44 protein-coding genes, 1 other RNA gene and 1 pseudogene (1 of these 46 running past the window's edge) are annotated in these 57671 nt (G+C 59.8%); 11 read left to right on the forward strand and 35 right to left on the reverse strand.

Annotated elements, in window-relative coordinates; genetic code table 11:
• Positions 1 to 162: 162 nt before the first annotated feature.
• The 3 genes from trpD to hpf all read right to left on the reverse strand — a co-directional run bounded on the left by trpD (position 163) and on the right by hpf (position 5069).
• Positions 163 to 1209, reverse strand: a complete 1047-nt coding sequence (gene trpD / locus NBH12_RS07485) for an anthranilate phosphoribosyltransferase (RefSeq protein ID WP_025263035.1) — start codon at positions 1207 to 1209, stop codon at positions 163 to 165.
• Positions 1210 to 1362: 153 nt separating this feature from the next.
• On the reverse strand, positions 1363 to 4245 hold the full coding sequence (gene secA / locus NBH12_RS07490) for a preprotein translocase subunit SecA (protein WP_025341805.1): 2883 nt from the start codon (positions 4243 to 4245) through the stop codon (positions 1363 to 1365).
• A 161-nt stretch (positions 4246 to 4406) separates the two neighbouring features.
• Positions 4407 to 5069 (reverse strand): ribosome hibernation-promoting factor, HPF/YfiA family, encoded by a 663-nt coding sequence (gene hpf, locus NBH12_RS07495; protein ID WP_250819329.1) that lies wholly within the window; start codon positions 5067 to 5069, stop codon positions 4407 to 4409.
• Positions 5070 to 5345: 276 nt separating this feature from the next.
• Between hpf and rnpB the strand changes: the two genes are divergently transcribed.
• Positions 5346 to 5720: RNase P RNA component class A (gene rnpB, locus NBH12_RS07500), an RNA gene on the forward strand.
• A 71-nt stretch (positions 5721 to 5791) separates the two neighbouring features.
• On the opposite strand, the gene NBH12_RS07505 is transcribed toward rnpB, so the two are convergent.
• The 7 genes from NBH12_RS07505 to NBH12_RS07535 all read right to left on the reverse strand — a co-directional run bounded on the left by NBH12_RS07505 (position 5792) and on the right by NBH12_RS07535 (position 13094).
• Positions 5792 to 6391, reverse strand: coding sequence for a regulatory protein RecX (locus tag NBH12_RS07505; protein WP_025299884.1), 600 nt, complete (start codon positions 6389 to 6391; stop codon positions 5792 to 5794).
• Between the two features lie 2 nt (positions 6392 to 6393).
• Positions 6394 to 7572, reverse strand: a complete 1179-nt coding sequence (gene recA / locus NBH12_RS07510; RefSeq protein WP_050825034.1) for a recombinase RecA — start codon at positions 7570 to 7572, stop codon at positions 6394 to 6396.
• Between the two features lie 306 nt (positions 7573 to 7878).
• Complete coding sequence (locus tag NBH12_RS07515) at positions 7879 to 8112, reverse strand: DUF3046 domain-containing protein (protein WP_065454479.1); 234 nt, start codon at positions 8110 to 8112, stop codon at positions 7879 to 7881.
• Positions 8113 to 8206: 94 nt separating this feature from the next.
• The gene (locus NBH12_RS07520; RefSeq protein WP_025221816.1) at positions 8207 to 8725 is read right to left on the reverse strand and encodes a helix-turn-helix domain-containing protein; all 519 of its coding nucleotides are present in this window, start codon (positions 8723 to 8725) and stop codon (positions 8207 to 8209) included.
• A gap of 59 nt (positions 8726 to 8784) precedes the next feature.
• A complete protein-coding gene (locus tag NBH12_RS07525) occupies positions 8785 to 9342 on the reverse strand; it encodes a CinA family protein (protein ID WP_042987223.1) in 558 nt (185 codons plus the stop codon).
• 100 nt (positions 9343 to 9442) lie between these two features.
• Entirely contained in the window at positions 9443 to 10093 is a 651-nt protein-coding gene (gene pgsA, locus NBH12_RS07530) for a CDP-diacylglycerol--glycerol-3-phosphate 3-phosphatidyltransferase (protein ID WP_042987225.1), read from the reverse strand.
• 163 nt (positions 10094 to 10256) lie between these two features.
• Positions 10257 to 13094, reverse strand: a complete 2838-nt coding sequence (locus NBH12_RS07535) for a DNA translocase FtsK (RefSeq protein ID WP_250819330.1) — start codon at positions 13092 to 13094, stop codon at positions 10257 to 10259.
• Between the two features lie 212 nt (positions 13095 to 13306).
• On the opposite strand from NBH12_RS07535, the gene NBH12_RS07540 reads away from it, so the two are divergent.
• Entirely contained in the window at positions 13307 to 14056 is a 750-nt protein-coding gene (locus NBH12_RS07540; RefSeq protein ID WP_065457183.1) for a Fic/DOC family protein, read from the forward strand.
• A gap of 136 nt (positions 14057 to 14192) precedes the next feature.
• Here the strand turns inward: NBH12_RS07540 and miaA are convergent, their stop codons facing one another.
• Both miaA and miaB read right to left on the reverse strand, forming a co-directional pair.
• Entirely contained in the window at positions 14193 to 15176 is a 984-nt protein-coding gene (gene miaA / locus NBH12_RS07545; RefSeq protein WP_250819331.1) for a tRNA (adenosine(37)-N6)-dimethylallyltransferase MiaA, read from the reverse strand.
• 122 nt (positions 15177 to 15298) lie between these two features.
• Complete coding sequence (miaB, locus tag NBH12_RS07550; protein WP_198552995.1) at positions 15299 to 16750, reverse strand: tRNA (N6-isopentenyl adenosine(37)-C2)-methylthiotransferase MiaB; 1452 nt, start codon at positions 16748 to 16750, stop codon at positions 15299 to 15301.
• A gap of 140 nt (positions 16751 to 16890) precedes the next feature.
• Between miaB and NBH12_RS07555 the strand changes: the two genes are divergently transcribed.
• The gene (locus NBH12_RS07555) at positions 16891 to 17622 is read left to right on the forward strand and encodes a GTP pyrophosphokinase (protein WP_502801750.1); all 732 of its coding nucleotides are present in this window, start codon (positions 16891 to 16893) and stop codon (positions 17620 to 17622) included.
• Here the strand turns inward: NBH12_RS07555 and NBH12_RS07560 are convergent.
• Together NBH12_RS07560 and NBH12_RS07565 are read right to left on the reverse strand one after the other, a co-directional pair.
• Positions 17619 to 18590, reverse strand: a complete 972-nt coding sequence (locus tag NBH12_RS07560; protein WP_250819333.1) for a DMT family transporter — start codon at positions 18588 to 18590, stop codon at positions 17619 to 17621. The genes NBH12_RS07555 and NBH12_RS07560 overlap by 4 nt on opposite strands.
• A 98-nt stretch (positions 18591 to 18688) precedes the next feature.
• Positions 18689 to 19510, reverse strand: coding sequence for a Bax inhibitor-1/YccA family protein (locus NBH12_RS07565; RefSeq protein WP_052822331.1), 822 nt, complete (start codon positions 19508 to 19510; stop codon positions 18689 to 18691).
• 78 nt (positions 19511 to 19588) lie between these two features.
• Between NBH12_RS07565 and NBH12_RS07570 the strand changes: the two genes are divergently transcribed.
• Entirely contained in the window at positions 19589 to 20374 is a 786-nt protein-coding gene (locus tag NBH12_RS07570) for a response regulator transcription factor (protein ID WP_052822332.1), read from the forward strand.
• Between the two features lie 62 nt (positions 20375 to 20436).
• Positions 20437 to 21075 (forward strand): GNAT family N-acetyltransferase, encoded by a 639-nt coding sequence (locus NBH12_RS07575; RefSeq protein ID WP_019727480.1) that lies wholly within the window; start codon positions 20437 to 20439, stop codon positions 21073 to 21075.
• Between the two features lie 118 nt (positions 21076 to 21193).
• On the opposite strand, the gene acnA is transcribed toward NBH12_RS07575, so the two are convergent.
• The 6 genes from acnA to NBH12_RS07605 all read right to left on the reverse strand — a co-directional run bounded on the left by acnA (position 21194) and on the right by NBH12_RS07605 (position 30171).
• A complete protein-coding gene (gene acnA / locus NBH12_RS07580; RefSeq protein ID WP_052822333.1) occupies positions 21194 to 23893 on the reverse strand; it encodes an aconitate hydratase AcnA in 2700 nt (899 codons plus the stop codon).
• A gap of 118 nt (positions 23894 to 24011) precedes the next feature.
• Entirely contained in the window at positions 24012 to 26624 is a 2613-nt protein-coding gene (locus NBH12_RS07585) for a cation-translocating P-type ATPase (protein WP_250819334.1), read from the reverse strand.
• 64 nt (positions 26625 to 26688) lie between these two features.
• On the reverse strand, positions 26689 to 27273 hold the full coding sequence (locus NBH12_RS07590) for a type 1 periplasmic-binding domain-containing protein (protein WP_103619767.1): 585 nt from the start codon (positions 27271 to 27273) through the stop codon (positions 26689 to 26691).
• Positions 27274 to 27284: 11 nt separating this feature from the next.
• Positions 27285 to 28544, reverse strand: coding sequence for a class I SAM-dependent RNA methyltransferase (locus tag NBH12_RS07595; RefSeq protein WP_003832146.1), 1260 nt, complete (start codon positions 28542 to 28544; stop codon positions 27285 to 27287).
• Entirely contained in the window at positions 28534 to 29310 is a 777-nt protein-coding gene (locus tag NBH12_RS07600) for a DUF3159 domain-containing protein (protein WP_003830628.1), read from the reverse strand. Before NBH12_RS07600 ends, NBH12_RS07595 begins: the two co-directional genes overlap by 11 nt.
• Positions 29311 to 29325: 15 nt before the next feature.
• Positions 29326 to 30171, reverse strand: a complete 846-nt coding sequence (locus NBH12_RS07605; RefSeq protein WP_161519245.1) for a DUF3710 domain-containing protein — start codon at positions 30169 to 30171, stop codon at positions 29326 to 29328.
• 124 nt (positions 30172 to 30295) lie between these two features.
• Between NBH12_RS07605 and NBH12_RS07610 the strand changes: the two genes are divergently transcribed.
• Positions 30296 to 31156 carry an exodeoxyribonuclease III gene (locus NBH12_RS07610; RefSeq protein ID WP_052828968.1) on the forward strand — a complete coding sequence of 287 codons (861 nt, stop codon included), beginning with the start codon at positions 30296 to 30298 and terminating at the stop codon, positions 31154 to 31156.
• 308 nt (positions 31157 to 31464) lie between these two features.
• On the opposite strand, the gene NBH12_RS07615 is transcribed toward NBH12_RS07610, so the two are convergent.
• The 5 genes from NBH12_RS07615 to NBH12_RS07635 form a co-directional block, all read right to left on the reverse strand.
• Positions 31465 to 33474: a dipeptide ABC transporter ATP-binding protein gene (locus NBH12_RS07615; RefSeq protein ID WP_015438927.1), complete on the reverse strand. Its 2010-nt coding sequence runs from the start codon at positions 33472 to 33474 to the stop codon at positions 31465 to 31467.
• Positions 33475 to 33496: 22 nt separating this feature from the next.
• Complete coding sequence (locus NBH12_RS07620; RefSeq protein ID WP_016462767.1) at positions 33497 to 34501, reverse strand: ABC transporter permease; 1005 nt, start codon at positions 34499 to 34501, stop codon at positions 33497 to 33499.
• Positions 34502 to 34519: 18 nt separating this feature from the next.
• Complete coding sequence (locus tag NBH12_RS07625) at positions 34520 to 35446, reverse strand: ABC transporter permease (RefSeq protein ID WP_003830623.1); 927 nt, start codon at positions 35444 to 35446, stop codon at positions 34520 to 34522.
• Positions 35447 to 35833: 387 nt separating this feature from the next.
• Positions 35834 to 37474, reverse strand: a complete 1641-nt coding sequence (locus NBH12_RS07630) for a peptide ABC transporter substrate-binding protein (RefSeq protein ID WP_250819335.1) — start codon at positions 37472 to 37474, stop codon at positions 35834 to 35836.
• A 253-nt stretch (positions 37475 to 37727) separates the two neighbouring features.
• The gene (locus NBH12_RS07635) at positions 37728 to 38747 is read right to left on the reverse strand and encodes a tyrosine recombinase XerC (protein WP_025332341.1); all 1020 of its coding nucleotides are present in this window, start codon (positions 38745 to 38747) and stop codon (positions 37728 to 37730) included.
• A 176-nt stretch (positions 38748 to 38923) separates the two neighbouring features.
• On the opposite strand from NBH12_RS07635, the gene NBH12_RS07640 reads away from it, so the two are divergent.
• A complete protein-coding gene (locus NBH12_RS07640) occupies positions 38924 to 39736 on the forward strand; it encodes an ABC transporter ATP-binding protein (protein WP_003830620.1) in 813 nt (270 codons plus the stop codon).
• Entirely contained in the window at positions 39733 to 42591 is a 2859-nt protein-coding gene (locus tag NBH12_RS07645) for an ABC transporter permease (RefSeq protein WP_250819336.1), read from the forward strand. The genes NBH12_RS07640 and NBH12_RS07645 overlap by 4 nt, the downstream gene beginning before the upstream one ends.
• Before the next feature lie 252 nt (positions 42592 to 42843).
• Here NBH12_RS07645 and NBH12_RS07650 read toward each other — a convergent pair whose 3' ends face one another.
• The 5 genes from NBH12_RS07650 to typA form a co-directional block, all read right to left on the reverse strand.
• On the reverse strand, positions 42844 to 43101 hold the full coding sequence (locus tag NBH12_RS07650) for a DUF6725 family protein (protein WP_015438932.1): 258 nt from the start codon (positions 43099 to 43101) through the stop codon (positions 42844 to 42846).
• A gap of 85 nt (positions 43102 to 43186) precedes the next feature.
• Positions 43187 to 44203: a prephenate dehydrogenase gene (locus NBH12_RS07655; RefSeq protein WP_016462762.1), complete on the reverse strand. Its 1017-nt coding sequence runs from the start codon at positions 44201 to 44203 to the stop codon at positions 43187 to 43189.
• Positions 44197 to 45177: a prephenate dehydratase gene (locus NBH12_RS07660; RefSeq protein WP_016462761.1), complete on the reverse strand. Its 981-nt coding sequence runs from the start codon at positions 45175 to 45177 to the stop codon at positions 44197 to 44199. Before NBH12_RS07660 ends, NBH12_RS07655 begins: the two co-directional genes overlap by 7 nt.
• A 58-nt stretch (positions 45178 to 45235) precedes the next feature.
• Entirely contained in the window at positions 45236 to 45676 is a 441-nt protein-coding gene (locus NBH12_RS07665; RefSeq protein WP_052787555.1) for an alcohol dehydrogenase, read from the reverse strand.
• A gap of 135 nt (positions 45677 to 45811) precedes the next feature.
• Positions 45812 to 47743, reverse strand: a complete 1932-nt coding sequence (gene typA, locus NBH12_RS07670) for a translational GTPase TypA (protein WP_003830614.1) — start codon at positions 47741 to 47743, stop codon at positions 45812 to 45814.
• Between the two features lie 400 nt (positions 47744 to 48143).
• Between typA and NBH12_RS07675 the strand changes: the two genes are divergently transcribed.
• From NBH12_RS07675 to NBH12_RS07685, 3 genes are read left to right on the forward strand one after another with little or no spacing between them, the layout of a single operon-like run.
• On the forward strand, positions 48144 to 48749 hold the full coding sequence (locus NBH12_RS07675; RefSeq protein WP_003830613.1) for a PadR family transcriptional regulator: 606 nt from the start codon (positions 48144 to 48146) through the stop codon (positions 48747 to 48749).
• 16 nt (positions 48750 to 48765) lie between these two features.
• Positions 48766 to 49527, forward strand: coding sequence for an ABC transporter ATP-binding protein (locus tag NBH12_RS07680; protein ID WP_015438937.1), 762 nt, complete (start codon positions 48766 to 48768; stop codon positions 49525 to 49527).
• Positions 49524 to 52646 carry an ABC transporter permease gene (locus NBH12_RS07685; RefSeq protein WP_025221842.1) on the forward strand — a complete coding sequence of 1041 codons (3123 nt, stop codon included), beginning with the start codon at positions 49524 to 49526 and terminating at the stop codon, positions 52644 to 52646. The genes NBH12_RS07680 and NBH12_RS07685 overlap by 4 nt, the downstream gene beginning before the upstream one ends.
• Before the next feature lie 158 nt (positions 52647 to 52804).
• Here the strand turns inward: NBH12_RS07685 and NBH12_RS10995 are convergent.
• From NBH12_RS10995 to nadA, 5 genes and pseudogenes are all read right to left on the reverse strand, one after another.
• Positions 52805 to 52975: pseudogene (locus NBH12_RS10995) on the reverse strand (integral membrane transport protein); the annotation flags it as partial.
• 95 nt (positions 52976 to 53070) lie between these two features.
• Positions 53071 to 54369 (reverse strand): cysteine desulfurase family protein, encoded by a 1299-nt coding sequence (locus NBH12_RS07695; RefSeq protein ID WP_250819337.1) that lies wholly within the window; start codon positions 54367 to 54369, stop codon positions 53071 to 53073.
• A 2-nt stretch (positions 54370 to 54371) separates the two neighbouring features.
• On the reverse strand, positions 54372 to 55265 hold the full coding sequence (gene nadC / locus NBH12_RS07700; protein ID WP_052787560.1) for a carboxylating nicotinate-nucleotide diphosphorylase: 894 nt from the start codon (positions 55263 to 55265) through the stop codon (positions 54372 to 54374).
• Between the two features lie 3 nt (positions 55266 to 55268).
• Complete coding sequence (nadB, locus tag NBH12_RS07705) at positions 55269 to 56873, reverse strand: L-aspartate oxidase (protein ID WP_052787561.1); 1605 nt, start codon at positions 56871 to 56873, stop codon at positions 55269 to 55271.
• Positions 56874 to 57022: 149 nt separating this feature from the next.
• Positions 57023 to 57671, reverse strand: partial view of a quinolinate synthase NadA gene (nadA, locus tag NBH12_RS07710; RefSeq protein WP_052788040.1) — the 3' portion only. The gene runs 632 nt beyond the window's last position; the window shows 649 of its 1281 coding nt (coding positions 633–1281); its start codon lies beyond the right edge, outside the window; its stop codon occupies positions 57023 to 57025.

Here is a 57671-nt window from a genome sequence, read left to right on the forward strand (position 1 = left end):
GTCATCGGGCGTCCCCGTTCCCGGCGACAACACCCCCCGGATCATCGACGACAGGGCAGGAAAGTCATACCGGAACCGGCGACCCGACCCCGACCATCGGGGCCTACCAAACATGGTAATGGGCAGCTGTTCGGCTGGCCCCCTCATTTATCTGAATTCAGTTCACGCCTTGGACTTGGCGGTTTCGATCCACTTGTTGAACAGGGCTTCGGCCTTGCCGGAGTCAACCGTTTCCTCAGCAAGCTTGTAAGCCTCTGCAAAGCGCTCGGCCAGAGTGCCGTTGCCAACCAAGTTGCCGTCAGCCACGATGGCAGATGCGGCATTAAGCAGCGCGGTGGTACGGGACGGGATGTCCTTGCCGGCCAGGAAGTCCTTGAATGTGTTGGCATTGACGTCCGGCACGCCGCCCTTGAGCTGGTCGACGGTGATCTTAGCCAGACCTAGATCCACGGCCGGGTCGAAATCGGTTTCGGTGACTTTGCCATCACGAATCTCCCAGACGGAGACCGGACCGGTGGGCGCAAGCTCGTCCATGCCCTCGTGCGAGGTGTAAACTAGACCGGACTGCCCACGGCTGGCGTACACAGCGGCCATAATCGGGCTCACCTTGCGGTTGGCGCAGCCGATGGCCACGTGTGCCGGGTTGGCCGGGTTGGTCAGCGGTCCCAGAATATTGAAGACGCACGGAATGCCGAGCGCAGCACGAATCGGGCCCACGAAGCGCATGGCCGGGTGGAAGGTGCGGGCGAACGCGAAAGTGATACCCACTTCGTCGCCGACTTCGCCGACCTCTTCCGGCTTCAGATCCAGCGGCAGACCTAGGTCTTCGAGCACATCGGCAGCACCGCACTTCGAGGAGGCGGCACGGTTGCCGTGCTTGACAATCTTCACGCCGGCTGCGGCAGCAGCCACAGAACCCATGGTGGACAGGTTCACGGTGGCGAAGCCGTCACCGCCGGTGCCCACGATGTCAGTGGTCTCACCGGAAACGTTCAGCGGCACGGCGTGCGAGACCATGGCCTTGGCGGCACCACGCACCTCGTCGGAGGTCAGTCCCAGCTGCTGCTGCATGGCGAGCGCGGCGCCCACAGCGGTCGGGTTCGCATTGCCCTGCATCAGGTCGTCCACAAACCACTCCGATTCCTCAGCAGTAAGGTGGTCTCCCCCGACCAGCTTGGTGAGAATCGACTTCCATGTGATCTCGGCCATGATGCCCTCCTTGGCGTTTTGCTACGCCGTGTTATGTATATTCGCCGCTAATTGTAATGACTTCCCATTTCGCGGCCTTGAATCTTCCATATAGCAAAATTGGCTCCCCTCTTGAAGAGGGAAGCCAATGCCCAGTATTCAGCTAGAGATGTGTCACTTCTCGTTCTGGCCGTGGCACATCTTATACTTGCGGCCGGAACCGCACGGACACGGGGCGTTCTTGCCGGTGCCGGGGAAGGTGCGGCCGTCGGCCCACGGCGTCTTGAGCTCGTCGCTCTTCGGACGCTTGCTGGCCGGGACCTTGCCTTCGGCATGGCTGATCGGGGCGGGGCCAGCGACCGGTAGGGTGGATTCGCCGGACTCGGAGACGGCGGCGGATTCGGCGATGGCCTGCTTGGCGTCCTCTTCCTCGACCTCGCCTTCGGCGGCTTCGACCTCGGACTCGCCGTTCTCGTCGGGGCCGGCGGCCACAGTGACGGAGTCGGCGGTCTCGTCGGATTCCTCGACCTCGTCAACGGCATCCTCGGTGGAAGCGACCTGCTTGACGTCGATGTGGAACAGCAACTGGACGGACTCCTCCTTGATGGCCTCGATCATGGAGTTGTACATCTGGTAGCCTTCGCGCTGGTATTCGACCAGCGGGTCGCGCTGGCCCATGCCGCGCAGGCCGATGCCGTCCTTGAGGTAGTCCATCTCGTAGAGGTGTTCGCGCCACTTGCGGTCGAGCACGGCGAGCACCACGCGGCGCTCGAGGTCGCGCAAGCCGGTCTCGCCGATGGTCTCCTCCATTTCGCCGTACTGCTGCCTGGCGTCCTCGACGATCAGGTCGCGCACGGCCTCGACAGCCTTCGCACCCTTGAGGCCGCCGACGATCTTCCTGACCTCGTCTTCGTCGACCTTGGTTGGGATCACGGTGTTGAGCGCCTTGAACAGGCCCTCCCAATCCCAGTCCTTCGGTTTCTCGGATCCCTTGTTGGCACCCTTGATGTAGGACTCGACGGTGTCGGAAATGAAACGCAGGATGTCCTTGTGGATGTCTTCGCCCTTAAGCACGGCCTGACGCTCGGAGTAGATGACGGTGCGCTGCTTGTTCATCACGTCGTCGTACTTGAGCACGTTCTTACGGATCTCGTAGTTGCGGGATTCGACGGCCTTCTGTGCGGTGCGCACGCCCTTGGTCACGGACTTGGCCTCGATCGGCTGGCCTTCCTCCATGCCCTTGGCCATGACCTGGGCCACGAGCTGGGTGTTGAACAGGCGCATCAGATCGTCTTCCAGAGACAGGTAGAAGCGGGACTCGCCCGGGTCGCCCTGACGGCCGGAACGACCGCGCAGCTGGTTGTCGATTCGGCGGGATTCGTGGCGCTCGGTGCCAAGCACGTACAGGCCGCCAAGTTCCTTGACTTCCTCGTGCTCGTCCTTGACCTGGGCCTTGATCTCGTTCAGGGTGCCCGGCCAGCGCTTCTCGTACTCCTCCGGGGTGTCTTCCGGCGAGTAGCCCTCGGACTTGAGCTTGGCGTCGGCGAGGAACTCGACGTTGCCGCCGAGCATGATGTCGGTACCACGGCCGGCCATGTTGGTGGCCACGGTAACGGCGCCCTTGCGGCCCGCGACGGCCACGACGGCGGCTTCCTTCTCGTGCTGCTTGGCGTTGAGCACTTGGTGCGGGATCTTGGCCACGTCCAGCAGGGTGGAGACCACTTCGGAGCTTTCCACGGAGGCGGTGCCGAGCAGCACCGGCTGGCCCTTGGCGTGCCTCTTGGCCACGTCCTTGACGATGGCGGCCAGCTTCTCCTTCTTGGTGCGGAAGATGAGGTCGTCCTGGTCCTTGCGGATCATCGGCTTGTTGGTCTTGATCGGCAGCACGCCCAGCTTGTAGGTGTTCATGAACTCGGCGGCCTCGGTCTCGGCCGTACCGGTCATGCCGGCGAGCTTGTCGTACATGCGGAAGTAGTTCTGCAGGGTGATGGTGGCGAAGGTCTGGTTCTCGGCCTTGACCTCCACACCTTCCTTGGCCTCGATGGCCTGGTGCAGGCCCTCGTTGTAGCGGCGGCCCGGCAGGATACGGCCGGTGTGCTCGTCGACGATGAGCACCTCGCCCTGAGTGACGACGTAGTCCTTGTCCTTGAGGAACAGCTCCTTGGCCTTGATGGCGTTGTTGAGGTAGCCGATCAGGGCGGTGTTGGCCGGCTCGTACAGGTTGTCGATGCCGAGGAAGTCCTCGACCTTGGTGATGCCCGGATCCAGGATACCGACGACCTTCTTCTTCTCGTCGACGTCGTAGTCCTCGTCGCGGGTGAGCTTCAGGACGAGCTTGGCGAACTGACGGTACCAGCGGGTCACGTCGCCTTCGGCCGGACCGGAGATAATCAACGGGGTACGGGCCTCATCGATGAGGATGGAGTCGACCTCATCGACGATGGCGTAGTGGTGGCCGCGCTGCACGAGGTCGGCCTTCTCCCAAGCCATGTTGTCGCGCAGGTAGTCGAAGCCGAACTCGTTGTTGGTGCCGTAGGTGATGTCGGCGTTGTACTGCTTGCGGCGTTCCGGCGGCTTCTGGTCGGTGATAATGCAGCCGACGTTCATGCCGAGGAAGCGGTAGATACGGCCCATCAGCTCGCTCTGGTAGCTGGCGAGGTAGTCGTTGACGGTGACCACGTGCACGCCTTTGCCCTCGAGGGCGTTCAGGTAGGTAGGCAGGGTGGCGACCAGGGTCTTGCCTTCACCGGTCTTCATCTCGGCGATGTTGCCCCAGTGCAGGGCGGCGCCGCCCATGAGCTGCACGTCGAAGTGACGCTGGCCGAGGGTGCGCTTGGAGACCTCGCGCACGGTGGCGAACGCCTCGGGCATGATGTCGTCCAGGCTCTTGCCGTTCTCGATCTGCTGCTTGAACTTCGGGGTCTGGGCCTTCAGATCCTCGTCGGAAAGGGCGGAGATCTCATCCTCCAGCGCGTTCACGGCCTTGGCCACGTTCTCCAGCTTCTTGAGCTGGTGGCCTTCGCCCATTCGCAGGGCTTTGTCAACAATATCGACCACAGGGTTCTCCCTTGACTGATTGAGTGGTGATGTCCGCGTACCAGAATACAGCCCATCACCGTCAGACATCGATATTTTTCGACCTATTTACAAAAAAATGGGCCGCTCCTTGCGGGAGCGACCCATTTCATATCAGCTGTCTACGTCAGCGAACCAGCAATTCAGTCCTTCTTGACGTTTTCCGGAGTGTCGATCTCGAACACGCCATAGCTCCAGCCGTGACGGTGGTAGACGACGGACGGACGTCCGGTCTCCTTGTTCACGAACAGGAAGAAGTCGTGTCCGATCAGTTCCATCTCGTACAGAGCCTCGTCGATGCTCATGGGCTCGGCGATGTGCAGCTTGCGACGGATGACAATCGGCGTATCCCCAACCTGGACTTCCACAGACTCGCCCGGGCCAAGATCGGAAGCCACTGCAGCCTGCGGACTGTTGTTCGGCTCCTCCTCCAGCTCCTCTGGCTCCGGCTCCGGGGCGATAACGCCCAGATCCACCGGCACCGGGTTCGCGTAGCCGCGACGGTGATCCTTACGGCGATCACGGGTGCGGCGCAGACGCAGCGTCAGCTTATCAAGCGCCATGTCCAGTGCACTGAACTCGTCAGTGCTGGAAGCCTCGGCGCGGACCACAGTGCGTCCGGCGATAACGGTGATCTCCACGCGCTTGGCGGTATCGGCCTGACGCGGGTTGCCCTCATGAGTCAAAACAATCTGCGCACGCTGCGCATCCGGGGCGATAGCGGTCACACGATTCATCTTGGTCTCGACGACATCACGGAACCTTTGCTTGATCTGCGCGTGACGTCCAGTAACGACGATTTCCATGTTGACCTCCTCTAGTTCAAGCGGTTTCCCGCTATGTGTGCCGAACAGCATCATCACCGTCCGGGTAAGTTTCATTGTAGACGAACAACAGGTAAACAGCCGGAAACTCGCCCATAGAAATACGTTTATTTTCCGACTTTTATCTGCACCCCATCAGTGCCTATACTGGGTGTTTGGGCCTTGTTCCTCAGCGCCGTATTTTCGGACGGTTCGCCATTTCGCTATATTTGTCTTTTCGCCAGCCGGTTCTCTATGGCATATGTATAATTGCAAGCTTGAGACCTCTTGATGGCCGCGGCCGTGATCTTCATTGGGATCGGCTGAGGAACTTCCGGGCTCCATAGAGCACGATGGCGGATAACGTCCGCCCAGGGTGACCTGAGAGATAGCGCAGCAGAGAATAGACCGCCCGTCCTCGACGGGTAAGGGTGAAACGGCGGTGTAAGAGACCACCGGGCCTCTGGTAACAGCAGGCCGCATGGCAAGCCTCATCGGGAGCAAGGCCAAGCAGATGGCGGTAAGGGCTGCTCGCCCATGTCATCGGGTAGGCTGCTAGAGCCTGACGGCAACGTCAGGTCGAGATGGATGGCCATCCGTGCCGCGCGTTCGCGTACGGCATGACAGAACCCGGGGTATAAGAGGTCTCATTTATTCTTTTGCGGCTCCGCCGTGAGTCTCTCCCTCCGGCGCTACGCACCACCTCCCTCGTCAGAGGGAGGTTATTACGACAGTAATTCGGCGGCGACGCGGCGTAGGGTTTCGGGGCTGTGCCCTTTGCGCCCGCCCGCGGACCAGAACCGGCGCTGACGCACCTGCCGATCAAGTCCACGTGTTCTGCGGGCCACTCGACGCCCCAATTCCCATGCGGCATCTTCGAATACGCCTTGTTGTTCGGCCTCACCGCACACCTGCTCGGCGAGCCGGCGATCCACGCCTTTACGGGCGAGCTCCATCACCGCACCGCGCCTGCCCATCATGCGGCCGGCACAGTAGCGCACCGCCGATTCCGCATAGGCACGATCATCGATCAGTTGCACACGGATGAGGCGTTCAATGACCTCATTAACGATTTCTTCGTCATACCCTTTGCCAAGCAGTCGTTCACGCAGCGCACCGGACGAGCGCGGAGCCGCATCCAAGAGACGCAACGCCGCCTCACGGCAGGCATCTGCATCGTTGGGATCATCGGCAACCGCGCCCATACCTCGCCGAGCGAATCGATGGGACGACTCCGCATCGACGTTTCTTTCGCCCTGTTCGGCACGGCATCGTTCCTCCAACGCAACGGGATTGCGCTGAAGGAACGCTTCTGCACTAATCATGATCAGGCCTTGGCGCGAGACGACTTGGCGGCAGGCGCTGCAGTGGCCTTGGTGTCCTTGGCGGCATCGGCCGCGGCAGCCTCACTGACCGCAGCAGCTGCAGCAGCGGCTGCGTCTTCGGCAAACTGATCGGCGGAACCGATCAAACCAAACTCGGCCTTGACCTTGTTTTCAATCTCTTCGGTGATGGCCGGGTTGTCCTTGAGGAACTGACGAACCTTCTCTCGACCCTGACCAAGCTGGTCGCCCTCATAGGTGAACCACGAGCCGGACTTCTTGACCACGCCGACCTGTTGGGCCATGTCGATGACCGAACCTTCGCGGGAGATACCTTCACCGTAAAGCATGTCGAATTCGGCGGACTTGAAGGGCGGGGCCATCTTGTTCTTGACCACCTTGACGCGCGTACGGTTGCCCACCGCTTCATCACCGTTCTTCAAGGTCTGGATACGGCGAATGTCAAGACGCACAGAGGCATAGAACTTCAGAGCCTTGCCACCGGTAGTGGTTTCGGGATTACCGAAGAACACGCCGATCTTTTCGCGTAGCTGGTTGATGAAGATGGCGGTGGTACCTGCTTGGGCCAAGGCACCGGTCATCTTGCGCAGAGCCTGGCTCATGAGTCGGGCCTGCAAACCGACGTGGCTGTCTCCCATCTCGCCTTCGATCTCGGCCTTTGGCACCAGAGCCGCCACCGAATCGATAACGATGACATCAAGCGCGCCAGAACGAATCAGCATGTCTGCAATCTCAAGAGCCTGTTCGCCGTTGTCCGGCTGAGAAACGATAAGCGAATCAGTGTCCACGCCAAGTTTGCGAGCATAGGCCGGATCGAGCGCGTGCTCGGCGTCAATGTATGCGGCCACGCCACCCTTCTTCTGGGCATTGGCCACCACATGCAGGGCAAGCGTGGTTTTACCGGACGATTCGGGACCATAGATTTCCACGATGCGGCCCTTCGGCAGGCCGCCAATGCCCAACGCCATGTCGAGCGCGAGCGAACCGGTAGGGATTACTTCGACATTTTGCACGGGCTGATCGCCGAGGCGCATGGCCGAGCCCTTGCCGAAGCTTTTTTCGACCTGCGCCAAAGCAGTGTCCAGCGCCGCCTTGCGCTTGGGATCGAGCTCGTGCTTGGTCTCGGTTGCCGGATCTTGGGCCGGCTTGGTCTCAAGTGCCATGATCTTCTCCTTATCGAAGTCGTATGCGGGTGAACGCCTTCCACCGTATGGGAGGTCAACTCCCATGACAAGCCAAAACGACCATTGTGGTTCCAGCTTGCCCGATCACGCAAGACAAGAACCGCTTATTCCCGCCGAAACGGGCGATTCGCATCTTGACATATACGGCGTGCCTATCCGTCACTGTGGATAACTATAGCCACACAAGCGAACATTTGTTCGAATTTGTGCAACGACACGCCGGCGAGTATCGTTCCTCGACCCAACCAATGAAATCGACCGCCCAGCGCCACAGCATAGAGCCCACTACGCAGCGGGCAGCGGCGGCGCGTTATGGTCACGGCCCCAACGCTTGGAATCAGGAATCTCCATCTGATCGCAGAGCACGTTCCAAATCACGCGAGGCTCCTCCCCCGCATCCAAAGCCTCAAGAACGGTCATATTCGCCAGCTGCGGCATACGCTGATCCCGGGCCAGAGACCGGCCATAGCTACGACCGAACACTTCTTCAAGCAGCACCCAAAATTCCCGTTCACGCATACCCGACAGTGTGCCACCACCCGCCGGACAGAAAAACCCGCACCGCCAAACGGCGATGCGGGTCAACAACTCAGGAGGTCCACCCCTCACACGATTAACGTTCGACGGACTCGAGGTAATCGGCCACCATACGCAGCATCTGTGCAGTTGACACGCCCAGCGCATCGGAAATGGAGCTCAGCAATTCGGAGCTGGCTTCCTTCTGACCACGCTCGACCTCGGACAGATAGCCCAGCGAGACGCCGGCCTTCTCGGACACCTCACGCAGGGTGCGGCGATCACGGGTACGCAGGTCACGCAGCACATGGCCGATAGCACCACGCAAAGAAACCTCACGTGGCTCCTCTTCGACCACCGCGGTCTCGGCAACGGCATTGGGCTGGTAGGAGGCGGATTCCTGCTCCTGCCACATACGGTCACGAGCCGCCTGACGCTCATCCTTGGCCTTCTTAGCGGCCTGCGCCTTGAGCACCTGCTGCTGCGCAAACATCACCGCACGGCGCTGGGCCGGGGTCAATTCACGCATACGGGCGACACCCGGCTGCACCGCCATCGGCTTCTTAGCGGACACTTCCATTTGTTCGTTCACTCGGGTCATCGTTTCCATCGCCATAGCCCCTTCCAAGGTCGGTTCAGTGCTTCCACTTAGTACAACACGATGACCTCACGGTTTTATTCCTTAAAACTTGCTGTGAATAGACTCAAGTTTTGCAGAACGTGGAATACGGTTTGGCGACGAACCTCCTCGCGGGTGCCACTCAAACGCAATTCGACGGCCTTGACTATCTCGATGCCATCGTCAGCAAGAGTCGCAGGGATACGTAAACCCACATAGACCAGACCAGCGGGCTTATCGCCGTCCGGGCCGGGACCGGCTACCCCGGTGGTGGATAGCCCGATAACGCAATCACCGTATTCCGGCTGCCCATATAACCGCGCAGCGCCAGCCGCCATCTGACGCGCAACTTCGGGATGCACGGCACCCTCGCGCTCCAGCAACGATCGGTCAACATGCAGAATCGAGGCTTTGGCCTTGATGTCATAGGTGACGGCCGACCCCAGCAGCACATTGGAAGCGCCGGGAATACGCACAAAGGCATCGGAGAGCAGACCTCCGGTCAGCGATTCGGTGCAAGCTATCTTCGCGCCGCAAGTCTCGCAGACGGCAAGTATGCCCGCAGCAAGCTCGTCGCAGGATTGCCGCAGCTTCTCATCAGCGCTATCAGTCATATGTGGCCTTCCTTTTCCAACCTATGCAACGCCTATACAACAATGGGATGCGGCGGCAGGCCACATCCCATCAATGCCATCCATTACACGAATGATTCCGTCACTGCTTCTTGGTGCCGACGAACGTGTTGTACAGGTAGATGACACCCGAGTAGAGGCACAGCACCAGAGCCACATAGATAATGGCATAGGTCAGGAAGTAGTAGGCGGTCATCCAGAACGGCGTGCTCTGGCCGCCACCCAGAGACCACATCGGCAACAGCAGCATGGCGAGACCCACGCATTCAAACACGGTCTTGAGCTTGCCGGGCCATGCGGCGGCGATGACCTTGCCACCGGGACGTTCCATCACAAAGAAACGCATCACCGTGATGCCGATTTCACGAATCAGGAACAGCACGGTGACCCACCAGGCAAGCTCGCCAAATGCGGAGCATACGATCATCGCACCGCAGGTAAGCAGCTTATCCGCAATCGGATCCATCAGCTTGCCCATCTCGGTGACCTGGTTGTATTTGCGGGCCATCCAGCCGTCGATTTTATCGGTGGAGGCGGCGATAATAAACAGCACCGCGGCCACCCAGCGCATGGTGAGGTTATTCGCGCCCCACTCACCTGCCATGATGTCGAGTACCAGGAAAATCACCACGAGCACGATGCGCGAATAGGTGACCAGGTTCGGCGGGGCGTTCCATCCGTCGAACAATGATGATTTGGGCGATGACTGCTTGTCCAATGTGTTCTCAACCATAGTGTTCACGTTACCCCCACACTTCTACCTTGGGTGGGTATTGGCAGGAGATTGACTGTTGTTCTTCGGAAATCAGACTGCAACCCAGAGTCTGTGCAATTACGCTTCTCTCCCTCCACCCCTTCGGGGCACCTCCCTCAGCAGAGGGAAGCCAAAAGATGATTCACTCACCAAGCTCGGGCTGCTGAGGTGCCGAGGATTCCAGCGAGCTGGTCTCTCCTCGGATAAAGGCGAGCACCTGCGGCAAATCCTGCGGTTGGACGAGCACCGCACGAGCCTTGGATCCCTCGGAGGGGCCGACCACGCCACGTGATTCCAGCAAATCCATAAGGCGTCCGGCTTTGGCAAAGCCCACTCTGAGCTTGCGCTGCAACATCGAGGTGGAACCGAACTGGGTGGTGACCACAAGCTCGGCAGCCTGCAGCAGCACGTCCATATCGTCGCCGATTTCCTCGTCGGGCTCCAGGCTGTCCTTCTTTTCGGCTTCCTTGGCCATCTGTTCGATGTCCTCGCGATACTTCGGCTTGCGCTGCGTGCGCACGAATTCCACGGCTTTGCGAATCTCGGATTCGGAAACCCACGAGCCCTGCACACGAATCGGTTTGGCGGAACCCATCGGCAGGAACAGGGCGTCACCCTGACCAATCAGAGTTTCGGCTCCGACCGTGTCGAGGATGACTCGCGAATCGGTGGCGGATGAGGTGGCGAACGCCAGTCGGGACGGAATATTGGCCTTGATCAGACCGGTGACCACATCCACGGACGGGCGCTGGGTGGCAAGCACCAGATGCACGCCTGCGGCTCGCGCCAGCTGGGTGATGCGCTGGATGGAGCTTTCCACATCGTTCTTGGCCACCATCATCAAATCGGCCATCTCGTCGACCACCACGAGAATGTACGGATATGGAGCCACCTTGCGCTGGGAGCCGGCCGGCGCATGCACCTTGCCGGCGCGCACGGCCTCATTGAAGTCCTTGACATGGCGGAATCCGAAGTATTCCAAATCGGAGTAACGTGCGTCCATCTCTTTGACCACCCATTCGAGAGCCTGCGCGGCCTTCTTCGGGTCGGTGATGATAGGAGTGAGCAGATGCGGGATGCCCGCATAGGCGGAAAGCTCCACACGCTTGGGATCGACCATAATCAGGCGTACCTGTTCGGGCGTGGCACGCATAATCAATGAAGTCAGCATCGAGTTGATGAAGCTGGACTTACCGGAACCGGTGGCACCAGCCACCAACAGATGCGGCATCTTGGTCAGATCAGCGGTTACGAAGTGGCCTTCGACATCTTTGCCGATGCCGGTAATCATCGGGTTCGGATCGTTCACGGCCTTATCGGAGCGCAACACATCGCCCAGATGCACGATTTCGCGATCTTCGTTCGGGATTTCGATGCCGATGGCCGATTTGCCTGGAATAGGCGAAAGAATGCGCACATCGGAGCTGGCCACCGCATAGGCGATATTGCGCTGCAGGTTGGTGACCTTTTCCACCTTGACGCCGGCGCCAAGCTCGACCTCATACTGGGTGACCGAAGGGCCTCGCAAGAATCCGACAACCTTGGCATCCACCTTGAATTGCTCAAAGGTGGAAGTCAGCGCCCGAATCACGCGGTCATTTGCCGGCGTGCGCATCGCGTGGGGCTGCCCCCTGGTCAGCAAGCTCAGGTCAGGCAGCTGGTATGGCTTATTGGCATCGTCCTCAGCATCGTTCCCATTGGCAGCGTTTGGCTGGCCATCGGTATTGGGGATGCCTTGGCCCACGCCGCTGCCATCCGCATTGGCTCCCGCATAAGCGCCGGTGGCATCATCCCCGGCTGCCGCAACGGTGGCCATGTCGGTTTGCGTGGCGCTGGGTGCCCATGGGTCATTTGTCGCCGGACCGCTGGGCATAACGACAGTATGGCCGGCAGTAACGGCACTCGTAGGAGCGACATCGGCGGCATGCGCGGCACCCTCATAGGCCGAGGACGCGATGGTCCGCCCGCCCGTGATTTCACCGGTCGCCGTATCTACCACTGGAGTTTCCGCAGTGGCGCCGTGCTGGCTGGCCGCACGGTCGAAGGGATCGTCGGCGGCATACCGATCAAGGGTCTGGTCGTCCTCCGTCTTGGGTTTACGTCCAAACAGCCGAGCGAAGAGACCCGGTTTGGCCGTACCGGACTTGTTCTCTCCATCAGACTCCTCATCGGTGCTATCATGCGCGGGCACGCCTTCGGCAAAAGCGAGCGTGGAGTCTCCAACACGAACCTCGTTGGGGAACTGATTGCCGTCATCCGGCTCCTGGCCCTTGGGCACATACGGCTTGCGCCGGATCTTGGCGGATAGCTTACGAGCGTCTTCCGGTATATCGGTCACATGGGTGCCGGTAATCATCAGCAGGGAGAACAATCCGACAACTACGAACACGATAATCGCGAATACATTGGATAGTCCCCAGGCAAGCGGCGAGCCAAGGAAAAAGCCCAATAGTCCTCCCGCGGATTGCAGAACCGCGATATTGAAGGATGTATGGCTAGACGCGATGGCCACATCGAGAATCGAACAGACGGACCACATCAGCAGCACCCAACCGGTGACCACACGTGGATTGTTGGATCCCTTGCCTGAGTTGCGCATCAAACGAAAGGCCACAGCGGAAAGCAGCACCGGCAGCACAACACTCATCAGCCCGAGCACGCCAGACGCTATGGCATGCAGCAGCTGGCCAAACACTCCGTCAACACGAAACCATTCGGAAGCGCAGAACAGTACGGCGAGCACGAGCAACAGGAAGCACAGGCCGTCACGACGGTAGGCGGGATCGTACTCACCGACGCCGGTGACCGCACGTACGCCGGCGCCCAAGGCGCGCGGAATCGCAAGCAGGACCTTCTTCCATGTGGGCTCAACATCAAGGTCGAATTCAGGTTGGACCTTGGTCTCGCCATCATGGGTGGAGTTCCCGCCGCCTTTGGATTTGCGGCCATTATTGCTGTTGGAGGATGCTGTTCGTGCCATATCGTGACTGATTCTACTAGGACGGGGGCTCATGGCCGGTGACGACACCGTGACAATGCAGGATAAGCGAAATCACCGGTCACTGGTTCAGCGATTTCATCGCGGCCATTCCCCCCTATCAACGTCGGATATGCCCTATGATGGGTTGCATGACACCCGCAGAGCGTGCGAGCGCAGTCGCATTTGCACTGAAGAACTGCGCACTGGAAGCTATGACGCCGGGCGAGGCAACGATGCGAGCCGCGGCCTCCTACGAACGCGGTTTGGAAGCCGTGACTCATCTCATTGATGTGGCCGATGAGCAAACCGCTATGCGTTTGCGTGCCGCAGCGAGTTCCGCGGGCACGGATCGTTTGGCTGCAGGCAGTCTTGATGATCACGCCACGGATCGTGCCGATGCCGTGTTCGCCCGTACCGTGTTGCTGGCGGAACGTCGCTGGAACCCTTCAGGCGATTTGGATGAGTTGATCGCCATACACAAGGATCTCTTCGAGGGCGTGTTCGAGGATGCCGGCAAGCTGCGTACGTCCAACACCACGCGTGAAGTGACCAATGACCGTGAGCGTGCCGCGAATCCTGAGGCGTTCTTCCCGGCTGGTCTGATTGAGACCGGCGCGCATAATATCGCGACGGAATTGGCTGACAAACGCAACCTGCATGCCATGGATCGCGATGTGTTCGTACATGCGTTTGCGTCGCTGTATGACGAATTAGGTTATCTGCATCCGTTCCGGGGTGGCAATGCCATGGTGCTGCGCATATTTGGCTCACGGCTGGCTCATGATGCCGGGTGGGATCTTGATTGGGGCGAAGTGACACGCGAGGAATACCGTTCCGCCAAACACACGGCCTATCGCGGTGACATCTCCGCATTCGAGGATATGTTCGACCGTATTCTGCGTCCCGCCAATCCAACGCGCGTATTCCTTATAGCCGGTTGGAACCAAGGACCAGCACACTGATTTCCTGTACTCGGCTTCCCTCTCCGAGGGGAGTTGGCGCCGCAGGCGACTGTGAGGGGAGCCACACGGGGTCAACCTGAGGCTCCCCTCAGTCAGCTTTGCTGACAGCTCCCCTCGAAGAGGGCAGACACGTGATTTATGCTGCGATATCTCCCAGATGATGTTGGGTATATTCGTCGGCACGGGCGTCAATGGGGTCATAGTCGCCGGCATCGGCATGCGCGATGATGGCCATCGCATTGTCGACCAGCTTCGGGTTCAGCGCCTGCAGCCAATGGATGCGAGGGTCGCGGCCGAACCAACCCATCTGCTTGCGGGCCAACCGCTTGGTTTTCTGCGCGATATCGGCAAACGCCTCGTTCACGTCCCAGATGCCATCCAACAGGTCGATGACCTGCTGATAACCGAGCGCGCGCACGGCGGTGGCTCCCAAATGAGGGCGGATACGTTCGACTTCCTTGATAAATCCATCGTCATACATCTGCTTGGTGCGCAGGTCAATGCGATGATCCAAATTCGGACGATCCAGATCAAGACCGATTTGGACGGAGGGAATCACATAACGGTATCGCGGCAAGCTGGCCGAATACGGTTTGCCAGTAAGCTCGATGACTTCAAGTGCGCGAATGGTGCGTCGCGGGTTGCGCGGATCCATGCGCGCGGCGGCTTCGGGGTCTTTATCCCGTAATTCGTCGAACAGCACGCCCGCCCCCTCGGTTTTTTCGCGTTCCTCGAGCCGTTTGCGCACATCGGGATCAGTGCCGGGAAAAGTAATGTCGTCAATGGAGGCCCTGGCATACAGCCCTGAACCACCCACGAGAATCGGTCGGATATCGCGCGATTGCAGATCGGTGATGGTCTGCCGGGCGAGCTTCTGGAAACGAGCGACGGTCATCGTGTCTTCCGGTTCGATGATGTCGATGAGGTGATGGGGCACTGCCGCCTGTTCTTCGGCGCTCGCTTTCGCGGTGCCGATATCCATACCGCGGTACATCTGGTAGGCGTCCGCGTTCACGATCTCGGCCCGCTCCCCCGCCTCGGCCAACCGCTTGGCAATGGCGATGCCAAGCCCGGTCTTGCCTGAGGCAGTAGGCCCTACGATACTGACGACTCGCTTCATATTGTTTTCCCCTCGTGCACTTTTGCTCGTACCGTAACTCCCCTCAGTCCGCTTCGCGGCCAGCTCCCCTCAGAGAGGGGAGCCGAGAACTTGCATTTCCTCTCTCTGAGTGGAGAACCTTCTCAGTGTCGCACCGAGTAGGTCTGCCCTTGAGCAAGGTCAGGGTCGGCGATGAGATTGTGGCGACCGGCATGGGTGACGGTGGCCGTCACGAAGTCGCCAATCTGCGGCATGGGCTGGCCCTCGGGCACGCCGATATGCACCAGCACGCCGGTCTTCTCGCGGCCGGTGACTCGATGGGTGTCGGCATCCTTCTTGCCTTGCGTGCCAGTAATCATCACTTCAACATCACGCCCCTCAAAGGACTGCAGATTCTCCGCGGTGATCTGTTCCTGCAACGCCACCAGTCGGTCGAAACGATCCTGGACCACATCGTGCGGTACCTGTTCCATTTCGGCAGCCGGCGTGCCGGGGCGCGGCGAGTAGATGAAAGTGAATGCGGAAGAGAACCGCGCTTGACGCACGACATCCAAGGTCTGCTGGAAATCCTCTTCGGTCTCTCCGGGGAAGCCGACGATGATGTCAGTGGAAATCTGCGCATCCGGCATGGCCTGACGCACCTTCTCCAGAATCGTCATGAACTTAGATGCGCGGTAGGAACGGCGCATGGCCCGCAGAATCTTGTCGGAGCCTGACTGCAGCGGCATATGCAGCTGATGCATCACGTTCGGGGTCTCAGCCATGGCTTCAATAACGTCATCGGTGAAAGCGGCCGGATGCGGCGAGGTAAAGCGCACACGCTCGAGCCCATCAATCGTGCCGCAAGCACGCAACAGTTTGCTGAAGGCGTAGCGGTCACCGATGCCATATCCGAAGGAATTCACGTTCTGCCCGAGCAGGGTGACTTCCTTGGCGCCGTTGGCCACGCACTGGCGCACTTCGTCAAGAATGTCTCCCGGACGGCGATCCTTTTCCTTGCCTCGCGTGGTCGGGACGATGCAGAACGTGCAGGTGTTGTTGCAGCCCACGGAAATCGCCACCCATGAACTCACGCGGGAAGCCCTGGCCGCAGGCAGTTGGCTTGGGAACTGCTGAAGCTGGTCATCGACCTTGACCTGCGGAGTATCGGCGGCACGGTTCTGGTTGAGCAGTTGCGGCAGGTCACCGATGTTCTTGGTGCCGAATACCGCAGCGATCCATGGCGCCTTATTGGCGATTTTCTGGCGGTCAAGCTGAGCCATGCACCCGCCAACGGCAATCTGCAGGTTCGGGCGCTGACGCTTCATCTCCGCCCACAGGCCCACCGTGCCATACATGCGTTCGGCAGCATTCTCACGCACCGCACAGGTGTTGAGCACAATGAGATCGAGGTCATGGTCATTGACCTGTTCCTCGGTGGCCGGCACATAGCCATCTGTCTCGAGCACGCCGGCAATGCGCTCGGAATCATGCACATTCATCTGACAACCGAGGGTATGGATGTGGAACACGCCCTTGCCGCGTTCCTGTGTTGTAAGGTGCTCATCGGATTCAATCGAGGCGCGCTCCGCCTCGGTCATCATGTCTTCGTTCATAATGTTCGATTCTATCGGCCGGGTTCGTCATGATGCGCGGCAGCGGTCCGCACCAACTGGAGAAACCGGTACATGGAGTATCTTGGGAGATTCCCGGCAACTCCCATATCGGGCAGCTTGAGCCGAGTATATTGATTGACGTGATACTTGACCGACATAGCCGACTGAACACTTCCGACCTGCAAGCCCGACTGAAGACGCTGGACTTGCCCGGCGGCACCTTCAATACCGAGCAAGTCACCGAATTCGTGGATCAGATGCAGGTATATGAAGGCGCAATGTACGAAATCAGCACCAAGCTGGAAATCCTCGATGACGAGTTCCAGGTGCGATTCAGCCATGATCCGATACATCATATGGAACGGCGTCTGAAATCCGTGAACTCGATTATCGGCAAGCTGGAACGCAAGGGACTGCCGCTCAGCGTCAATTCCATCAAAGACAACCTGTTTGATGTGGCCGGCATCCGCGTGATCTGCAATTATCGCGATGACGTGTATTCCGTGTCGAACTACCTGTCGTCGCAGTCCGACATTCAGGTGCTGCGAGTCAAGGATTACATCAAGAATCCGAAGCAGAACGGGTACCGTTCGCTGCACGTCATCTATGCGGTGCCGGTGTTCCTGTCTTCAGGCGCGCATTACACGCCGGTCGAAGTGCAGTTCCGCACCATCGCCATGGATTACTGGGCATCGCTGGAACATGCGCTGCGATACAAAACCGACCTGCCGGACGCCAAACTGAATGAGCATTCGCAGACGCTGCTCGACTGCGCGCGATCCTTGCAGAACATCGAAGTGCAGATGCAGAACATTCACCGCGATATTAACGGCGCACCGCAGGTGGGCGAAGCTCCCAAGACCACAGACTAGTCTTTTCTCAGGAATTTTGGCAGTTTGGCAGGGGCCTGCGCCAGCAGAGTGCCAATGAAGATCAGCGCACAGCCAAGATATCCACGAGAAGTCATCACCTCGCCAAGCAGCAGCGCGCCGCCGACCGCGGAGAAAAACGATTCCAGGCTCATCAACAGGCTCGCGCGAGTCGGCGGCACCCACTGCTGACCAACCACCTGCAACGTGTAGGCGATGCCCACCGAACCGAAGCCAGCATACAGAATCGGAATCCAGGAATGCGCGGCACCGGCCCAATCGACCGAGCCCTCAATCAAGGAACCAGTCCAACTCAACACGGCGGTAGTACAGAACTGCCCGAATGAAAGTTTGATGGCATCCACTTTGGCACCCAGCGTGTCGATGACCAAGATATGCACGGCAAACAACACGGCAGTAAAGACCAGCAGAATATCCGCCAACCCGATTGAACCGAATCCGTCAGTGATGCACAGGGAGTAAAAGCCCGCGATAGACAATGCCACGGCCGCAAACACCAGCACGCCGATGCGCCGACGCAGGAACACAAATGCCAGTAACGGCACCATCACGATATACATGGCGGTAAGGAATCCCGCGCGCCCGGCTGATTTACCGTACAGGATGCCATATTGCTGTAAAGTGCTGGCGGTGAAAAGCACAATGCCGCAAATCACGGAAATGATAATCGGGTTGGCGAGCAGACGAATCGCAGGCGATGAGGTCTGAACCAACTGATCTCCCGCACCGACTGCCGCGGTATCGGCAGCTTCACTGGTACTGCTGCTCCCCCGGCCACGCTGCCACAGCAGAATCGGCACCAATGACAATGCACCTAGCATGAAGCGGGTGGCATTGAAGAACATGGGGGACATCGAATCCATGCCCTGCACCTGCGCTACAAACGCAAAGCCCCAAATCAGCGCGGTCAGCAACAGGCACAACGTACCCACAAGTTCTTGTCTTTTCACGGGGAGTCAGCCTACCGTCCAGATGTGTCGGGCATGAAAAAGCCCGGCCACATTGTGGTCGGGCTTGATGCGGTCGTATGCCGCGAATCAGTTCATGACTAATCCCTGTTGCCCAGCAACTGGAGGATATAGAGGAACATGTTGACGAAGTCGAGGTAGAGGTTCAGCGCGCACAGGACGGAAACCCTCTTGACCATCTCCGGCCCCTGAGCCTCGTACTGGCTCAGCAAAGCGCGCGTGGACTGCGCATCATAGATGGTCATGCCGGCGAACAGGATCAGCCCAAGCGCGCACACAATCTGGGTCATGCCGTCAACGTGCAGGAACATGAGCACCAGCTGCGAGATGATAAGCACGATCAGGCCAATCATAAGAATCGGACCGGCCTTGAGCATGTTGATCTTGGTGGTCATGCCGAACATGGTCAAAGCGAAGAAGAACGCCGCAGTGATACCCAGCGCGGTGACGATCGAACCAAGGCTGTACACCATGAAGATGGAGCTCAGCGTAAAGCCCATAAGCGCCGCGTACACATAGAACATGACGCGGGCGGTGCCGGACTTCATCTTGGTGACTCGGGCGCCAAGCACCACGGCAAGACCCACCTGAACCACACAAAGCGCGATGAGGCCGATGGCACCGGTGGATGCGAGGAACGCGTAATAGGCTCCCGTCATCTGCCCGATAAACGCCACTATCGCGGTGACGATGACGCCAATGGTCATTTCGCCGTAGACCTTGGTTACGGAAGCGCGGCGAGCCTCCTCATAGTTGTAAGTCATCGTCGTGTTGATGGCCGCTGTGCCTGCACCCGTGCCCTGCGCGGCATACTGGTAGTTCTGCTGCGCGGTGTTGTAATCGGAAGTATTGTATTGCGGGTTGTACTGCCCGTTGTTCTGGGGCTGCTGACCGAATGTCATAATCGCTCCTTTAGCGTTGTTTCACGTTCCATACTAGTAGAGCAATGCTGAACATTCCATGAATGAGAACGGCTTTTCGTGCATCTCAGCTCGCGGCGTAACGAATACCGAGTTGTTGATGATTGGTATGAAGCTCAGTACCAGCCCCAAAGCGCCAAACACCACGGCAACAACACCACAGATCGTAAGGGGCTGACGAGGCTGATGCCGAGCGGTCTCAGCAGGAGCAATCGGACCGGGCTGCGTAACGGGTTGCTGATCGGATCAAGAGGGACTGACGAACGCACGGCGTCATGCGCCCGAAACACCGGTATCGCTGGAGGTTTCGGCTTTCCCATCGGCGAACAGCCGGATGTGGTGTTGATGGATATCGCCATGCCTGATGTGGACGGCATTGAAGCAACTCGCAGACTGCAATCGCTGCCCCATGCCCCGCATGTATTGATTCTGACTTCGCTCAGCCCTTCCAGCACCGTGGAGCGTGCGGTGGAGGCCGGCGCTGAAGGCTTTGTATCGAAAACCGATGCTCCTGATGACATTATTCGCCGCGTTCTGGGAGTATGCGCCGGGGCACCACAGTTCAACACAGCCAGTCAGAAACAGCTGATTGACGATTTAAGCGAGTCTCAACCGCGCTCGCGCAGAGATGCGGCGCGCGAATTGCTTGGTGCGTTGCCCGATCGTGAGCGTGAAGCCGTGATGTTGGCTGCGGAAGGCTATACCAACGCCGAGATCGCCTCCTGTATGTTCATCTCGGAACGCACGGCAAAAGCGCATCTTTCCTCGGCTGCGGACAAACTGAACATGGGTCGGGTACAGATGGCTCGACTTGTGGAGAGGGCCGACCTGCCCGCACGATTGTAAGATGCCCTTCCGTTACGCTCGCGGCTTCATCATTGTTAGGACGTAACAGGCATAATGGGCATATGAGTGAACCGATTATCCGCACTTTGCGCAAGAGCGACTACCCGGCATTAATCGACGTGGTGCGCCGCATGTGGTACCCCGAGTACGACGAGAAAACCGGCCTGCTGGCGGCCGAGACCGACTGGGAGAACTGTCTGGCGCGCGCGACCTGCGCGTTTACCGCGGAACTCGACGGGGAACCAGTCGCGTTGATTCTGGGGCGAGTCGACGCATTGGACCATCGCAGGCCGTTGAACACTCATCGCATCAATTCCTTGCGAGGTCTGCTGCGATTGGTGTGCGCTAAGGACGGACTTAAGGCCGCCGGCGATATTCTGGGGATTCTCAATATCGATGAACATCTGCGTAAACAGGCTACGCAGACTGGTCACGACTACTCGGCGGAAGTGGTGTTGTTCGTGCTGGATCCGGCGGCTCGTGGACATGGACTAGGCCGCCGCATGTTCGATACCTTGATGACTGCATTCCGCGAAGCCGGAGTGAGCAAGTATTTCCTGTTTACCGACACCACCTGCGATGTCGGATTCTATGTGCATCTCGGTCTGGTCCAGGTAAGCGAGCATACGCCGCCCACGAATGGCGACGGCGAACAGGCCACGTCTTTCTACCTCTATGAGGGGCTGGTTCCCGAGAATTAAATTACCCTGCTCGGCATAGACGACAAACCATTACAAACGATAAAGGCCGGTATCTTAGAAGATACCGGCCTTTGCTCCCCTCAGTCAGCTTCGCGCTCAGAGAGGGGAGCCAAGAAAGTTACTTCATGAGGTTACGCAGCACGTACTGGAGGATGCCGCCGTTGCGGTAGTAGTCGGCCTCACCGGGGGTGTCGATACGTACCACTGCATCGAACTCGGTCTTGGAGCCGTCCTCGTGAGTGGCAGTGACATGAACCGTCTTGGGGGTTACGCCCTCATTGAGCTTCTCGACGCCGGCGATGTCATAGGTCTCGGTGCCGTTAAGGCCCAAGGACTCATAGGATTCGCCTGCCGGGAACTGCAACGGAAGCACGCCCATGCCGATGAGGTTGGAACGGTGGATGCGCTCGAAGCTCTCGGTGATCACGGCCTTGACGCCGAGCATCACCGTGCCCTTGGCAGCCCAGTCACGCGAGGAGCCGGTGCCGTATTCCTTTCCGGCCAGCACCACGAGCGGCACCTCGTTGTCGATGTAGTCGCGGGAGGCTTCGAAGATCGTGGTCGGCTTCTTGGCGAGGAAGTCGTAGGTGAAGCCGCCGGACGTCACCTCCTCGCCCACGGAGGCGAGCAGCTGGTTGCGCAGACGGATGTTGCCGAACGTACCGCGCACCATGATCTCGTGGTTGCCTCGACGGGAACCGTAGGAGTTGAAGTTCTTCGGCTCCACGCCGCGCTCGGTCAGGTACTTGCCGGCCGGGCTGGAGGCCTTGAACGCGCCTGCCGGGGAGATGTGGTCGGTGGTGACCGAGTCGCCCAACAGGGCCAGCACGCGGGCGCCGTGGATGTCGGCGACCGGGTCCGGCGTGGCCTTCATGCCGTCGAAGAAGGTCTGCTTGCGCACGTAGGTGGACTTGTCGTTCCATGCGAACAGTTCGCCTTCCGGCACGTCGAGGCCCTTCCAGCGATGGTCGCCGTCGAATACGGAAGCGTAGTCCTTAAGGAACATCTCGCGACTCACGGTGCCGTCCACCACGGCGGCCACCTCGGAGTTGGTGGGCCAGATGTCCTTCAGGTACACGTCGTTGCCATCCGCATCGGTGCCGAGCGGCTGGGTTTCGAAGTCGAAGTCCATAGTACCGGCGAGCGCGTAGGCGATGACCAACGGCGGGGAGGCCAGATAGTTCATCTTGACGTCCGGGCTGATGCGGCCTTCGAAGTTGCGGTTGCCGGAGAGCACGGCGGTGACGGTCAGGTCGTTGGTGTTGATCGCCTCGGAAATCTCGGGCAGCAGCGGGCCGGAGTTGCCGATGCAGGTGGCGCAACCAAAGCCAACCAGCTGGTAGCCGAGTGCATCGAGGTCGTCCTGGAGGCCTGCAGCCTTCAGGTAGTCGGCAACGACCTGCGAACCGGGGGCCAGCGAGGTCTTGACCCAAGGCTTAGGCTTAAGACCCTTGGCGTGCGCGTTGCGGGCGATCAGACCGGCTGCGATCATCACAGACGGGTTGGACGTGTTGGTGCAGGAGGTGATCGAGGCGATGGCCACGTCACCGTTCTCGATGTCGAAATCGCCACGGAAGTCGGTGGACACAGCCACCGGATCCTTGACGGTCTTCTCGGTCTCGTAGGCGGGAGCGGTCTTCTCGAACATCTCCTTGGCTTCGGACAGCAGAATGCGATCCTGCGGGCGCTTCGGGCCGGCGATGGACGGCACCACAGCGCCGAGGTCAAGCTCCTCGTATTCGGAGTACTGCGGTTCCACGTAATCCGGGTCGGAGGCGTCGCCCCACAGCTTGTTGGCCTTGGCATAAGCCTCAACCAGCGCGACCTGCTCTTCGGAGCGACCGGTCAGACGCAGATAGTCGAGCGTGACGTTGTCGATCGGGAAGATGCCGCAGGTGGAACCGAACTCCGGGCCCATGTTGCCGATGGTGGCACGGTTGGCCAGCGGCACGGAGGCGATGCCCTCGCCGTAGAATTCCACGAACTTGCCGACCACGCCGTGCTTGCGGAGCATGTCGGTGATGGTCAAGACCACATCGGTGGCGGTGACGCCCTCCGGGATGGAACCGGTGAGCTTGAAGCCGACCACGCGCGGCACGAGCATGGAGATCGGCTGGCCAAGCATGGCGGCCTCGGCCTCGATGCCGCCGACGCCCCAGCCGAGCACGCCCAGACCGTTCTCGGTGGTGGTGTGCGAGTCGGTGCCCACGCAGGAGTCGAGGTAGGCAAGCGCGTTGCCGTTGGCCGCGGTCTTGCTCATGACCACTTTGGCCAAGTATTCGATGTTGACCTGGTGGATAATGCCGGTTCCCGGCGGCACCACGCGGAAGTTCTTGAATGCCTGCTGACCCCAGCGCAGGAACTGGTAGCGTTCACCGTTGCGCTGGTATTCGATGTCCATGTTTTGCTGGACCGCGTCGGCGATGCCGTACTTGTCGATCTGCACAGAGTGGTCGATGACCATATCGGACTGGACCTGCGGGTTGATGACCTCCGGGTCGCCGCCGAGGTCCTTGACCGCGTCACGCATGGTGGCGAGGTCCACGATGCAGGGCACGCCGGTGAAGTCCTGCATGATCACGCGGGACGGCGTGAACTGGATCTCGTGGCTGGGTTCGGCGTTCGGATCCCAGTCGAGCAGGGTCTTGACGTGCTCGTCGGTGATGTTGGCGCCATCAATGTTGCGTACCAGATTCTCGACCAGTACCTTCAGCGAGTACGGCAGATGATCGATGCCGTCGAGATTGGCGATGTTGTAGTAATCGAAGTCCTTGCCGGCGGCCTTCAAGGTCGCCAGCTGGTCGTCGCGTAAGGACATGCTTCCTCCGAAATCATGTATCGGCTTGTCTATGCCGCTGATTATCCGCTTCAAATGGTACGGGTACGTTACTTTGCCTCTGGCGTGTCGGCTTGAAGTGTGAGACAATTCGCCGCTATTAGATGTTGAATCCGTGTTGGCGCAGCAGCTTGCCGGATACTTTGCCAACAAGCGGCGCCAGCCATAGGCAGATCACGAAAATCAGGGCCGAACCACCCAAGGCGATCAGCGTGGCCACCAACGTAGTGCCGGTCGGCAGAATCAACGCGAAGAAGTTCGCGACAAACGGGATGAACGCACCAATCACTCCGGCTGCGGCAAACGCCGCGACCAGTATGCCTCGCCAACTGTTGAGGGGCTGAGCCACGCGGGCGAGCACGAATACGCCCATCAGGAACAGGATGATCGCGCTGGTGGCACGCAGCGCGGATAGATCGACGTTTTTAGTCACGTCCCAGCCCATGATGCCGGGCAGGAACCATGCCGTCAGCAGCACGGACAGCGCGGTGGCGATGCCGCCCGGCAACGCGAAGGTGACCACACGCTTCAAGAATCCCGGAATATAGCGGCGGGTATTGGGCGCGAGCGCCAGAATAAACGCGGGCATACCAATGGTAAGGGCGCCAATGTACGTGATGTGGCGCGGCAAGTATGGGTACGGAATCTGGGTCAGCACCACACCGAGCGAAATCAGCGCGGAGTACACGGTTTTGACGAGGAACAGGCTGGCCACGCGTTCCATGTTGGCCATGACCTGGCGGCCTCGCGCCACCACATCCGGCAGATGAGAGAACTTTGAATCGACGAGTACCACTTGGGCCACGGCTTTGGTGGCCGGCGCGGCATTGCCCATAGCGATGCCGAGATCCGCTTCCTTGATGGCGAGCGCGTCGTTGACGCCGTCGCCGGTCATGGCCACCACGTGGTTCTGCGTGTGCAGCGCCTGGACGATGGCCTTCTTCTGGTTGGGTAGCACACGGCCAAGCACATCGACGTTTTCCAGCACGCGAGCGAGTTCGTTCACGTCTTCCGGCAGTTCTCGCGCGTCCATGAATCGCGGCTCATGTTCGCCGGTCAGCCTCACTTTGCGGGCGATGGCACCAACCGTGACCGGATTATCGCCGGAAATCACGCGACAGCGCACACCCTGCTCACGGAACCAAGCGAGCGTCTGCTCGGCATCCTCACGGATCTTCTCGGAACACAGCACCAGCGCCACCGGTTTGGCCTGCGGGTCAATCTGTGGATTGTCCGTATCAGCGAGCGATGCCGTGGAATGCGCAACCAGCAGCACACGATTGCCGTCATTGGCGTAGTCATTGACTTGTTGCAGCACATCCGAATAATCACCGCCGAGCGCGGAAATGATGACTTCTGGCGCACCCATGTACCAGGTTTCACCCCCGCTGGCGGGGGCTGTCATCGCAAGATGACTGGGGGTGATTTCAGTACGGCCACCCTCCGACTCGCTGCGCGAGTCACCTCCCGCCGGCGGGAGGATAGGCTTCACCACCGCACTCCATTTGCGGGCCGAAGAGAACGGAACGCGAGATTCGACTTGGCCCGGTTTGTAGCCTTGAGCCTTTAGACCGGCGAGCACGGCCTGTCCGGTGCCGTTGGGCTGTTCCTCGTTGCAGCAGTCGTAGAGGGCCTGCGTGGCCGCCTGTTCAGTCAATGTCTCAAAAGAACCACCCTCAGTCGGCTGCGCCGGCAGCTCCCGCCAGCGGGAGCCAAGCATGATGAGCTGGTTGAAGGCGATGCCGCCATCGGTGATCGTGCCGGTCTTATCAAGGTTGAGCGCATCCACGCGGGCGAGCGTCTCCACGGATTCAAGTTCCTGCACCAGCGTGTTGTGGCGAGCAAGCCGCATGGCGGCCACCGCGAAGTTCAGCGAGGTCAGCAGCACGAGGCCCTCAGGAATCATGCCCACCACGCCGGCGACCGCGGAGACCACGGCCTGCCTCCATTCGCCGGTGGAGAGCGCCGCATCCCATCCGCCGACCGTGTGAATCTGCGAGAGAATCAGCAGAATGCACAACGGCACCACGAGGAAGGTCATGAACTTCAGAATCGTGTTGATGCCCTTGTTCAGGTCGGACACGGTCTTCTTATAGACCTTGGCCTGAGCGGTGAGCGTGGCGGCATATGAGTGGCTGCCCACGGCATTGACCTTGACCAACGCCATGCCGGAAACCGCAGTGGCTCCGGAATAGACTTGCTCCCCCACTTTGTGGCGCACGGTACGCGATTCGCCGGTGAGCATGGATTCGTCGAGTTCCAGTCCCCATGTCTGGATGATCTGACCGTCGGCAGGCACCTGTTCGCCGGAACGAATCCACAGCAGATCGCCGAGCACGATTTCGTTGTGCGGCACTTCGATGTCCTTGCCGTCGCGGCGCACCAAAAAATCGGAGGCTACCAGGATGGAGAGCTTGTCCAGCGTGCGCTTGGCCTTGAGCTCAGTGAAAATGCCGATACCCGTGTTGATGATGATGACGAAGCCGAACACCGCATCCCGCCACGAGCCGGTGACCAGCACCATGACCATGGCCACGAAGATGATGCCATTGAACAACGTGAATACGTTGGCTCGTACGATGTCCTTAACCGAACGCGAGGTGGAGGTTTTCACCGCGTTCGATTGGCCGCTTTCAATACGCTGCGACACTTCCTTGACAGTAAGACCGGTTTCACTGATCTCAGGCATTTCCACAGCTGCTGTTGCACTCATATCTTCCAGCCTACCGTGCCGGATTCCATAATTCGCTACGACTCAAGAATGATTTGATTTAGATTTACTCTGTGGCAACGGCGATGGTACGGTCGTGGGGTTCGTCGCGTGTGATGGTGATGACTGCATCGGCAATGGAGACAGACTTGGCACTAGCAGCATCGTCTGTGTTAAGAATGGCAGCGTATAGCAGTTCGTCTTCGGGCGCATGCTTGGGATTGAGCAGGGCGACGGGAATGCCGGCTTCGCGCGCATTGGTCAGCGCCTGGTTCCAACTGTCTCGATTCGCGTCGGTGACATCGATGCCGCTGATGATTACGATTTTGACTGCGCGGTCCACAAAATCGGTGATACCTTGCTGCGCGGTGGCCGCGATCTTGTCAGCAGTTTCAGAATCGCCCGACGTGTCCAGCGAGGCGTAATACACGTTGAGAGTGTCATCGGCCAGCGCATCGATGGCCTTCTTGTCCGCCGCGGTATCGGTCGATCCGACGAAACCGACGGTGATATCCGTTTTGTGCGTCGAATCATGGGCCACCGATGGCATGCTGTCTTGCGTATCGCCGACGGCGCAACCGGTCGGTGTGCAAGCGACCAATGACAATACGACCGCCCCACAGGCCAACAACCTCAGAATTCGACGCATCATAGACCCACCCGTCAACGGCTGAAAACGGCCACTGTCTCGACGTGGTGGGTCATCGGATAGATGTCGAAGGCACGGATGTCCTTGAGCTCGTATCCTTCGCCGATCAAAGTAGCGGTGTCGCGGGCAAGGCTGGTGGGGTCGCAGGCAATGTAGACCACGCTGGAGACACCGGCCGCAGCGATCTGGCGGCAGACCTTGGCACGGGCGCCGGCGCGAGGCGGGTCAAGCACCACGATATCCGGCTTGGCCAAGTGCGCGGGCACATGTTCCAACGTTCTGGAGACATCTCCGGCACGGGCATCCACGTCGTTCAGATTCATGGCACGCAGGTTGCGCTGGGCATTCTTCACGGCCACGCGCGCGCCTTCCACGCTAAGCATGCGGGTGCGTTCACCGGTCATGGTGGCCAGTGGCAGGGTGAACAGACCGGAGCCCGAGTACAAGTCCCAGATCACAGGTGCCACAGCACCCTGCAACTGCTGGTTGACCTGATTGATCACATGCGTGCCGAGTGCAATCGGTGCCTGACGATGCACCTGCCAGAAACCGTTGGCATCAACCCGATAATCGAAGGTCTTGCCGTTGATGGTCACCTGTTCAGTGAGCAGCTGGGAGCCATTACGCAGCTCGCCATCGATAAGCACGGCATAGTCATCTGCAGCAATATCAGCGTCGCCACGCGGCTCAGGTACGGACAGACGGATCTGGGAGCCGGGCTCAAAGCCGCCCTCCCACACATGCTCGCGCTCGGCCACGTCCAGCAATGCGCGGGTAGCGAGAGGCATGGTGTCGATGGCCACGCGAGTATGCGTACCGCGCCGGCGCATGGACGGCTTGCCGTTCTCGTCGGCAATCATTTCGATGCGGGTGCGCCAGTGAAGACCGTCAAGCTCCTCATCACCGGGCATGCGATCGATTGGCACGGCCACATCGATATGACCGAGCCGGCTCATCTGCTCGGAAACGGTGAGGGCTTTCCACTTGAGCTGGCCGGGCAGTGAGACGTGCACGAGATCCGCGCCGCCGACTCCCCCGCCCATCGCCAGCGGGCCGGCAAGAGACCAAGCCGGATCGACACGGTCCTCGGATGCTTCGAGCACTTCGATGACTTCACCGGTCCAGAACCGATCATCGCGATCATGAGGTTCGTCAAGTTCAATGCGTACCAGTTCGCCGGGCAAGGCAAAGCGGACGAACACCACGCGGCCATCGATATGGGCCACGCAGCGGCCCTGATCGGCGTATCGCTCGATGCGGACTTCAGCTTGCATCGCTGTCCTTTCCGGTTTTGCCCGCCACGGGTTCGCTGACGGCCTCAGCCGCAGATCCCGATTCGGATTGCGTAACGTTCTGAGTAGCCACGGCTTTATGACGGTGCATTGGCGTGGCGATGATGAGGTAGCTCACCCAAATCGCCAGCGCCCAGAACGGGATGCCCATAAGCAGACGGGCCACGCCAAGCGCGGCCACATGATTGGTCAGATACAGCGGCACCTGCACTGCCAATCGCAGCAGGAACAGACCGACCCATAGACCGGTGATGATCATGTAGGCACGTTTCAATGCCTTATCACTCATCCAGTCGTTAAACCACGCCTTGAAATGCTCGGTAGGCAGGCTACGGATAAATTCGACGACCAGTCCGAGGCCGGGTACCCGTGCAATCAATGAGACGGCAAGCAATGCGGCATAGCCGGCATTGGTAATGAATCCGAAGATGTAGTAGTTACGGGCCTCATGGGTCTGCCATGCCCAAATCAGGCAGATGCCGACCGCCACCAGGCCGGAAACCGCGCCCATCACCGATTGGCGTTGAATCAGGCGCGCGATAACCTGCAACACCGCCAAAATAGCCGAAACGGCGATGGTGAGGTTCAGATTGCTCGTGACCACGAACAGCACGACGAATACCACGCCGGGCAGCATGGATTCGATAACGCCACGCGGGCCACCGATGGCGTCGATGACGGAGAAATCCTCGCCTTCATTGCCGGCGTCGGCTAGAGCGGACAGGCCGGTGCGTTTGTTGTCTGCCAAGTCTCTTCCTATAAATCAGCGAACTTCGGAGAACATCGGGCCGCGAGACAGCGTGGTCTTCACTTCGGTCTGCTGGTCCTGGCTCAGCGGACCCTTCGGCTTGTTGTCCGGAATGTCCTTGAAGTGTTCCTTGCCATTCTCCTCGCCGGCTTCGGCGGCGGCCTTGCGCTCGGCAGGTGCCACGGGCGGGTGCATCGGAATCAGATCGCGCGGAGCCAGCGGCTCTTCGCCGCGCTCAACCACGATGTCCGCAAAGAATTTGTTCAGTGCCTCGGTCTCCGGGCTGTCCGGATCGGTGGCAGCGACACCGGAGAAGATGCCACGCAGCATCCAACGCGGACCGTCCACGCCGACGATTCGGGTGTTTACGGTCTTGCCGCCCTTGACGTTGACCGGCAGCTTCAGCTCGGTGCCAAACACGCCTTCGACCTCGGATGCAGCCTTGTTGGCCTCAATCAGATCAGCGCGCACATCATCCCAGAGCCCCAGGGTCTTGGGAGCTGCGAACGCTTCGATTTCCAAGCTGGACTTGCCATAGGTGATGGTGGAACCAAGCACCTGCTGGGTGGCGCGGTTGGCCTTGATGCGCAGTTCGATGTTCTGCATGAACGGCAGATAGTAGGCACCCAGATCCAGATAGTCATCGTAGTCGGGCACTTCTTCGTCGTTCACATCCCACGGACCGCGTTCCTCGCCACGGCCCACGTACTCGCTGGAAAGTTCCGCCAATACGGTTTCAGCGCTTTCCGCCTTTGCTGCGGCGTTTGCAGCCTCGGCAGCCACCTTGTCCTCGTCGACAGGCTCTACGGCCGGCTCGGTTTCCTTCTTGTCCTTCTTCTTGCCGAATCCGAACAGTCCCATGATTCCTCGTTTCGTATAACGGTTGCAACCTTGCTAACACTAGCACTCAGGCTTAGAGAAAGCTGAGCATCGCGGCCGCCGGTGTCCGGTTCGATTCGTAGGGAGGCCACAATAGTATGGCCGCATGACCATCACCATTACCACGTCTAACGTCAACGGCATTCGTGCGGCCAAGCGCAAGGGCATCGAGGATTGGGCCGGCAAGCATGCACCGGATGTCTGGTGCATGCAGGAGGTTCGCGCACCTCAGGACGATGTCGATTCTATTTTCGATGAATTTGGTTTTGAATACGCCACCGCCGGCAAAATCGACGCGCCGGCCGACCTCCATACCATGAACGAGGTCTGCCGGGTGAAAGGCCGCGCGGGAGTCGGGCTGCTCACCGACTTGGAAGTGCTTGACAAGCGATATGGTCTGCCAGGTCTGAGCGAGGATGTGGATTCGGGGCGTTGGATCGAAACCGATGTCAAAACGCCTGAGGGCTATACGATTACCGTGGCATCCGTGTACATACATGCCGGCAACACCGATGATCCGACCAAAATGGAACAGAAGTATCGTTTTCTGGACACTATGCTGGCCCGCATGGGCGCGCTTCGTGATGAAGCCGCACATGGCGGCAAGCAGGCTGTATTATGCGGCGATTTCAACATCGCACATACGCCGCTCGATATCAAGAACGCCAAGGCCAATGAGAAGCACGCCGGATTCCTGCCCGAAGAACGTGCCTACGTGGACAAATGGCTGGGCGAATACGAGTTCGTGGATGTGATGCGTTCGTTGGCCGGTGATATTCAGGGGCCGTACACATGGTGGAGCCAACGAGGGCGCGCCTTCGACAACAATGTCGGCTGGAGAATCGACTACCAGTTCGCCACGCCCGAGCTGGCGGAGACCGCACGCGGATTCGTCATCGACAAGGCACCCACATACGACAAACGCTGGTCCGATCACGCCCCACTCACGATCACATACGAGGTATGACGTATTCTGTGGGACAACATCCGAAAATCGACGATTTTCGCGGGTCGTCCCACGCCCCGCATCATGAGTAATTATCGACTACGCCAAGAATGGCGTAATTCCGGGCTTCGTGAGAAATCTACTGTGGGACAACACTCATGTCTATCGATTGATGTTGATGTTGTCCCACAAATTGTGGGACAACATCGGAAAAACACCGATTTTTGCCTTTCGTCCCACGCGAACCATCATGCAAACCGACACATATGAATATTGGGGTCTTTCCACGGATGGAAAGACCCCAATACTATGCGCTCAAACGCAGATTATCAGTCCAGACCGAGCTGGAGCTTGCCGCCGGGGATGGCGTCGAGCAGGTCTCGGGTGTACTGCTTCTGCGGGTGGTCGAAGACCTCATCGGTGGTGGCGTGCTCCACGAGCTTGCCATGCTGCATCACCACGACCTCATCGGCGATCTGGCGAACCACGGCTAGATCGTGGGTGATGAACAGATAGCTCAGGCCCTTTTCGGCCTGCAGATCGTTGAGCAAACGCAGCACCTGATCCTGCACCAGCACGTCCAAGGCGGAGACGGCCTCATCGCACACGATGACGTCCGGATCCAGAGCCATGGCTCGTGCGATGGCGATGCGCTGACGCTGGCCACCGGAAAGCTCGTTCGGGTAACGACCCATCACGGAAGCCGGCATCTCGACCATGTCCAGCAGTTCCTTGACACGATTGGCACGCGACTTCTTATCGCCAATCTTGTGGATGCGCAGCGGCTCCTCAATGGAACGGAAGATGGAGTACATCGGGTCGAGCGAACCGTACGGGTTCTGGAACACCGGCTGCACATGGCGGCGGAAACCGAGCAGATCCTTGGCCTTGAACGTGGAGGTGTCGCGACCTTCATAGAACACTTTGCCGGAAGTGGGCTTCAGCAGGTGAAGCACCATGTTCGCCACGGTGGACTTGCCGGAACCGGATTCGCCCACGATGGCCAGGGTGGTGCCACGCTTGACGGAGAAGGACACGTCGTCGACGGCCTTGAACATCTCCTTCTTGCGGGGCAGCTTGAATTCCTTGGTCAGGTGGTCGACGGTGATGATGTGCTCGCTTTTCTCAAGCGTGCTTTCGCCGGCGATGTGGTGGCCAAGCAGGGCGTCCGCGTTCTCACCGCGCTCCTTGGCGGAGATGATGCGCTGGGAGGCCAGCGACGGGGCGGCGGCCACGAGTCGCTTGGTGTACGGGTGCTGCGGGTGCTGCAGCACCTCGAGGGACGGACCGGATTCGACGACCTGACCCTTGTACATCACGACAATGCGCTGGGCACGCTCAGCGGCAAGGCCCAGATCGTGGGTGATGAACAGCACGGCGGTGCCCAGTGAGTCGGTGAGCATGTGCAGGTGGTCGAGGATGCGCTTCTGCACGGTCACGTCCAGAGCGGAGGTCGGCTCGTCGGCAATCAGCAGGTCGGGGCGGCAGGCCAGACCGATGGCGATGAGCGCACGCTGGCGCATACCACCGGAGAACTCGTGCGGGAACTGACGGGCACGGGTAGCGGCGTCGGGCAGACCGGCCTCGGACAGCAGACCCGCGATACGGTCATCCATTGTGGAGCCGATGACGTACTTCTTGGCGAGGTACCAGGCCTGATCGTCGGCCACGCCGGCCTTGATGAGGTCGTCGGCCACGCGCCAACGGGTTTCGGAGCCCGGAACCCATTCGTTGGTGAAGCGGGCGACGGCCTTGTCGAAGGCCTCGCCGGACACGCCGGCTTCGGTCAAAGCCTTCTTGGCCTCGGTCATGAGTTCGGGCAGTTCCTTGGCGCCGAGGAAGGTCTCGTCGTCGTTGCCCTTGACTTCGACCTCGTCACCGGCCAGAGCCTTAGCGAGGGCGGAGCGCTTCTCATGGTCCACGTCCATGTTGTTGGCCTTCAGCGCTTCCTTGACCTGGGTGCCGATACGCCACACCGGGTTGAGGTTGCTCATCGGGTCCTGAGGCACGAGGCCCATCTTGGTACCGCGCAGCTTGTCGAACTCGCTCTGCTTGGCGCCGGCGATTTCCTCGCCGTCAAGCTTGATGGAGCCGTTGACCACGTGACCGGTGCCGGGCAGCAGGCCCAGCACAGCCATGGCGGAGGTGGATTTGCCGGAGCCGGATTCGCCCACGATGGCCACCCACTGGCCGGGGTAGACGGTGAAGTTGGCATCGCGCACCGCATGCACCGGCTTGCCGGTGTCGGTGGTGAAGTCGATGGCCAGGTTCCGGACTTCCAGCAGCGGGCCATGCTCTTTCTGCATGGCCAGCATCGTGGCGTTGGTATTGTCAGTCATTGTCTTTCTCCACTCCCCTTGCTCAGGCCGTTCGGCTCTTCGGGTCGAGGGCGTCCTTGACGGCGTCGCCCATCATGATGAACGCAAGCACGGTGATGGCCAGTGCGGCGGACGGGTAGAACAGCACCATCGGATCGGTCTGCAGGTTGGTCTGCGCGCTGGAGATGTCGCCGCCCCAGCTCACCGTGGTGGTCGGCAGGCCGACGCCGAGGAAGCTCAGCGTCGCTTCCGCCACGATGTAGGAGGCCAGCGAGGTGGTGGCGATGACGATGATCGGGGCCAGGGAGTTCGGCAGAATGTGGCGGAACAGGTTTCTGGCCGGCGTGGAGCCGAGGGCCGTGGAGGCGGTGTTGAATTCGAGGTTCTTCGATTCCAGCACGGCGCTGCGGGCGATGCGGCATACGCCGACCCAGCCGAAGAGCGTAAGCACCAGCACGATCTTCCATATGGACTTGGAGGTCTTGAACATCTGGAGCACCACGATGGCGCCGAGCAGCATGGGCAGCGCGAAGAAGATGTCGTTGATGCGGCTCAGCACCGCGTCGACCCAGCCGCCGAAGAAGCCGGCGACGGCGCCGATCAGGGTGCCGACGATCACGACTAGTAGCGTGGAGAGCACGCCGACAGACAGTGAGGTACGGGTGCCGTAGACCACGCGGGTGTACACGTCGCAGCCCTGCAGGTCGTAGCCGAAGGGGTGTCCGGCGGAGGCGGGGCTCAAGGAGTTGCCCAGATCGCAGGCGTTCGGATCCTGCTTGGTGAACAGACCGGGGGCGATGGCCACCACGATGATGAACAGGATCAGCAAGCCGGAGATGATGAACAGCGGGTTGCGGCGCAGGGTTCGCCAGGCGTCGGCCCACATGCTGGTGGCCGGTGCGGATTCATCGACGGAATCGACGTCCTGCAGCGGGGTCTCCTCGAGGGGGGCTACATAACGGTCCTGACCGGGCAGGGTTTCCATGAAGTATTCGGTTCCCGGCTCGCCGGTCTGGTTGAGCTCGTTTTCAGTGGTTTCGTTTGCCATGTGACTCACTTCTCCCTATCACGCGTAGCGGATACGCGGATCGAGGGCCGCGTACAGCATGTCGACAACGAGGTTGCACACTACGAAGATCAGCATGAGCAACGTGACGATGGACACCACCAGGTTTGCCTCGCCCTTCAGAATGGACTGGTAGGTGAGGAAGCCGATGCCGTGGATGTTGAAAATCTGCTCGGTGATCATGGCACCACCCATCAGGCCGCCGATGTCCTGGCCCAGGTAAGTGACGACCGGAATCAGGGAGTTGCGCAGCACGTGGCGCAGCATGACCTGACCGTTCGACATACCCTTGGCGCGCGCGGTGCGCACGTAATCCTCGGCGATGTTGGAGGAGATTTCGGAGCGGGTCAGTCGGATGATGTAGGCCATCGACGCCGATCCGAGCACCATGGCCGGCATGAGCAGGTCGAGGAAGCCGGGGTCGGCGCCTGCCGTCACCGGCAATATCGCCCACTGAATACCAAAGACATATTGCATGACAAAGCCGGTGACGAAGGTCGGCACGGAAATAAGCAGCAGGGAGACGATCAGGATGACGGTGTCGTACCACTTGCCCTTTTTGAGGCCCGAGATGATGCCGAAGACCACGCCGAAGATCGCCTCGAACACGAACGCCATCAGGCCGAGCCGGATGGTGACCGGGAAGGCGCGGGCGATTTCGTCGAGAACAGGCTGCCCGGCGAAGGTATCGCCGAAGTTCAGGGTCAGTGCATTCTTCAGGTAGATAAAGTACTGAACGATGAACGGCTGGTCGAGATGGTATTCTGCGCGGATCTGGGCTGCGACGGCCTCATTGACAGGCTTGTCTCCGAACATGGCCTTGACGGGGTCGCCCGGCAGGGCGAATACAAGGGCATATACCAGAAGAGTCGTACCGAGAACCACGGGGATCATCTGCAGAATGCGTCGCAGAAGATACTTACCCATACGGTTGCTCCTTATTTCCTAGACCGGCCAGAAAGGGTATAACAAGACCCCTTCCGGTCGATAAATACTCCGACAGTTTACCGCATGCCCGGACTGTGATATGTAAATTTGCGTTAACGCAAGGTTTGAGATTGGGCAATACTGGTGGATATGTCCATGGTTGCGGTCGGATAGTGGATACTTTAACTTGGTTCCCGCTGTCGGGAGCTGGCTCGCGAAGCGAGACTGAGGGTGGTTCATCATGGTGTCACCACCCTCAGTCGCCTACGGCGACAGCTCCCGCCAGCGGGAGCAAGCACCCCTCACACAACAATAAAGGGCGGGGATCTTGCGATCCTCGCCCTTTATTTCCGAACTACCTAACGGTATCCGTTCAGTGAGTCAGACTCACTTCTTGGACATCTCGGTGTAGGTCGGGAGGTTCTGCCAATCGAAGGCGTAGCCGGACTTCACGTTGAGGGAAGCCGCACCGTTGGCGTTGGAGTAGTACAGCGGGATGGCCGGAAGGTCGTTGAGGAGGATTTCCTCAGCCTGCTGGTACAGCTTGTTGGCGTCATCGACGGACTTGGCGGCGGCGGCCTGCTTGCACATGTCGTCGAAGGCCGGGTTCTTGTAGTCACCGTCGTTGGAGCCGTTGCCGTCAGCAGCAGCGGTGGAGTACAGCTGCCACAGGTAGTTCTCGGCGGACGGGTAGTCAGGCTGCCAGCCGGTACGGAAGGCGCCCTTCATCTGACGGTTGGTGACGGCGTCACGGAATTCCTGGAAGGTCGGGATCGGGTTGGTGGCCGCGTCGATGCCCAGGTTGTTCTTGAGCTGGTTCACGACGGCGTCGTAAATCGGCTTGGCACCACCATCGGCGTTGTAGGAGAAGGTGAGCTGGCCGTCGTACTTGGAGATGGCGTCAGCCTTGGCCCACAGTTCCTTGGCCTTGGAGGCGTTGAACTTCAGGTTGTCGGCACCCTTGAGGGAGTCGGAGTAGCCGGGGGTCTTCGGGGAGGTGAACTCGGTGGCGGCGGTGGCGTTGCCGTTGAGCACCTTGTCGATGAGCTGGTCACGGTTGATGGCCATGGAGATGGCCTGACGACGCAGCTGACCTTCCTCGTCGTTCTTGAAGTGGTCAAGGGAGGACGGGATGGTGAAGGTCTGGATGACGGAGCCGACCTCGGAGTAAGCCTGGACCTTCTTGTCGGTCTTGAAGGTCTTGGTGAAGGCGGCCGGGACGGATTCCATCACGTCGAGGTTGCCGGCCTGAATGTCACGGTAAGCGGCGGAGTCGTCGGTGTAGACCTTGAAGGTCACGCCATCATTCTTGGGCTGCTCGTTACCCTTGTAGTCAGGGTTCTTGACGAGGGCGATTTCCTTGTTGTGATCCCAGTGGTCCAGCTTGTACGGGCCGTTGCCGACCGGCTTCTGGCCGAAGGCCTTCGGGTCCTTGTAGAAGGACTCGGGCAGCGGGGCGAAGGCCGAGTAGCCGACCTTAATCGGGAACACGGAGTCGGACTGGTTCAGGTCGACGGTGAAGGTGGTGTCGTCCACGACCTTGAGGCCGGAGAGCTGCTCGTCACCCTTGAGGCCATCCTTCTGCAGATCGTCATAGCCGGCGATGGCGGAGAAGAAGGAGGAGCACTTCTGGGCGTTCTTGGCGTTGGCCACGTAGGACCAGGCCTTGGTGAAGGACTCAGCGGTCACCGGAGTGCCGTCGGTGAACTTCCAGCCAGACTTGATCTTGATGGTGTACTGGGTGGCGTCATCGTTCGGGGTGATGGACTCGGCCACTTCGTTGGAAGCCTTGCCGTCCTTGTCGAAGGAGACCAGACGGGAGAACAGCAGGTCGACCGGCTTGCCGCCGCCGGTTTCGTTGGTGTTGCCCGGGATCAGCGGGTTCTGCGGTTCGGAGTTGTACGCAGTGATGATGTTGGAGCCAGCGGTGTCACCGGAGGCAGCGTTGCTGTTGGAGCCGCCGCAGGCGCTCAGCAGCATGGCCACGGAGCAGGCCATGGCAGCGAAAGCAAGAGCTTTCTTCTTCATATGATTTCTCCTATTCATTAGGTTGCAGGACGTCTCAGCCCCGCCTCATGCGAACGGGACTGGATTCCCCGTCACCCGTGAGACTTGCATCTCACGATGTCTCGAACAATCCAACCCGTTGCTGATTGCCTGACATTTTTGCGCACTTGGGAGACAACCAGTTGCTTTTTTGTTACGCCTATGTAAAATCATGGTCCATTTACCGGCTATGTTCAGCCTTTGCTAAGTTTGTTAACCATCGTCCACATAGTGGTCATGCTCGGGGGAATGCCTGACCGTAACGGTTTTTGAGCTGCTCGATGGACACGTGCGTATAGCGTTGTGTGGTTTTCAAGGAGGAATGCCCAAGCATCTCCTGCACTTCCCTCAAATCAGCTCCCCCATCCAACATGTGCGTGGCTGCCGAATGGCGCAAGGCATGCGGGCTGATGTCCGGAACGCCCGCTTCACGTGCGGCCTTATGCACGATTTCACGCGCCACACGCTGGTTCAGCCGTTTACCACGCATACCGAGGAACAAGGCTCCCTCGTCTGAAGAAATACCGTTCGGGGGGACGGCTTTTTCAATCGCCAAACGAGCCAGCGCTGGCCGTCCATAATCGATCCAGTCCTGCAATGCCTGCTCCGCAGGCAATCCAAACGGAACCACCCGTTGCTTGTTGCCTTTACCGGTCACTCTGACGGTGCGATTGGAAAAGTCGACATCACGAATATCCAAAGAAACCAATTCAGCCACGCGGATGCCGGTGGCATACAGCAATTCGAGAATCGCCACATCCCGCTGGCGTTCTGCGATTTCCCTCGCCCGATCCGCGCTCCGCCCACGAGCGGAATGAGGACCATCAGCCGAGAAGTCATTGGAGATATCACGATTCTTCCGTTGCAGGGCCTCACTATGCTCAGCACAATCAAGAAGCTGCTCGGCCTGCGATTCAGTAAGTACAGTCGGCAAGGTGTTAGGAATCGAGGGGGTCATTAATGTGGCGGCCGGATTGACACCAACCACGCCATGCTCATAGCCCCAAGCGAAGAAACCTCGTACCGCTACGGTTTTGCGGGCCATACTGCTTCTGGCGTGATTGTGCGATTCCGTTGCCATCCAACTACGCAGATCATTCAGCGTGATTTCGTTCAGGCTGACCACACCACGCAACTCGAATAGGTGGAGACAAGCCTCAATGTCGCAACGATACGCTTTTAGCGTATTAGCGGATAGCCCACGATTAGCTCTCAGATAGGAAATAAAGGAGTCGACGTCACTGCTAAACCGCATACTTATCGCTCCTCTGTCGAGTCTTGCTTGTGAGCCTACTGTCAGATAAACTATAGGCACAGAGCGGCCCCATACACGGGTATCCCCTTTGCCGTGACAACGCCAACCGGCCTTGACTCAGGGAACGAAACCGTATTGGCCGCAAAGAAACGAACTTCCATGATGATTGGGGCAGTATGGCACGGCACAGCGCAAAAGGCGTCGCACAAAGCATCGAACAGGCCGAGGAACAGCACGACCATGTGGTGGCGCGGGCCGTAGATCTGACGAAAACCTACGGTGACGCCGACAGCCAGGTAGTGGCGCTGGATCATGTGAACGTGGAATTCCAGCGCGGCCAGATGACCGCAATCATGGGCCCGTCCGGCTCAGGCAAGTCCACGCTGATGCATTGCATGGCGGGACTCGACCAACCGACTTCCGGCAAGGTGTTTATCGAAGGCCTCGAAGTGTCTTCGATGGGCCAGAAGCAGCTCACCGACTTGAGACGTGCGCAGATAGGATTCATCTTCCAGTCGTTCAATCTGGTACCCACGCTCTGCGCTGAAGAGAACATCCTGCTGCCTTTGCAAATTGCGAAGAAGCCGATTGACCGCGATTGGTTCAAGCAGGTGGTCAAGGTGGTCGGGCTGGAGAAGCGACTCACCCACCGGCCAAGCCAGCTGTCCGGCGGACAGCAGCAGCGCGTGGCCTGCGCCCGTGCGATGATGGCCCGCCCGTCCGTGATTTTCGCCGATGAGCCCACCGGTAACCTCGATTCTCGTTCTTCACGTGAGGTATTGGGCTTCCTGAAGCAGTCTGTGACCGAATATGGCCAGTCCATTGTGATGGTGACGCATGATCCGCGCGCCGCCTCCTACGCTGACCGCGTGCTGGTTTTGGCCGATGGCCATATTACGCAGGATCTCGACCACCCTACCTATGAGCAGATTCTTGAGGTCTTTGCCGATGACGGTGCGGATGAGGCCGGCAAGGTGGCACAAGCATGATCAAAATCGGATTGCGCGACGCCCGCGCGCATTTCGGGCGATTCGTCATGTCCATCATCGCCATCGCACTAGGCGTGAGCTTTGTGGTCGGCTCGTTCTGTTTCCGTGAAATGATGAACAACCAGGTCTCCGACATGATGGGCACCAGCGCCGACCATGACGTATATGTTCGCGGCTCAAAAGAAGTCAAATCCGACTCCTCCGGCCTGATGGCCGCCTCGTCTTCCTCGAAAACCTATAACACCATCAACGTCGATCTGGCCTCGACCATCGGCGACGTCAAGGGCGTGAAAAGCGCGGAAGTCGTGTATTCCGTGTCCGGCACGGTGCTGGTCGGTAAGGACGGCGCGGCCGTATCCACCATGGGAGCGCCGACATTGGCCGTGGGCTTTGGCAAGGATGTGCCATGGCGTTCCGCCACATTCACTTCGGGCACATGCCCCACCTCGGACGACGAAATCGCCTTGCATTCCTTTGCCGCCGAGAAGGCGAATCTGAAGGTTGGAGACAAAACCAAAGTCGTCTACCCGGACGGGCCGAAAGACGTAACGGTAACCGGTATCTTCGATCTGGATTCCTCGCTTGCCGGTGCCATCATCATCGATATTCCACCATCTTTGGCCAAGACGTACGCCACCCAGCAAAGCGACGACCCGGATAAGACCGACCAGATCGGTATCTACGGTAACCTCAAAACCCCGCTGGACGAGCAGGCGCAGCAGGAACTCGCCGACCGTATCAATAAGGCGTTGCCTGCCGGCTCCAAAGCACATGCCATCACCGGCAACCAGCTGCGCGACGAGTCGACCCAATCCGCGCAGGAGGCACTGGGCTTCGTTCAGCCATTGATTCTTATTTTCGCGGTAATTGCCCTGTTCGTGGGCTCGTTCATCATCGCGAACACGTTCTCGATGATCGTGCGCGAATCAATGCGCGGCTACGCAGTGCTGCGATCAATAGGAGCCTCCCCCGCCCAGGTGTTCACCACGGTGATCGTGCAGGCGATTGTGCTCGGTGTGGTCGGTTCCGGCATCGGTATCGGGCTCGGCTGGGGCATGGTCAAAGGCATCGTCGCGATGATGGGTCAGATGGGCACGCCGATGACCGGATCCTCGAATCCGAGCGTCTCGGACATGCTGGTTGGTCTCGCGGTAGGCCTGATCGTCACGCTGATCGGCGCGGCGTTGCCGGCCAGTCGTGCCGCAATGGCCCCGCCCATTCAGGCAATGAACGAGACCGTGAACCCGGAGAAGCCAGTATTGACTCGCGGCATCATCGGCACCACGATGATTGTGGTGGGCGCACTGACCTGGGCCTGGACCTGCCGCATCGCAGTGGCGGACGGCGATCCGACGCTAATCGGCTGGCTCAACGACTTCGCTTCCTGGACCGGCACCGGCTGGCCGCTTGGCGTGGGCGCGGCGCTTATCGTCATTGGCGTTATTGTGGCGGGCCCGGCTTGGGTCTCCCCTGCCGGCGCGGTTTTGGGCTGGATTCCGGCGCATGTGTTCCAGGTAACGGGCCGGCTCGCCACTCGTAATCTCTCCCGACACAAGCGCCGCACCTCGAACACGGCGGCGGCCCTATTCGTGGGCGTGGCAATCGTCTCCTGCCTGAGCGTGGTGGCCACCTCGGCCAAGGCCTCGGTGAATGACATCGTCGACACTGGATTAAAGGCTGATTTCTCCATATCGTCCGCGGCATCCGGCCAGATTCCCGACAATGCCGTCGAAGCGATTAAAGGTGTAGATGGGCTGAAGTCCGTGTCTTCAAATCGAATGATTTTCGGTGCGAAGTATGACGGCAAGCAGGTCAAGGGCATGACGTTCGCGGCTCAGGATTCCCTGTTCACTGACGTGTTCGCGCCCGAAATCATTGCAGGTGACGCGAATAAAGCATTGCGTGGCGGCGAACTGGTGGTCGGCGAGGACATCGCCGACGATCAAGGATGGAAAGTCGGCGACACCGTAAAGGTGTCCACCGAGAACACGACGGTAGACGAGGAGGCCACCGCCCAGGCACAGGCCGACTATCAGACACAGGTTCAGGCTCAAATTCAATCGTTGACCGAAGAGGCGCAGAAGCTGGCATTGGCTGGCGATGCGGCGGGAGCGCAGGCCAAATCCGATGAGATTCAGCAAGTCACGCAGCAGGCTCAAAACGTGGATCCGGCAACTTTGGTGAAAACCAAGCAGGTCACGGTAATCAAGAAGCTCAAAGTCGGTGCGATCATCTCGAATTCGGTATACCGTTCGTGCGTGTTCGTCAATGATGATTTGGGCGACCAGCTGGGAACCAAGCAGACGATGTTCACCATGCAGATGTATCTGGTGGCCAAGCCGGGCGAGAATCTCGACAAGTTGGAGCAGCGCATCAAGAAGGCGGTCAAGCCGTACTACGTGATTTCGGTGATGAACCGCGACGAATACAAGTCCACGATGGGCTCGATGGTCGATCAGATTCTGTTGGTGCTTTATGCGCTGTTGGCATTGTCCATTGTGATTGCGATTTTCGGCATTGTGAACACGTTGGCGTTATCCGTGTCCGAACGCACCAAGGAAATCGGTCTGTTGAGGGCCATCGGCACGTCGCGTGGCCAGGTGCGAGGCATGTTGGGCATCGAAGCGTCCATTATCGCCGTGTTCGGCACGGTGATGGGCATGGTGGTCGGCGTCGCGGCAGGCGCTGTGATTCGCGCGGTGTACGAGGCCGACGGTCTGAGTGTGCTCGGCATTCCGTGGGATCAGCTCGGAGTGTTCCTCGTGCTCTCGATTCTGGTGGGTCTCATCGCCTCCGTCTCGCCTGCCTCTCGCGCGCTCAAGCAGCCGGTTCTGGATGCTGTTGCCTCGGAGTAACTGCTGCCACCTCGCAATATTCACTGATATCTCGGAGTAACCCAATAATCTCGTCATCATTCGTCTCGCCCAGCGACAGATATTCAGGAAATAGCCCCTTTCGTCCTGAACTTCTGTCGCTGAGTCGCAGTCAGCAACAGGATTTTAGGGTGAAGCCGTTTATTTCCTGAATTTCTGTCACTGAGTTACTGTCAGCGACAGTATTTCAGGGCGAAGCCACTTATTTCCTGAATTTCTGTCGCTAAGCAGTCGTTACGGCCTCGGAGGCGTGACCGGACGCTCCGGTATCGGCTTCAATGTGGCGATTTGCTCCTGATGAATCGTCACGTTTTGTGCTGGACGAGAGCCGTTGGCCGCGGCGTCACGCACCAGTTCCAGCGTGTAGCCGTCCCATGAGACCACATGACCCACGTAATCGCGGAATTTCATACGATGGTCAGTGGGATCCACGCCCTCGGTAACACGCACCACCACTCGCGCGCCTGTTGGAATTTGCCTGGGCAACGTCATAATCATCATCCCCTTGCCGTTCCCGATATATCAACTTCGATACGCATTCCACTGTACTCGTCGTACCTGTGAGCAACGGTATTGACTACATGGCAGGGCGCAGCTGAATAATCGCCTGACGCGGGTTGACGAAGCCGATGATGGCTTCACCTCTGCGCGCGGAAAACAGCAAGGTCTGCTGCCAACCGGATTCAGGAACGGTAAGCTCGCGTTCCGGCAAGCTCTCGGCTGCACCGTCACTCGCATGTGTGAGTGCGGACTTGTACTGGCGGAACGGGTTGCCTTCAGCAAAGAACCGAATCACGTCGGTTTCGTCGCCGTCATGCAATTGGTCGGCCATATCAGTCAGACGCTTGGCCATACGGCGAAGCAACGCTTCGACATTCAACGCATCCTCCTCGACCATCGCACGCGTGCGATTAGGGTCGGTCAGAGCCACACGGGTCATATCCCTCCAGCAGCCAGCGGCCAATGCGGCCGCAATATTGCGATCGGGGTAGGCAGACAGTTCGTTGATCAACGCGGTGGATACCACGTGTGGCATATGGGAGATCATTGCCGCAGCTTTGTCGTGCGTCTCATCGTCCAGCACGATGAGACGGTTGCCAACACCCTTGGTAATCAAAGCGGCCACGTCAAGGAATCGTTGATAATTCGTGGCACTATCAACGGTCACCGCCCATAGTGCATCATCGTACAGATGCGGGTCTGCAGCCTGCCAACCGGACAATTCGTTGCCGGCCATCGGGTGGGCACCCACATAGCACTCCCCCAATCCGGCGGCTTCGACCTGCTCGCGAACCATGCCTTTGACCGAGCCCACATCAGTGATGGTGGTACGCGGATGTTCGCCCATAAGAGGAGCCAACGAGTCAAGCATTGCAGGCATGGCTTTCAGCGGATTGCACAACACGACCACATCCGGCTCAGCATCCATGAGCTCAGCCAATGTGCTTTTGCAGAATATGCCATCTGCCTCGGCTTGAGCATAAGGATGCGGGCGATGGTTCCATGCGACTACACGTATGCCTCGCTCGGCCAGGCGCCGGGCAAGAGAACCGCCAATCAGTCCCAGTCCAATGATTCCGACTGTATTTACCACAGCAATTCCCTCCTGGCCTCTTCGGTGTGCTGCCAGCCTTCTGACGGATGCTCAGCATCGACATGGACACCACCTTCGGGCAACATCCATGCATCAACCGGCGGGCTGGGACGTTCACGACGTGGGTATACAGCCAGGGTCTTAGCCCAATCACCATGTTCGGCGATTTCTTCGAGCACGGCATGGAACTTGGGCTCCCGCGGCGCGGCATCAAGCGTGGCGATGAAACTATAAGTGCCATCGTTCCCCTTTATGGGGCGGGAAATGAAGCTGGTCATATTCAGTCCTGCGTCACGCAGCACATCAAGCAGATCGGCCAATACACCAGGACCTGTGACCAGCGGAATGAATGTGATGATGGTTTCAAAATCGTCGGCATTATTGCGGTGCGCGCGGGCATTGAGATCCTGAACCACATCTCGCGGAGCAATGACAAGGAATTCAGTGCGGGCTCCCTCGAAATCCTGCACATGTTCGGCAAGGGTATCCAGGTTGTACAACTCACCACAGATGCTGGGACCGAGCGCCACTTGGCCGGGCTGCAAATCGCGGCAGGCAGCGGCATTGGACGATGAGGGCTCGGGCTTGAGATGATGTTCGGCGATGAATCGTTTGCATTGCGCCAGACCATGTGCGTGAGCGCTGACGATGCCGCCGGTGCAATCATAAATGCCGTGACCTCGCACCGTGAAAGCATTAAAGGCCACATCCACACTGACACGGGCAAAACCCGCTACATCAGTGGCATCAATCAGGGCATCGAGGTTGGGCACCACATACCCTTCGACGTTGTTTTCCCAAGCGATCACGCCCCAACCCTGACGCGATTCGACGGCTTGCATGATGGCAGGTACATCCGGTAGAGCAACGAGGTCAAAGTCCCCGAGCGGTGCGAACCGATTGGCGGCCGTCATTGCCGCCTGATGGGTGAATGTGCCCTCCGGGCCCAAATAGAACAGTTTCATGCGTGCCATAAGGTTCTATGGTAGCGGGTTTGAGGGCGATGGCTGCGCTTTTGCTCAGCGATGGTCTCTATCGGGATTGCTTCGGCATAACGCTGAACCAGCGTGCGGGAAGGACGAGCAGGATCACTTGGACGAGAATCAGGCCGTAGAGCCAGATGTATCCGGCATGCTGGGTGAAGAACGGCATCTCGCCTTGGAATCCGGCGACAATCAGCGCCTTGCCTGAAGTGGTGGTCAGGGCCATGCCCCAGACAGTCAGGGAAGATGCGATGAGATGCAAAGCCAGACCAACCACGCCCATGCGTGAGCGGGCACACCATGTCGACAGGCCGATAATCAGGAACGCAAGAACCAATCCGTATGGAATGTTCAATTCAGCCCCCATACGATGGGCGAACGTGCCCACAAAGGCAGACGCCACGCCCGCCGCAATCGTGATCGATACTTTGACCAGCACGTTCTGACGATGCGACCACGGACGCAAATCGGTATTGCTCTTCACAGTCATGCGTTTCAGTATAGATATAGACATGCCCCCGCTGGCGGGGGCTGTCGAACGAAGTGAGACTGGGGGTGGTTTACGATGACCACCCCCAGTCGGCTCCGCCGACAGCCCCCCCCCGCCAACGGGGGCAATTCGGAATCACTTACCCTGCTGGGCGGCGTTCTGGCGGCGCTGCTTGGCGCGCCACTTGTACCAGTCCTCGCGGCCGAGGATGATCTTGCGCACGCGGATGGACTCAGGGGTGACTTCCACGCACTCGTCCTCGTTGGCGAAGTCCAGGGACTCCTCGAGGCTCATCTTGATCGGCGGGGTCAGGGTTTCAAGCACGTCGGCGGTGGCGGAACGCATGTTGGTCATGTGCTTGGCCAGCGTAATGTTCACATCCAGCTCGTCGGGCTTGTTGTTCACGCCCACGACCTGGCCCTCGTACACCGGAGACTGCGGCTCGACGAAGAAGTTGCCACGGGCCTGCAGACGCTGCATGGCGTACGGGGTGGCCACACCCTGACGATCGGAAACCATGGAACCGTTCTGGCGGATGGTAATCTCGCCAGCCCACGGCGCATAGCCGGCGGACAGGGAGGAGGAGATGCCGGTGCCGCGGGTGGCGGACAGCAGTGCAGTACGGAAGCCGATCAGACCGCGGGACGGCACGGTGAACTGCAGACGAACCCAGCCGGAGCCGTGGTTGGTCATGCCGTCCATGCGGCCCTTGCGGTCTGCCATGAGCTGGGTGACGGTACCCATGTACTCTTCCGGCACGTCGATGGTGGTGTTTTCCATCGGCTCGTTGACCACACCGTCGATCTTCTTGGTGACCACCTGGGGACGGCCGACGGTCAGCTCGTAGCCTTCGCGGCGCATCTGCTCGGCGAGCACGGCCAGCGCCAGCTCACCACGGCCCTGGACTTCCCAAGCGTCGGGGCGATCGGTGGGCAGCACCTTGATGGACACGTTACCGATGAGCTCGCGGTCAAGGCGATCCTTGATCATGCGGGCGGTGAGCTTGTGATCCTTGCCTTCGGTGCCGGCCAGCGGGGAATCGTTGGTGCCGAAGGTCATGGAGATGGCCGGGTCATCGACGTGGATGAGCGGCAGCGGCTTCGGATCGTTGGGGTCAACGATGGTCTCGCCGATCATGATGTCGTTGACGCCGGCGACGGCCACAATGTCGCCGGGGCCTGCGGACTCGACCGGGATACGGTCAAGGCCCTGGGTGCGCAGCAGTTCGGAGACGCGGAAGTTCTCGAGAGAGCCATCCACACGGGACAGACCATAGGTCTTGCCCTTCTCAAGGGTGCCGTTGTAGATACGGACCAGGCCGAGTCGGCCGAGGAAGTCGGAGGAGTCGATGTTGGCCACGTGAGCCTGCAGCGGAGCACCCTCTTCATATTCCGGAGCCGGAATGGTGGAGATGATGGCTTCGAACAGCGGCTCAAGGTTGTCGTTGTCCGGCAGGCCTCCGTCGGCGGGCTGGTTGGTGGAGGCGTAACCGGCCTTGGCGGCGCAGTAGATGACCGGCATTTCGAGCAGCTGATCGAGATTCAGGTCGATGCCCTCGTGCTGCACATCGTCGGCCAGGCCGAGCAGCAGGTCGGAGGTTTCGCCGACGACCTCTTCGATACGGGCGTCAGGGCGGTCCACCTTGTTCACGCACAGGATGACCGGCAGCTTGGCTTCGAGTGCCTTACGCAGCACGAAACGGGTCTGCGGCAGCGGGCCTTCGGAGGCGTCCACGAGCAGCACGACGCCGTCGACCATGGAGATACCGCGCTCGACCTCGCCACCGAAATCGGCGTGGCCGGGGGTATCGATGATGTTGAGGGTGATGCCCTCCGGGTGGCCGTACTTGGCAGCCAGCGGGCCGGTGTATTCCACTGCCGTGTTCTTGGCGAGGATGGTGATGCCCTTCTCGCGTTCCAGATCGTTGGAATCCATCACACGATCCGGCACTTCCTCACGCTCGCTAAACACGTGGGACTGCTGAAGCATGGCATTGACCAGGGTGGTCTTGCCGTGATCGACGTGAGCCACAATCGCCACATTACGGATATCTCCACGAACCGCCATCGAAACCTCTCTTAATACTGATTTTCTTGCGTAATCGTTCGGTACTTGCGTTCTCGAGTACTTGCTCTTGGATATCTACCTGTACCTACACACAAACCGTCACGATGTTACTGGCACACCTTGACACACAACGGGCCCGGCTTTCTGAGAATTAGTCACATGTCATCTGGCTTGCGAGACTTGTTGTATTCCACACTCTCGACTCCCCTCCCTGAGGGGAGCTGTCGCCGTGGGCAACTGAGGGGGCGCCAAGTGCATCCCTGAATGTATCCCTGAATCTCCCCTGAATCATCCCTGAGTACAGCATCGTCATGGGTAGTTACTGAGTAACCTGATATCCAACGATAGTTACTCAGTAACCTTCGCCCAAGGCAAACCGTCTATGCAAAGGGGATGCGGTATGGCAATCAGAGAAGCGCTATTAGCACTGTTGGAGCGAGGCCCGGCCAGCGCCTATCAGCTTAAGAAGGACTTCGACCGCACCATCGGTCTGACTTGGCCGCTCAATATGGGGCAAGTTTCCACTACGCTGCAGCGGTTGAACCGCGACGGACTGATTGAAGAGACCGCGCCGACTACTAGCGGATCCAATGATGTCGGCACCGCAGCGGCCGCACCATTATGGCGATTGACCAATTCCGGCGCCCAAGAGCTTGACCGATGGTGGCGCTCCCCCATTACCCCGGAACAACGCGGACGTGACGAACTAGTGATGAAGCTGGCCGTCGCCGTGGAAATACCCGGCCTCGATGTTTCCGAACTCATCCAACACCAACGCCACGCTTTGCAGCAACTGCTGCACGACATCACCCGACTGCGCCGGCAAACACCGCCCACCGAACTCGCCACACGTCTAGTACTCGACCACCATATTTTCATCACTGAAGCGGAATTGCGCTGGCTCGATACCGTGGATGAGACCCAGCTGCGAGCACAACTGGCGCAGCACCCCGTTTCGGCACCTCTCACGGCAAGCTCAGCCGCACTCACCGCCACCATTCAATAGTGCATAGGAGCACATCATGACTTCTCCCGTTCTTTCTTCTCTCCCGCAATCTTCCCCATGCGCGCTGGAATTACACGACGTCACTCGCGTTCACGGCAAAGATGCACGTCGTGTCACCGCGCTCAGTCACGCCAATCTCACGCTTCGCCCGGGTGAATTCGTGGCCATCATGGGCCCCAGTGGTTCCGGCAAATCCACTTTGCTCAATCTTGCGGGCGGGCTCGATGTGCCCACGCAGGGGCACGTGCTGGTCGAAGGCCGCGATCTGGCCACACTGTCAGTGGCCGAACGCGCGGCCATCCGCCGCAAATCGATAGGCTACGTGTTTCAGGATTTCAATCTGCTGCCTTCCCTGAGCGCAGCCGAGAACGTGTCGTTCCCCTTGGAATTGGATGGCTGGAATCCCCGCAAGGCACGTGAGGCCGCGATGCAATCCCTCAATGAAGTGGGGGTAGCCGATATGGCTGATCGCCGACCTGAAGACATGTCTGGCGGCCAGGCGCAACGTGTGGCGATTGCCCGCGCACTGGTCGGCCCACGCCGTCTACTACTGGCCGACGAGCCGACCGGAGCTCTGGATTCCAATGCCGGCATGACGATTCTCGAAGTGTTGCGCACCCGCGCAGATCGCGGCGCGGCCGTACTGCTGGTCACTCATGAGCCTCGCTTCGCCGCCTGGGCCGACCGCACGGTGTTTTTGAAGGACGGCCGTATCATCGATGAAACCGGCTCCAGCAATATGGATGATTTGCTCAACCTTGAGGAAAGGGGAGCATGATGGCACGCGCAGCCCTCAATAATCTTGCCAATGCCACCGTCGGTCGCTCTGCCCAAATTCCCCATGCCGCTAGGCCAAGCCTTGGCGCACGTTGCAACCGGTATCGGGCCGCGCTGCGACTCGGCTGGCGCGACGCACTACGGCACAAGGCCCGCACCCTACTGTCCTTGCTGCTGGTAATGCTGCCAATCGCCGCAATGGTGGCCTCCATCGGTATGACCACCACCATACCGCCCACCAGATCGCGTGCGCTGGCGACAATCCCGGCTGATACGCAGGCGGTCATCACCGCCACCGCCAGGCCCCGCACCGGCCAACCGTTCCGGCAGTCACCCGAAAGCGGCGGCGTGTGGCAGGACGATCCCTCCCAGCAGCCGGCCTCGGCCGCCGAGCTTGCGAAGATTCTGCCGCAACAGGATCGGCTGCTCCCGTATTGGCAGTCGCCCGAACTCATCGCCATCACCGGCACCGCGTTGCAACCCGGCGAACAGACCAAGGCTGGGATTGACGTGAAAAGCGGGAACGACATTGATCTGAACGCGGCCTCCACCGCGACCATGACCGAGGCTTCACCTGAGGCATTGCAACGAATGTTGCCGAAGCTGGTCAAGGGTTCGGCGCCGCAGAATAATACGCAGATTGTCATCAGCCGCACATTGGCGGATAATCTCGGCGCTTCTCTCGGTAGCACGGTGACGTTCGTCGCTCCGCCGTTCGATGGCTGGATGAGCCTGGACGGGCGCATCGGCGAGGCGGTGGCCGACACTCAGCGTGCTTGGACAGTCAGCGGGCTGACCGATGAATCCGAAGCCGCGGCATGGGGCTTGGAAGGCTGGATGTCAGCCATATTGGAATCTGATGGCGTCGGCGTGGATGGCCATTATTTGGTGGTCGGTCCAGAGCCGGTCACGTGGGCGCACACCCGCAGCATGAACCTGTTGCAGGCCATCGTCATTTCCCGCCATGTGCTGACTGACGGCTATCCGCCCGCATCGCAGCTCTACCCGATACAGATCGATGCGGCTACCATGTTGAACCACATGGTCACTGTGGTCATCACCATGCTGGTGGGTATGCTGCTGGTACTGTTTCTGGTCACGCCCGCGTTTACGGTGTCGGCAGATCAGTCACGTCGTGTGCTTGGGCTCGCGGCCGCATCCGGTGCTGCACCACGTGACCTCAGTCGAATCATTTCCTCGCAAGGTCTCGTTATCGGCGCCATCGGTGGCGTGCTGGGCTCGGCATTGGGATTCGCGCTTACCTTGGCGGCCGGCCCTGCGATAGGTGCATTGCGCGGATCCACGCCGCTGGAGATCCTGCACGGATTCTCGTGGAGCTCGCTGCCGATGGGTATTGTCACGGCAATCATCATTGGATTTGCCGCGACGATTGCGCCGGCTCGGCATGTGGCGCGTATGCATCCAGTCGATGCGTTGAAGGATCGCCCGACAAGAGAGGAAATCGGCTACGGTGAATCCGCGAATGGCGTGGATACGAAGCTTCGCCGTAATCCTTTGAGACTGCTCCGTGTTGCGGTTGGTCCGATTCTGGTCTTGGCCGCCATCGTATGCGCCGCGCTCAGTCTGACATTGCCATTGCCCACGCTGGCCGATCACAATCCGGGCGCGGTTCCGGCCGGAACCGAAGCGCATATGGCTCTGCTTGTTGCCACGATTTTGTTGGCTGTCATAGGGCTTGCGTTGTCGATTCGCACTTTTGCACGGTGGTGCGGCAAAGCGAGTTCCCAACTGAACATCGGCGCACGCCTGGCACTCAGGGATGCAGCCGAGCATCATCGACGGTTCGTTCCGGCGGCATGCGCGGTGCTGATTACCATGTGCATCGCCTCGTACACACTGGTAATCACCGGCTCCATGGTGGCGGACCAGCGAAATTCCACGATGACGATGACGTATGGACCGTCGGGGATGGCCATTGGGGCCGACGTGCATGTCAGCAATGAGTTCGACCGTGCTGTGGTGTCGGATGCGATACGCCGGCTTGGCAAAGAGACACCGATACGCGCTCATTACCCGGTGTACACCGAGGATGTCAAGCGATGGTCAAAGCTCAATGATACGACCGAAGTCGATTCCGACAAGTTGAACGCCGAACACGGCTACATGTATGCCGCTGCATTGCTCCCGGCCGGTCACACTTGTGATAACCCAACGATCCAAGAGCAACCGGACACGTCCACATGGGTGGGCCAGGATGCCGCTTCGGCCCTGTATCCAAACGTTCCGATACGTTGTGTGCCGATAGACCGGTCCCATCAGCCAACGTATTCGAATATACTGCCGAGTTTCCGCGGCGTGAATCTCATTATGGATGGCAATGCGATGCGTTTGTCCGGCTTCCCGAACGCGGATGAGGCGGCACAGGTGCTTGATGCGGGCGGTGTGGTGGTCGGCGATGCCGGCACAATCGACGCGGGAGGTATGGTGCGTGTGGCCATTTCGCCGAATCCGGCAATTGCAAACGAATCTCAGGCCACACATATCGAGAAGCGCAAGGCCATCTACGTGCGCGGCGCGTACCCGCTGGTGATGAGCCCGGCAACAGCACAGGCGCTCGGCATCAAACAATTGCAGTATCTGGGTGAGTATCTAGACTTCGCCGGTGGCAACTCCCCCATTACCGTAAAGAAGGCCTCAGCTTATGCAATCGAAAATCTGCCGCTAGCATCCACGAGCACTGACGGGAATCGCCTGCCGTGGGGTGACAATATGGCATTGGTGCCCATTGGCCTGTTGGCATTGCTGGCACTGATGGCCACGCTCGTTTCATTGCTGCTGGCTCGCACGCAGGCCCAGCGCGACATGGCCACGATGGTCGCCGTGGGCGCGCCACCCCGATTCCTCAGACGTTACGGCCTGACGCAGGCTGCGGTGATTCTGCTGGCCGGCGCGCCAGTGGGCGTGGTATCCGGCGTGGCGTTGGGATGGCTGCATGTGGCATGGAACCGCAGGATCGGCGTGGACGGTCATTGGCTGGAAACCGTGCCGATCTGGGGATTGCAGGCGGCGCTGGCATTCGGCGTAGTGGCAACCGGACTGCTGGTGGCGTGGCTGGTCACAAAACCACCGCGCAATCTCACCCGTCGCTCCCTCGATTGATCAGTGACATACGGCAACTCTTGCCGTGTCATTCGGGAGCTATAAGACAAAAAGTGGCCCACACATTGGTGTGGGCCACTTTAGTAGTGAAGGCTGAAGTGTAATCAGTCTTCGAGATTGAGGCCTTTGCGCTCGGGCAAGCAGAGGGCTGCTATGCAGGCGAGGATGAAGGCGACCACGAAGGAGACGAGGCCGACGTCCATGGCGTCGAATGCCCAGCCGATGCCGGAGGCGACGAGGAGTTTGCGATGCGCCTTGTTGAACGGCAGTCGGTCGAGGCGCTCGTTGCGGGTGAGCTGCGCGGGTTGCGCTGAAGTGGTGGTGCTCACGGCGTTTCCTTTCTGGTAGCGGGGGCAGAATTCGCGATATCTGCGAAAACCACCCCAGGTCAGCTTTGCTGACAGCCCCCGCCAGTGGGGGCAAGTTAATATCGGGTGAGATCGGTGTAGGACTCTTCGATGGCGAGGCTGATGCGTTCGACTTGTTCACGGGTCAACGGTGTGCGGAACGTCATACGCAATGCCGATTTAGCAATGGATGGTTCGAGCCCCATAGCCAGCAGAGTCGGCGGAATTTCGTGACGTCCAACCGCGCAGGCCGAACCGGACGAAGCAGCGATGCCGCGTGCATCCAAATCGACGAGCAGGGCTTCGCCGGTGACGCCGGGGAAGATGAACGAGGCGTGGCCCGGCAGGCGACGCTCGGGGTCGCCGGTCAGGTCGGCACGGGGAGCCACGCGGCGAACCGCGTCAATGAGCATGTCACGGGAGGCAACCAGTTCGCGATAATGCGCCTGCATGCGCGCATTCGACTCATTGAGCCCGATGGCGAGCGCCACTGCACCGGCCACGTTCTGTGTGCCTGAGCGCAGGCCACGCTCCTGCCCACCGCCGGAAAGCACTGGTTCGATGGATGTGCGGCCACGTACCAGCAGCGCGCCCAAGCCTTTGGGCGTGCCGAACTTGTGGCCGGAAACGGATAGAGCATCCACACCCCAATCGCGGAAACGAATCGGAATCTGCCCGGCGGCCTGCACGGCGTCCACATGAATGGGCACGCCATGCTTATGGGCTATGCGAACCAACTCCTCCACCGGCTCCACAGTGCCGACCTCGTTGTTGGCCAGCATGGTGGAGACGAGCGCGGTGCGCTCCCCCGCCTCGCCGTCGAGCTCGTGTTCCAGCGCGTCGAGATCGAGATGTGCTTGCGCATCCACGGGAATATGCACGACGTCGAAACCGAACCATTCATGCAGCCATGCCGCCGATTGGGCCACGGCCGGGTGTTCGATGGCGGAGATGATAATGCGTGGGCGGTGGTTTGCCGTCTGCTCTCCAGTCTGCGATGAGGCGGACGGGTCGGCCAGGTCGGTGCCGAACTGCTCGCCATCGGCTTCGGCAAGTCCATAGAACGGCTGTAATCCCAACTGCCGCATACGGGCCATGGCAATGCCTTTGATGGCAAGATTGTCCGATTCGGTGCCACCGGAGGTGAAGATCACGTCATCTGGCCGGGCTCCCAATGCCGCAGCGAACGATGCGCGTGCCGCGTCCAGCGCACGGGCCGCGGTTTTGCCGGGCTGGTGCACGCTGGCCGGATTGGCATAGGCGTCGGTCAGGAACGGAGTCATGGCTTCGAGAACGGCCGGGCTCACCGGTTCGGTGGCAGCGGCATCGAGATACAGTTCGCCGGCTTCGCTGGACGTGTTGGGAGTATCGGCCATGATCAGATCCAGTCCAATCCGAGGTCGATGCTGCGCACGGAATGGGTGAGCGCGCCCACGGAAATCACGTCCACACCGGCGGCAGCCACGGCCGGAACACGCTCCAGATTCATGTTTCCACTGGCTTCCACGATGGCCTTGCCATCAATGAGTTCTACTCCGCGGCGAGTGTCATCGAGTGAGAAATTATCCAGCATGATCGTGTCTGCGCCGCCCTCGAGCACGGCAGGAATCTGCTCGAGGCTATCGACTTCCACCTCAATATGCGTGGTGTGGCCTACCTGTTCGCGCACGTGACGAATGGCACCGGTCAGGTCGATACCACGTGCGGCGAGCGCCGCCAGATGATTGTCCTTCATCATGACCGCATCGGACAGTCCGTAACGATGGTTGTGGCCGCCACCGCAGACCACGGCATACTTCTCGAACGGGCGCAAGCCCGGAGTGGTTTTGCGCGTATCGACGATGCGGGTGCGTTCGTAACGGTGAGGACGGGTGACCGATCCGTCATAGTTGTCACTGTAGATGGCGTTCACCGCGTCCACGAAAGCGGCGGTCATGGTGGCGATGCCGCTCATGCGCTGGGTGAAGTTGAGGGCGATGCGTTCGGCGGTAAGCAGGTCACGTACCGGACCGGTTACGGTGGCGAGCACTTGGCCGGCTTGGAATCGTTCGCCGTCCTTGATGGCAGCGGTGACAGTGACGGCTGGGTTCTGCGTGGTGAACGCAGCGCGAAACACCTCGATGCCGCTCATCACGCCGTTTTCGCGTGCGGTGAGATGCGCAGAGCCGGTTTCGCCCGCGGGGATCGTGGTCTCGCAGGTGATGTCGCCGTAGGGTGCGTCTTCGGCGAGCGCTGCTTCGACGGCGGTATGGATGATGTGTTGCGTAAGCATGGGTCAATCCTTGATGTAGGCGACGGAGTGAGCCCATTCGTCCTGCGGCTCAGCATAATCGGTGCGGGCGTGGGCGCCTCGGGATTCGGTGCGGGCGAGCGCGGCGGTGGCGGCCACATAGCCCACGGTGAGCATATTACGGTTCTCCAGTGCTTCAGCATCGGCCACGTCGGCCTGTGCGTTTGCTGTAGCAAGTCCTTGACCGAGTTCGGCGATGGCGGTTTGCAGCCCATCCGCGTCGCGCAGTACGCCAACGCCATGCCACATGGTGTTTTGGATGCAGGTGCGATCCCACACATCTGCGGTTGCGTCATCGCTGGTGAGCACCGGGGTCTTCAATGCAATTGGCTTATGCGTGAATGCTTCGCCGGTGGCGGAGTTCAGGAACGGTTCGGGAGCCCAGACCGTGTCATCACCGTCCGCGACTGCGGCCATACCGGCACGGCGACCGTAAACGAGTCCTTCGAGCAGTGAGTTGGAGGCGAGCCTGTTGGAGCCCATCACACCGGTACGGGCGCATTCGCCGGCAGCATACAGGCCGGGGATCGAGGCACGAGCGTCCAAATCAGTGCGGATACCGCCCATGTAATAGTGCGCGGCCGGTGCCACCGGAATCGGCTCCTTGCTCCAGTCGAAGCCCAGCGAGCGCGTGTAGGCGTCGATGGTCGGGAATCGGTGGGCCAGGAAGGCTGCCAGATCGGGATTCTCCTTCGCCATCGGCGAGGCATCGAGCATGACCGGCTTGCCTCCCTGACGTTGCATCACGCGGAAGTTTTCGCGGGCCACTACGTCGCGCGGAGCAAGTTCGGCACGCGGATCCACGTCTTTCATGTATCGGCGCCCGTGCTCGTCCAGCAGTACCGCGCCTTCGCCTCGCACGGCTTCGGAGACGAGGAAGTGCTCGCCCACGGCCATGGCGGTGGGATGGAACTGGTAGAACTCCAAGTCGGCAACCTGTGCCCCCGCACGCCATGCGGCGGCAACACCATCAGCAGTGGCAACCTGCGGATTGGTGGTGTACGGGTACATGCGTCCCGCGCCACCAGTGGCCAGAATCACGTGGTCGGCGGCAAGATCCTTGTCCTGCCCGTCAATCAGCAGCCGGACGCCGGCAATACGGCCGTCACGCACGATAAGGTCTTTGAGGAAGGCATGTTCGATGATATGGATACGCGGATTCTCACGCACCATGGCGGAGACGTCCAACTCAAGCACCTTGCCTGTGGCGTCTCCCCCGGCATGAACCACGCGGGCACGAGAATGCGCCGCCTCAAGGCCACGTAGCATATGCCCCTGTGCATCCCGGTCGAAGTGCACACCGGCCGCGGCAAACTCACGAACACGGTCAGCTCCCTCACGGGTGAGAATGTCCACGGCCTTCGGGTCGCACAGACCGTGACCTGCCGCCATGGTATCGGCCGCGTGCAGCTTCGGGTCGTCATCGGAGAAGATGGCGGCGGCGATACCTCCCTGCGCATGGTAGGTGTTTGATTCCACCAGTTCCGTCTTGGTTACCAAGGTCACGTCATGATCGGTACCGGCCACGGCCAGTGCCGCGGACAGTCCGGCGACGCCGGCGCCCACGACGACGATTTCAACGTTGCTCATTGTGTTGCTTTCCTCTGTTTTTTGGTTCGCTCCCGCTGGCGGGAGCTGGCTCGCATAGCGAGACTGAGGGTGGTTTTTAATCATTCCCATACAAGACCACCCTCAGTCAGCTTCGCTGACAGCTCCCGCCAGCGGGAGCCGGAGAGAGGTCACGGGTGAACGCGCAGCATGCGCTCCAATGCCACCTTGGCCTCGCGGGCGGTGTCGTCATCCACGATGATACGGTTGACCACATTGCCCTGTTCGAGGTTTTCCAGCGCCCAGGCCAGATAGGCCGGGTGGATACGGTACATCGTGGAGCACGGGCAGACCACCGGGTCCAGGCAGAACACGGTCTTGTCCGGGTACTGCGCGGCCAGACGGTTCACCAAGTTGATTTCGGTGCCCACGGCGATGGCGGAACCGGCGGGCGCGTTGGCGATCTCCTTGACGATGTATGCGGTGGAGCCAGTGCCGTCGGCGGCGTCGACCACCTGCATCGAACATTCGGGGTGCACAATCACCTTGACGCCCGGGTATGCCTTGCGTGCACGTTCGATCTGTTCGACGGTGAAGCGCTGGTGCACGGAGCAGAAGCCCTTCCACAAAATCATCTTGGCTCGGGCGTAATCGGCCGGGTCGGAGGCACCGCCCTGAGCCTTGAACGGATCCCACAGCGGCATCTCGCTCAGCGGAATGCCCATGGCGCGGGCGGTGTTGCGGCCAAGGTGCTGGTCAGGGAAGAACAGCACGCGCTTGCCGCGCGCGAACGCCCATTCCAGTACGGCGTGCGCATTGGAGGACGTGCACACGATGCCG

The sequence above is a fragment of the Bifidobacterium sp. M3-N-101 genome (assembly GCF_023656805.1).
Classification (GTDB): domain Bacteria; phylum Actinomycetota; class Actinomycetes; order Actinomycetales; family Bifidobacteriaceae; genus Bifidobacterium; species Bifidobacterium breve.

What these genes read in the sequence shown, in the direction of transcription:
- NBH12_RS07605 (WP_161519245.1), bottom strand. Translation starts at nt 30,171, where the DNA reads ATGGGACTGTTCGGATTCGGCAAGAAGAAGGACAAGAAGGAAACCGAG.
- NBH12_RS07650 (WP_015438932.1), bottom strand. Translation starts at nt 43,101, where the DNA reads ATGACGTTGCCCAGGCAAATTCCAACAGGCGCGCGAGTGGTGGTGCGT.
- typA (WP_003830614.1), bottom strand. Translation starts at nt 47,743, where the DNA reads ATGGCGGTTCGTGGAGATATCCGTAATGTGGCGATTGTGGCTCACGTC.
- NBH12_RS07565 (WP_052822331.1), bottom strand. Translation starts at nt 19,510, where the DNA reads ATGACATTCGGTCAGCAGCCCCAGAACAACGGGCAGTACAACCCGCAA.
- acnA (WP_052822333.1), bottom strand. Translation starts at nt 23,893, where the DNA reads ATGTCCTTACGCGACGACCAGCTGGCGACCTTGAAGGCCGCCGGCAAG.
- trpD (WP_025263035.1), bottom strand. Translation starts at nt 1,209, where the DNA reads ATGGCCGAGATCACATGGAAGTCGATTCTCACCAAGCTGGTCGGGGGA.
- pgsA (WP_042987225.1), bottom strand. Translation starts at nt 10,093, where the DNA reads ATGGTTGAGAACACATTGGACAAGCAGTCATCGCCCAAATCATCATTG.
- hpf (WP_250819329.1), bottom strand. Translation starts at nt 5,069, where the DNA reads ATGGAAATCGTCGTTACTGGACGTCACGCGCAGATCAAGCAAAGGTTC.
- NBH12_RS07505 (WP_025299884.1), bottom strand. Translation starts at nt 6,391, where the DNA reads ATGATTAGTGCAGAAGCGTTCCTTCAGCGCAATCCCGTTGCGTTGGAG.
- NBH12_RS07590 (WP_103619767.1), bottom strand. Translation starts at nt 27,273, where the DNA reads ATGATGCGTCGAATTCTGAGGTTGTTGGCCTGTGGGGCGGTCGTATTG.
- NBH12_RS07660 (WP_016462761.1), bottom strand. Translation starts at nt 45,177, where the DNA reads ATGGCACGCATGAAACTGTTCTATTTGGGCCCGGAGGGCACATTCACC.
- miaB (WP_198552995.1), bottom strand. Translation starts at nt 16,750, where the DNA reads ATGAACGAAGACATGATGACCGAGGCGGAGCGCGCCTCGATTGAATCC.
- NBH12_RS07685 (WP_025221842.1), top strand. Translation starts at nt 49,524, where the DNA reads ATGATGGCACGCGCAGCCCTCAATAATCTTGCCAATGCCACCGTCGGT.
- NBH12_RS07515 (WP_065454479.1), bottom strand. Translation starts at nt 8,112, where the DNA reads ATGCGTGAACGGGAATTTTGGGTGCTGCTTGAAGAAGTGTTCGGTCGT.
- NBH12_RS07540 (WP_065457183.1), top strand. Translation starts at nt 13,307, where the DNA reads ATGACGCCGGGCGAGGCAACGATGCGAGCCGCGGCCTCCTACGAACGC.
- NBH12_RS07695 (WP_250819337.1), bottom strand. Translation starts at nt 54,369, where the DNA reads ATGGCCGATACTCCCAACACGTCCAGCGAAGCCGGCGAACTGTATCTC.
- nadB (WP_052787561.1), bottom strand. Translation starts at nt 56,873, where the DNA reads ATGAGCAACGTTGAAATCGTCGTCGTGGGCGCCGGCGTCGCCGGACTG.
- nadC (WP_052787560.1), bottom strand. Translation starts at nt 55,265, where the DNA reads ATGCTTACGCAACACATCATCCATACCGCCGTCGAAGCAGCGCTCGCC.
- recA (WP_050825034.1), bottom strand. Translation starts at nt 7,572, where the DNA reads ATGGCACTTGAGACCAAGCCGGCCCAAGATCCGGCAACCGAGACCAAG.
- NBH12_RS07640 (WP_003830620.1), top strand. Translation starts at nt 38,924, where the DNA reads ATGGCACGGCACAGCGCAAAAGGCGTCGCACAAAGCATCGAACAGGCC.
- NBH12_RS07645 (WP_250819336.1), top strand. Translation starts at nt 39,733, where the DNA reads ATGATCAAAATCGGATTGCGCGACGCCCGCGCGCATTTCGGGCGATTC.
- NBH12_RS07680 (WP_015438937.1), top strand. Translation starts at nt 48,766, where the DNA reads ATGACTTCTCCCGTTCTTTCTTCTCTCCCGCAATCTTCCCCATGCGCG.
- miaA (WP_250819331.1), bottom strand. Translation starts at nt 15,176, where the DNA reads ATGAAGCGAGTCGTCAGTATCGTAGGGCCTACTGCCTCAGGCAAGACC.
- NBH12_RS07620 (WP_016462767.1), bottom strand. Translation starts at nt 34,501, where the DNA reads ATGGCAAACGAAACCACTGAAAACGAGCTCAACCAGACCGGCGAGCCG.
- NBH12_RS07575 (WP_019727480.1), top strand. Translation starts at nt 20,437, where the DNA reads ATGAGTGAACCGATTATCCGCACTTTGCGCAAGAGCGACTACCCGGCA.
- NBH12_RS07520 (WP_025221816.1), bottom strand. Translation starts at nt 8,725, where the DNA reads ATGGCGATGGAAACGATGACCCGAGTGAACGAACAAATGGAAGTGTCC.
- NBH12_RS07675 (WP_003830613.1), top strand. Translation starts at nt 48,144, where the DNA reads ATGGCAATCAGAGAAGCGCTATTAGCACTGTTGGAGCGAGGCCCGGCC.
- NBH12_RS07635 (WP_025332341.1), bottom strand. Translation starts at nt 38,747, where the DNA reads ATGCGGTTTAGCAGTGACGTCGACTCCTTTATTTCCTATCTGAGAGCT.
- NBH12_RS07535 (WP_250819330.1), bottom strand. Translation starts at nt 13,094, where the DNA reads ATGGCACGAACAGCATCCTCCAACAGCAATAATGGCCGCAAATCCAAA.
- NBH12_RS07630 (WP_250819335.1), bottom strand. Translation starts at nt 37,474, where the DNA reads ATGAAGAAGAAAGCTCTTGCTTTCGCTGCCATGGCCTGCTCCGTGGCC.
- NBH12_RS07585 (WP_250819334.1), bottom strand. Translation starts at nt 26,624, where the DNA reads ATGAGTGCAACAGCAGCTGTGGAAATGCCTGAGATCAGTGAAACCGGT.
- NBH12_RS07665 (WP_052787555.1), bottom strand. Translation starts at nt 45,676, where the DNA reads ATGACTGTGAAGAGCAATACCGATTTGCGTCCGTGGTCGCATCGTCAG.
- NBH12_RS07525 (WP_042987223.1), bottom strand. Translation starts at nt 9,342, where the DNA reads ATGACTGATAGCGCTGATGAGAAGCTGCGGCAATCCTGCGACGAGCTT.
- NBH12_RS07595 (WP_003832146.1), bottom strand. Translation starts at nt 28,544, where the DNA reads ATGCAAGCTGAAGTCCGCATCGAGCGATACGCCGATCAGGGCCGCTGC.
- NBH12_RS07615 (WP_015438927.1), bottom strand. Translation starts at nt 33,474, where the DNA reads ATGACTGACAATACCAACGCCACGATGCTGGCCATGCAGAAAGAGCAT.
- NBH12_RS07625 (WP_003830623.1), bottom strand. Translation starts at nt 35,446, where the DNA reads ATGGGTAAGTATCTTCTGCGACGCATTCTGCAGATGATCCCCGTGGTT.
- NBH12_RS07610 (WP_052828968.1), top strand. Translation starts at nt 30,296, where the DNA reads ATGACCATCACCATTACCACGTCTAACGTCAACGGCATTCGTGCGGCC.